This is a genomic window from Inquilinus sp. NPDC058860, assembly GCF_042743185.1.
GTDB lineage: Bacteria > Pseudomonadota > Alphaproteobacteria > DSM-16000 > Inquilinaceae > Inquilinus.
The window spans coordinates 112,584-168,746 of sequence record NZ_JBHYMS010000008.1; the positions used below are offsets into that span (position 1 = coordinate 112,584).

The following is a 56,163-nucleotide window of genomic DNA, read 5'->3' on the forward strand; positions in this document are numbered from 1 at the left end:
GGGCTGAGCCTCAGAACGTGCCGGGGAAGGCGCCGCCGTCGATCAGGATGTTCTGGCCGGTGATGTAGCCGGCATGGACGCTGCACAGGAAGGCGCAGGCCGCGCCGAACTCGTCCGGCTGGCCGAAGCGCCCGGCCGGGATCGCGGCGCGGCGCCGGTCGGCGACGGCCTCGGCATCCTGGCCCGAGCGCTGGGCGGCCGCATTGATGCCGCCGCGCAGCCGGTCGGTGTCGAAGGCGCCGGGCAGGAGGCCGTTGATGGTGACGCCCTTGCCGGCCATCTGCCGGGCGACGCCGGCGATGAAGCCGGTCAGGCCGGACCGGGCGCCGTTCGACAGGCCCAGCTCCGCGATCGGCGCCTTCACCGCGCTCGAGGTGATGTTGACGATGCGGCCGAAGCCGCGGGACGCCATGCCGTCGACCACCGCCTTGGTCAGGAAGATCGGGGTCAGCATGTTGGCGTCGACCGCCTTGATCCAGGCGTCGCGGTCCCAGTCGCGGAAATCGCCGGGCGGCGGGCCGCCGGCGTTGTTGACCAGGATGTCCGGCTCGGGGCAGGCCGCCAGGGCGGCCTCGCGGCCCGCCTCGGTGGTGATGTCGCCGGCGATCGCCGTCACCTTGGCGCCGGTGGCACGGCGGATCTCCTCGGCCGTCGCCTCCAGCGCCTCGGCGCCGCGGGCGGTGATGACAAGCTCGACGCCCTCGCGCGCCAGCGCCAGGGCGCAGCCCTTGCCGAGGCCCTTGCTCGCGGCGCACACCAGGGCCTTGCGGCCCGCCAGTCCCAGATCCATGGTCCGTCTCCTCCCGCCCCGATGGCGGGTCGTGCTTCGTGCGAAGGACGCAGGGTGCGACGTCCGGCGGCGGATGTCACCCCGGTTGGGCCGGCCGATGCGTCACCAGCGGAACGAGGGCAGCAGGATGTCGGGGGCGCAGCCGACGATGGCGAATTCCCGCGCCATCTCGTCCTCCTCCATGCCGGCATGGATGCCGGTGCGGACCAGCGCGGCGGCGGCGCCGAAGCCGCGGGCGCCGGCGACGTCGTGCTCGACGCTGTCGCCGACGCAGACCACGTCGCCGGGCCGCTCCACCCCGGCGGTGGCGGCGGCGTGGCGGTACATCAGCGGATGCGGCTTGCCGACCCAGGTGACGGTGCCGCCGAGCTGCTCGTACATCTCGGCGATGCGCCCGGCGCCGAAGGCGGGGCCCAGCGGGGTCAGCATGATCTTGTCCGGGTTGGTGCACAGCGCCGGCACGCCGCGCGCCGCCGCCGGGGCCAGCAGATCGCGGTAGGTGTCGAGCGGGATCAGGTGCCCGCGGCTGCCGGCGATCAGCACCAGGTCGGCGGCGTCGCCGGTCTCGGCCTCGGCGAAGCCCAGCGTCTCGGCGAAGCCGCGGTCCTCGCCGCTGGAGATCACCAGGCAGCGGGCGCCGCTGCCGGGGGACACCGGCAGCGCGCCGCTCTGCAGCAGGGCCAGGGCGACGTCGCCCGAGGTGACGAAATGGTCGTAGCTGTCGCGGGCGAAGCCCAGCGTCTCCATCCGCCGCGCATTGTAGGCGGCGGAGCGGCCGGAGTTGGACAGCAGCACGATGTGCCGGCCGGCATCCTTCAGCCGGCGCAGCGCCTCGATCGCGCCGGGATAGGGGTGGCGGCCGTCATGCAGCACGCCGTACTGGTCGACGAAGAAGGTGCCGAAGCGGTCGACGAGGCCGCCGATCCCATCCACCTGCTCGATTTCCAGCATCAAGATCCTCCGAGTCCGGCCAGGGCCAGCCGGGCTGTACCCTCTGCCGCGTCCTCGGACAAGGCCGGCAGGAACGGCACGCCCAGCTGCCGGCGGCGGATCTCGGTCCAGCCGGCATTGGCGGCGCCGCCGCCGACGCTGCGCAGCGAGGTCACGGCCGGCGCGCCGAGCTCCGCCAGCAGGCGGTAGGCCCGGGCCTCGATCCCGGCGATGCCCTCCAGAACGCCCTGGAAGAACACCGCGTCGTCGTCCGGCCGCGGCTCCAGCACCGGCGCCAGCGCGGGATCCGCCACCGGGAAGCGTTCGCCCGGCCGGGGCAGCGGGTAATAGGACAGGCCGGTCGGCCGGTCCGGCTGCAGCGCGGCGGTCAGCGCGGGCAGCCGGTCGCGGCCGAACAGCTGGGCGATCACCGCCCCGCCGCTGTTCGAGGCGCCGCCGACCAGCCAGCGGTCGCCCATGCGATGGCTGTAGACGCCGTGCTGCGGAGAATCGACCGGTCGGTCGGACAATAATTTGATCACCAGGGTCGACCCCAGCGCCGTGACCGCGTCGCCCACCGCATCCGCCCCAGTGGCGAGGAAGGAGGCGCAGCCGTCCGTGGTGCCGGCGACCACCAGCGTGCCGGCCGGCAGGCCGAGGGCGACGGCCTCGGCATCCACCGGGCCTGTCGGGGTGCCCGGCGCCACCGCCCGCGGCAGGGCGGCGGGATCGATGCCGAGGCCGAAGATCCAGTCCGGCCAGCGCCGGGCCACCGGGTCGTAGCCGGTCTTCAGCGCGTTGTTCTCGTCGGTGACGTCGAAGCGGCCGGACAGGCGGCCGGCGATCCAGTCGGCCTGGTGCAGCACGCGCACGGCCCCCGGCCGGCGTAGCAGGGCCAGGGCGCGGGCGAGGGCGGAGCTGCGGCCGCGGGCGGCGCTGCCGGCGGGCGCCACGGCGTCGATCCGGGCGACCACCGCCTCGTCCGGGCAAGGATCGTTGTACATCAGCGCCGGGCCGACCGGCCGCCCCGCCGCGTCGGTCACCAGCACGGTGCCGGAGGTGCCGTCGACCGAGACGGCGCCGACCCCGGACAGGTCGGCCTCCGCCGCCAGCCGGCGCAGCGCAGCCACCGTGGCCAGCCACCACATCTCCGGGTCACGCGGGTCCAGGCCGGGGCTGTCGGTCGCCATGGCGCCGCGGCCGACCGGACGGCCGGCGGCGTCCACCGCAACCGCCCGCACGCCGGAGGTGCCGACATCGATGCCGATCGCGCGCGCCGTCATGCTCACCCCTCCCGCCGGCTCAGCGACTGCCGGTACTGCTCCGCATCCCACTGGGTCAGCTCGTCGATCTGGGGCTGGGTGAAGGGCCGGACCGCGGTGCCGGCCGGCACCCGCCCGGCGACATCGGCCAGGCAGCGCGCCATCTCGTCCGCCCCGCGCAGCACGCCCTGGTGCAGCACCACGCCATGGCCCGGAACGCCGACGATCGCCGGGGGGCGCGGCCCTTCGCCCAGCGCCGCCAGCTCGGCCGGCGTCCGGGCCGTGGCGAGGGCGGCGCCGAGGAAGATCACATGGTCGGGGTAGAAGGCGCCGCCGGTGGCCAGCGCCAGGCTGGCGGGATCCGCCGCCGCGTCATGCGCGACCGGGTCCTGTGGCAGCCGGTAGGGCGTGCCGCGGATGAAATCGGCCAGCGTATCCGGCTGGGCCGCGGGGGAGGGGCGGCGGGGCAAGGCGAGGGCGGTGCAGACCCGGTCCAGCAGCGCGCCCGCCACGGCGACGCCGTCCGCGGCGACCACCAGGCCGTGATTGCCCAGCACCACGACATTGGTCGCGGGCTTGAGCCGCGCTGCGATCGCCTGCGACAGGGTCAGGCCCGGCTTGCAGTAGGGCACGAAGACCCAGTCCACGCCGGGCAGGCCGTCGAGCCGCTCGGCCAGCCGCGCCTCGGCGTCGGCGCGGATGGCCAGCGCGATGGTCGAGACGCAATGGACGTGCAGCACCACGGTGAAGGGCAGCACCGCATGCACGGTGGTCTCGATCGACGGCCGCAGCTCGCGGGGATTGTGCTCCGCCACCACGAAGTCGCGAGCGGTCTCGGCGGCGGGATCGCCGTCGCGCATCGCCTGCAGCAGCGGGTCGAGCCGCACGGGGACCAGGATCTCCTCCGCCTCGGCCCGGGCCAGCCAGGTGCCGGAGGCCTTGATCCACATCACCCCGTCGCGCTTGAGCGAGGTATTGCCCCCGGCCGCCTGCACTCGGTCCGGGTCGCGGCCGAGCCGGGCGGAGAGGGCGCGCAGGGCAAGGAGGTCGGGATCGGTCGACGGGTCGAGGGTCATGGGCAAGTGTCCCGGAAAATCCACTCTCCCCCTATCGCAAGGGGAGCGCGTAGGTTGGGTTCGCGGGCACGCGAACCCAACATCGTGCAACCTGGACCGGTGTTGGGTTCGCCGAGCGAACCCAACCTACGATCGAACGGAACATTGCCCATCACCGGCCTATCGCCTGCACGGCCGGGGCCGGTGCGGCGTCCAACCACTCGGTGAAAGCCGCGGTTTCCGCCGGCGACAGATGCAGCCCATGCTTGGTGCGGCGCCACAGGATGTCCTCGGCATCTTCGGTCCATTCCTGCGCCCGCAGCCAGGCCGCCTCGCGTTCGTAGAGCCGTGCGCCGAAATGCCGGCCGAGATCGGCGGGCGACCGGGCGCCGTCCAGCAGCGCTTCGGCCCGGGTGCCGTAGAGCCGGCCGTAGTGCAGCGCCAGGTCTTCCGGCAGCCAGAGGTGGCGCCGGCGGAACTCCGCCAGCCAGCGCTCGAAATCGGCGCCGGGCATGTCGCCACCGGGCAAGGGCGCCGCCGCGGTCCAGGCCGGGCCCATCGCCGGGAAGAACGGGCGCAGGCGGTCCAGCGCATGCTCGGCCAGCTTGCGGAAGGTGGTGATCTTGCCGCCGAACACGGAGAGGATCGGCGCGCGGCCGCCCTCGTCATCGACGTCGAAGACATAGTCGCGGGTGACGGCCGAGGGGTTGGCGGCGTCGTCGTCGAACAGCGGCCGCACCCCGGCGAAGGAATGCACCACGTCCTGCGGCCCGATCTGGCGCTGGAAGGCCCGGTTCAGCACGCCGCAGAGATACTCGACCTCCGCCGGGTCGACCGCCACCCGGTCGGGGTCGCCGGTCTGCGGGATGTCGGTGGTGCCGATCAGCAGGTAGCCGTGCTCGTACGGATTGATGAAGATCACCCGCTTGTCGGTGTTCTGCACCAGATAGGCCTGCGGCCCGTCATAGAACTTCCGCACCACGATGTGGCTGCCGCGCACCAGCCGGATCTTCTTGCCCGATTTGAGGCCGGCGGCACCGGTCAGAACCTTGTCGACCCAGGGGCCGGCGGCATTGGCCACGGCGCGGGCGACGACGTGCCGCTCCGCCCCGCCGCCGGCCGGGCGCAGCACCGCGTGCCACAGCCCGTCCCGGCGCCGCAGCGACACGCATTCGGTGCGGGTCAGGATCTCGGCGCCGCGCTCGGCCGCGCCGATCGCGTTCAGCACCACCAGCCGGGCGTCGTCGACCCAGCAGTCGGAATATTCGAAGCCGTGGCGGAAGCGGTCCTGCAGCGGCTTGCCCTCCGGGTCGCGGTGCAGGTCCAGGCCGCGGCTGGCCGGCAGCCTCTTGCGGCCGCCGAGATGGTCGTACAGGAACAGCCCCGTCCGCAGCAGCCAGGCCGGGCGCAGGAAGCTGTCATGCGGCAGCACGAAGCGCATCGGCCAGATGATGTGCGGCGCGGCGGCCAGCAGCACCTCGCGCTCGATCAGCGCCTCGCGCACCAGCCTGAACTCGTAGTATTCGAGGTAGCGCAGGCCGCCATGCACCAGCTTGCCGCTGCGGCTCGACGTGCCCTCGGCCAGGTCGCCCTTCTCGCACAGCAGCACCGACAGGCCGCGACCCACCGCGTCGCGGGCGATGCCGGCGCCGTTGACGCCGCCGCCGACCACCAGCAGGTCGATGACGGCCCCGTTCCGCTGTTCCGCTCCGTCCGCCATGCCGCTCAGGCCGCCTGCTTCGGGCGCGGGCCGTAATCCTTGAACTTCTCGATCACCCGGTCGATCTCGTCGTCCGGCAGGCATTTGGGCCCGCCCAGCATCAGCGTGTAGACATACTGCTTGGCCAGGGTCTCGACCTCGACCGCCAGCCACATCGCCTTGCCCAGAGTCGCGCCGGTGGCGATCAGCCCGTGATTGGCCAACAGGCAGGCGGTGCGGTCCTGCAGCGCCGCGATCGCATGCTCCGACAGCTCCGGCGTGCCGTAGGTGGCGTAGGGGGCGCAGGGGATCGAATTGCCGCCGCCGCAGGCGATCATGTAGTGCAGCGCCGGGATCTCCTGGTGCCGGATCGCCAGGATGGTTGAATACATCGGGTGGCAATGGACGATGGCGTTCACCTCCGGCTTGCGGCGGTGGATGTCGAGGTGGAAGCGCCATTCGGAGGAGGGGCGGTGGTCGCCATGCTCCCAGCTGCCGTCCATCCTCATGGCGACGATGTCGTCCGGCGTCATCTCGTCATAGGGCACGCCGGTCGGGGTCACCAGGATCCCGTCGCCCCAGCGGGCGCTGATGTTGCCGGAGGTGCCCTGGTTCAGCCCGTTGGCGTTCATCTGCCGGCAGGCTTCGACGATCCTGGTGCGCAGCTCGATCTCGGTGGTCATGGTCGGGTTCCTAAGGTCAGCAGAGGCGGAGCAGGGGCTCGCCGGCCAGGTAGCGCCGGACGTCCTCGGCGATCTGCCCGGCGGCGTAGGTGACGGTCTTCACCGAGGCGCCGGCGATGTGCGGGGTCAGGGTGACGTTGGGCAGCTTCAACAGCGGCCAGTCCTCCGGCGGCGGCTCGACCGCGAAGGTCTCCAGCATGGCGCCGCGCAGCTTGCCGCCGACCAGCGCGTCGTAGAGGGCGTCGTAATCGACCAGCGGGCCGCGGGCGGTGTTGACGAAGATCGCCCCGTCCTTCATCGCCGCGAAGGCCTCGGCACCGATCATGCCGGTGGTCTCGGCCGTCACCCGCGGATGCAGCGTCACCACGTCGCTCTCGGCCAGCAGCGTCTCCAGCGAGACCTGCTGCACGCCGTCGGCGCTGTCGGCGGGGTCGAGCTGGACATAGGGGTCGGTCACCAGGATGCGGCAGCCGAAGGCCTTCAGCAGGCGCACCACCTTGCTGCCGACATGGCCGTAGCCGATCACGCCGACCGTCATCTCCGACAGCTCGCGGCCGGTCAGGTCGGCGCGGTACAGGTCGCCGCGCCATTGGCCCTGGGAGAGGGAGGTGTGGCCGCGGGTGATCAGCCGCGTCTCGGCCAGGATGGCGCCGATGGTGAACTCGGCCACCGCGCTGGCATTGCGGCCGGGGGCGTTCACCACCTTCACGCCGCGCGCCTTGGCCGCCTTCATGTCGATGTTGACCGGCCCGCCGCGGCTGACGCCGATCAGCTTCAGCTCCGGCAGCCGCTCCAGCATCCCGGCGGAGATCGGCGCCAGATGGGTGACCAGGATCTCCGCATCGCCGATGAAGTCGACGATCTCGTCCGGGTCGCCCATGAACTCCTTCAGCCCGTCCAGGCCGGTGCCGGCATAGCCATGCACCATCGGCTCGTCCGGCCAGGGCTGCTCCAGCGTCCGGATATCGAGCGGGGCCGAGATGGCCTCCAGCGCCTCGACGAACAGGCTGGGCAGCATGAAGCGGTCGCCGATCACGGCAACGCGACGTCCAGTCATCCTTGGGTCCTCAAATCTTCCAATGCGTGCCAGACCGGGCGCAGCGCCCGGTAGCTGGTTCGGTACTGCGGGAACAGGCGGTCATACTGCGCGACGAGATCCGGGTCGGGCGGCTCGGCCTCGGCCAGCAGCGGCGTCACCCAGCGGGCGCAGGCGGCGTCGATGCCGGGCAGGATGCCCAGCGACAGGGCCGCCACCATGGCCGCCCCGGCGGCGCCGACCTCCTCGCGCTTGACCAGGCGGATCGGCGCGTTGGCGGCGGCGGCGACGATGCCGCGCACGGTGGCGCTGCGCGCGGCGCCGCCGGCCATGCGGATCTCCGCCGGTGTGCCGCCGACCGCCTCGTAGCAGTCGCGGGTGGCGAAGCCGAGGCTCTCATAGATCGCCCGCATCAGGTCGCCGGCGCCGGCGGTGCCGGACAGGCCGATCACCGAGGCGCGGGCGGCGCTGTCGACGAAGGGCCCGCGCTCCCCCGCCTCGGCGATGAAGGGGTGGTACAGCAGGCGTCCCGGCTTCGCCGCCGCGGCCTTGCCGTCGAGCAGCCGGATCAGGTCGGACCGCTTCGGCAGCGTCGCCCCGGCGGCCTCCGCCACCTCCTCGACCACGCCGCACAGCCAGTCGATGTTCAGCGTCGCCGCCATGTTCGAGACCATGGAGACGTAGCTGCCCGGGACGATGAACGGCATGGTGTAGCCGACCTCCTCGCCCAAGGTCACCCGGTCGGCCCCGAACACCAGCCGCATATGGGCGCCGGTGGAGCCCAGCACGGTGAAGCCGGCGCGGCCCTCGGGGTCGTAGAGGCCGGAGCCGAGGGCGCCGCACAGCAGGTCGACCGGGGCCAGCACCACCGGCGTGCCGGCGGGCAGGCCGGTCGCGATCGCGGCCACGGGCGTCAGCGCCGAGTTCTGGCGGGCGCCGTCGACCATCGGCGGCAGCAGCCGGGCCTCGTCCTGCAGCCCGAACAGCTCCAGCACTTCCGGCGCGTATTCCCGGCTGCGGTAGTCGCCGAAGGTGAAGGTGCCCTCGGAGACGTCGGTCGCCCGCTCGCCGGTCATCCGGAAATACAGCCAGTCCTTGCAGTGGAAGGCGGTGGCGGCGCGGGCCAGCGCCTCCGGCCGGTGCCGCTTCAGCCACAGCAGCTGGCCGGACTGGTTCGACATGTTCAGCATGGTGCCGGTGAAGCGCTGCACCGCCTTGGCCGTGCCGGTCCGGTGCAGCTCGGCCACGATCGGGCCCGACCGTCCGTCATGCCACAGCATGGCGCGGCCCACCGGCTCGCCGTCGCGGTCGATCAGCCAGGTGCCGTCGCCCTGGCCGGTCACGGCGATGCCGGCGACGCGCAGACTGCGTGCCTCCAGCTTCGCCGCCAGCTCGCGCAGCACCAGCGCGGCATCGTCCCAGGTGCGGTCGAACTCCTGCTCCATACCGCTGCCGTCGACCGGGATCGTGGTGTTCGGCCGCGCCGCATGCTCGACCGGCGTGCCGTCCAGGTCGAAGGCAACCGCCTTGACCACCGAGGTGCCGGAATCGAGGCCGATCAGGACGTCCCTGGTCATGCTGCCGCCGCCACCGCCGGGCGGCCACCATGGGCGATCGCCAGGCCGCTGTCGCCATCGAACAAATGCAGCGCCGATTCCGGCAGGGCCAGCGCCAGCCTGGTGTCGGAAGCGGCCTCCAGCGCCCGGTCAGTGACGATGGTCAGCCGCACCCCGTTGACGTCCAGCGCGATGTGGCTCTGGTCACCCAGCCACTGGTTGGCGGTCACCGTGCCCTGCAGAGCCGTCTCGCCGGCGCGAGCCGCGCCGACCCGGATCTCATGCCCCCGGATGCCGAGATGCACCTTCCCACCCTCGGTCAGGCCGGGGCCGGAGTGCGGCAGGCGGAAGGCCGCCGCGCCGTCTTCACCCTGCACCTCGACGGCCAGGCCGCCGTTCTCCCGCACCACCCGGGCCGGGAACAGGTTCATCGGCGGCTCGCCGATGAAGCCGGCGACGAACAGGTTGGCCGGGCGCTTCTTCAGCTCGGTGGGCGAGGCGAATTGCTGCAGCTGGCCGCCCTCCATCACCGCGATGCGGTCGGCCAGGGCCAGCGCCTCGGTCTGGTCATGGGTCACGAAGACCGTCGTCATCCTGTGCTCGATCAGATAGTCCTTGATGCGCGCCCGTAGCACGGCGCGCAGCTGCGGTTCCAGCTGCGACATGGGCTCGTCGAGCAGGGACAGCTGTGCCCGCCGGACCAAAGCGCGGGCCAAGCTGACCCGCTGCTGCTGGCCGCCGGAGATCGCCTGCGGATAGCGGTCCAGGATGTCGCCGATCTCCAAGAGCGCCGCGACATGGGCGACGCGCTGCTGCACCTCCGCCTTCGGGATGCGGTGGCGCAGCAGGCTGAAGCCGATGTTGTCGCGCACCGTCAGCGGCGGGTACAGGGCATAGCCTTCGAAGGCCATGGCGACGTTGCGCTCCGCCGGGCGCAGGTCGTTGATCACGCGGTCGCCGATCCGGATGGTGCCTTCCGACACGCTCTCGAACCCGGCGATCATGCGCAGGGTCGAGGTCTTGCCGCAGCCGGAGGAGCCGAGCAGGCCGACCAGCTCGCCGTCGCGCAGCGCCAGCGACACGGCGTCGACCGCGCGGATCGGATGGGCCAGCCGCGGCCCGTAGATCTTGGAGACGGCATCGAGCGTCAGGGTTGCCATGGGGCCTCTCAAGCCGTCGCGGCCGGCAGGCGGGCGCCGGTCTCGCGGTCGAAACACAATGCGCGGGCCAGATCCGGCCGGGCCCAGGCGCGGCGCCGGCCGCGACCCAGATCGTCGCCCTGGTCCTCCGGCCGGCTGGCCAGGATCTCGGTGCCGTCGGCGGCGCGCAGCAGCATCACCGTGCGGACGTTCAGCGGCGTCACCGCCTCCAGGTCGACCGGCACCGCATCCTCGGCCGGCTCGAACCGGACCTCGACATCCTCCGGCCGCAGCCCGACCAGGCAGGGCTTGCCGGCGGATGCCGCAGCCGGCGCCGGGAAGGCGGTGCCGGCGATGCTGATGCGGCCGTCCTGAGCCGAAGTTTCGATCAGGTTGATCGGCGGGTCGCCAAACAGCCGGGCGATGCGGGTGTCCTGCGGCTTGCCGTAGATGCCGGCCGGGGTGTCGACCTGGCGGAAGCGGCCGTCCAGCAGCACGCCGACCCGGTCGCCCAGCGCCATCGCCTCCTTGTAGTCCTGGGTGACGTAGAGGACGGTGGCGCCGACCGCGCGCAAGAGGCGCGGCAGCTCCTGCCGCATCTCGTAGCGGATCTTGGCGTCGACATTGCGCAGCGGGTCGTCGAGCAGCAGCACGGAGGGCGAGCAGACCAGGCTGCGGGCCAGGGCGGTGCGCTGCTTCTGGCCGTTCGACAGCTGCTTCGGCAGATGGTCCAGCACATGGCCGATGCGCAGCAGATCCGTCACCTCCTGCACCCGTTTCCGGATCTCGGCCTCGCCGGTCCGCCGGGCCCGCAACGGGCTGGCGATGTTCTCGAAGGCCGGCAGGTGGGGGTACAGGGCGAAGTTCTGGAACGCCATGCCGACATCCCGCGCCTCCGGCCCCTGGCCGAGGATCGAGGCGCCGGCGATGCGGATGTCGCCCGCCTCCGGCTGCAGGATGCCGGCGATCAGGCGCAGCAGTACCGTCTTGCCGGCGCCGGACGGGCCGAACACCACGACGAACTCGCCCTTCTCGACCTGGAGGTCGAGGCCATCGAGGATCTGCGTCTTGCCGAAGCTCTTGCCGAGTCCGGCGATGTCGAGGAAGGCCATGGTCGTCACCCCTTCACGGCGCCGAGGCTGAGCCCCTCGACCAGATAGCGCTGGGCATAGAGGGCGAGGGCCAGGGTCGGCAGGATCGACAGCACCAGCGCCGCGGCGATCTGGCCGTAGTTGATGCCGGAGGCGGTGATGAAGGCCAGCGCCCCGACCGTCACAGGCTGGATCGAGCTCGACCCCAGGATCAGCGCGAAGATGAAGTTGTTCCAGGCGAAGATGAAGGCCAGCAGGGCGGCGGCGGCGATGCCGGGCCGGGCCAGCGGCACCGCGATCTTCAGGAAGGTGCGCAGCCAGGAATGACCGTCCAGCCGGTAGGCGTTCTCAATGTCCTCGCTGATGTCCTCGAAATAGCCGCGCACGATCCACAGGATCAGCGGCAGCGTGATCAGCTGGTACACCCAGATCAGCCCGATATAGGTGTCGCTGAGGCCGAGGTCCTGGAAGTACAGCTGCAGCGGCAGCAGCACCAGGAGCGGCGGGGCGAAACGGAAGGACAGCATGGTGAAGGCCATGTTCTCGCCCAGCCGGAACTTGAACCGGGCGAAGGCATAAGCCGCCGGAACGCCGAGCAGCAGCGACAGCAGCACCGAGCAGGAGCTGAGGATCAGGCTGTTCAGCAGGTTCTGCATGTAGTCGATCTTCAGCGCGCCGACATTGGTCGACAGCTCGCCGGCAATCAGGGCGGCGTAGTTTTCCAGCGTCGGGGTGAAGATGACGCTGGGCGGGCTGCGCAGGATGTCGGCATTGGTCATGAACGACATCAGCGCCACCCAGACCAGCGGGAACAGGAAGAACAGCGCCACCAGGGTGAGCAGGACGCCGCGGAGGATCCGGCCGCCAATTCCACTTGCATGGTTCATGGCTTGCCTCCCGTCAGGCCCGGCCGTGCGCGCGGGCGCGCAGGCGGAGCCACTGCTTGATGAAGACGTTGCTGAGCGCGAAGGTGATCGCCCACAGCACCATCAGGATCGCGGCCGACCGGCCGATATTGGTGAAGGTGAAGGCCTCGAGATAGGCGCGGATCTGGAACAGCATCAGCCGGTCGCCCGGGCCGCCCTGGGTCATGGCGTAGACGATGTCGAACTGCTGGATGCTGTCCAGCATCCGGAACAGGCTGGCGGTCAGGATATAGGGCAGCAGCATCGGCAGGGTGATGCGGAAGAACACGAAGCTGCGCGGCACGCCGTCCAACTCCGCCGCCTCGAAGGGCTGGCGGGGCAGGGCGCGCAGCCCGGCCAGCAGCAGGATGGCGATGAACGGCGTGTAGACCCAGGTGTCGACCAGCACCACGGTGAACATCGCCGAGGCCGGGTCCGACGCCCAGCGGAAATCGGTGAAGCCGAGGCTGGTCACGAAATAGCTGAGGATCCCGAAATTCGGGTTGGTCATCAGCTTCCACATCAGGCTGGCGATCGCCGGCGCCACCATCAGCGGCAGGATCAGCAGCACGCTCATCAGGTTGTTGATCAGCGAGCGGCGCACCAGCAGCAGGGCGATGCCGAGGCCGAGCAGCAGCTGCACGCCGACGGTCAGCACGGTGTAGGTCAGCGACGCCTGGATCGTGCCCCAGAACCGCCCGTCGCCGAACAGGGCCACGAAATTGTCGAGCCAGATCATCCGCCGCCCGGCCGGGAAGGCCAGGTTGTAGCGCTGCAACGAGTAGTACACGGCAGTGGCGAAGGGGATCAGGATCCCGATCGTGACCAGCAGGGCGGGCAGGCTCAGCAGATAGGGCAGCAGGCCGGGGCCGGTGCTGCGGCGCGTTCGGGGCGCGGTGTCGGCGGCGATGGTTGCCACGGGTCGGGGTCCTCTCGCGGGCGGTCGCTGAGCCCCGCCCCCGCCGGGGGAGAGAGACAGCGGGGGCGGGGCTGCCGTGCGGACCGGCGGGGCGAAGGCCGGTCCGCGCGGGACGGCGTCAGTCGGCCAGGCCGGCATCCTTCAGCTGCTCGTCGATGAACTCGGCCAGCTGGTCCAGCCCCTCATCGACCGGGATCTCCTTGGCGTACATCTTCTGCAGGCTGGCCGCCCATTCCGTGGTCAGGTTGAAGAACAGCGGCTGCGGCGTGAAATAGATCTTCGATCCGGCGGCCGAGGCCTTGTACTGGTCGAGATAGCCCGGATAGCTCTCCAGCCGCTTGTGGAAGTCGCCATTGTCCCAGACCGACTGGCGCACCGGGTTGACCAGGTCGGCCTTGGTGGCGCCGAAGGTGGTGTGCTCGGTGCCGCTGGCCCATTGCACGAAGTACCAGCCGGCCTCGGGCGCTTGGGAGAAGGCGCTCATCGCCAGCGACCAGATCCAGACATTCGGCGTCGGCGCCGCGGCGCCGGGCTTGGCGCTGAACGGATGATAGGCCAGGTTGCCGGCCTCCTTGGTGCCCTTGTTCTGGAAATAGCCCAGGATGTCGGCGTCGAAGATCATGGCCGAGGCGCCGGCGCCCAGGTCGTTGCCGACCTCGTACCAGGTGTAGGTGGTCCAGTTCTTCGGCCCGCCCTTCTGGATCATCTCGATCCACAGCTTGGTGAACTCCTTGGCCTCGGCGCTGTTCATCGCCGCCTTCAGCTTGCCGTCGGTGACCGCGAAATCCTTGCCGCCATAGTTGGTCAGCCCGGACAGGTAGCCGGGATGGATCGTCGCCCAGCTGCGGCTGCCGCGCACGCCGACGCCATAGAAGCCCTGGTTCAGCGCGCTCAGCTTGCCGGCCTGGTCCACCATCTCCGGCAGGTCCTTCGGCGGCTTCATGCCGGCGGCATCGAAGATCCGCTTGTTGTAGGCGACGCTGTTCAGCTCGAAGCCCCAGGGCACGGCCCATTGCTTGGCGCCGTCGCCGCCCAGCGGCTGGCCCGGCACGCCCGACCAGGCGGTGGAGGCGCGCAGGCCCGGCAGCACGTCGTCCCAATTGTAGGCGGCGGCCGTCAGCTCCGGGTCCTTGATGTACTGGTTCATGTCGGCCAGCCAGCCGGCCGGGCCGTACTGCCAGGTCTGGTAGGCGCCGGTCATGAACACGTCGTATTGCGGCGACTTGCTCGACAGGGTGGCGGTGACCTTGTCGAAATAGACGTCCTCCGGGAACACGTCGTAGCTGACGTCCAGGCCGGTCAGCGCCTTGAAGTTGTCGAGGTTGGCGATCATCGCATCCGTGTAGGGATGCTTGTTCAGGAGCAGGCTGATCTTCTTGCCGGAGAATTTCTTGAAGTCGGGCCCGGTCGCGGCCAGGGCCCGGGTGCCGGCCTGGTTCAGCATGAACCCGGCCGCGGCGGCGCCGAAGCCCAGCTTGGCGGCCCCGGTCATCAGCTCCCGCCGCGATATCCGGCCTGCGGCATGGCGGTCGAACAGATCGGTCGTGCGCTTCATCGGTGTATCCTCCCAAAACATTGTCGTTGTCAGCTGGTCTCGCGCAGGCCCTGCCGCCGCGGCGGCGGCCGGGCACCCCGGCGCGCAGCCATGGCCAGCGCCGCGGATTCGTCGATGATCAGGTCGGTCACCATGCCGCTCGTCAGCGCCGCGGTGATGGCGTCGGCCTTGATCGCGCCGCCGGCGATGGCGACGACGCGGCGGCCCTTCAGGTCGTCGAGCCCGACGCTGAGCGCCCGCTCGTTGACCTCGGAGGCGACGCGACGGCCTTCGGCGTCGAGGAACTGGCCCACGAGGTCGCCGACCGCGCCCTTGGCCCGCAGGTCGTCGTATTCCTCGCGGGTCAGCACGCCGGTCTGCAGCATATGCGCCTGCGGCCCCAGCTCGCCGACGCCGACCAGGCACAAAGTCGCCCGGTGGGCCAGGGCCAGCACCGCCTGGACGCTTTTCTGCGACAGCATCACCGCCTTGTCGCCCAGGCTGTCGGCGGCCATCGGCACGGGCATGAAATAACCCTCGCCGCCGGTCTTGTCGGCCAGGCGCTGCACCACGTCGAACGGATTGGCGGAGGATTTGCGGGTCAGGCTGCCCAAGAGCGACACGAACTTGGCGTCGGGCACGGCGATCCGAGGCAGCCGGTTGACCAGCGCGGCCAGGGTGCGGCCGTGGCTGACGCCGATCACCTTGTCGCCGGCCGTCTCGAGATAGCGGGAAAGATAGGCGGCGCCCTCGGCGCCGAGCGCCTCGAAGGGCTGGTCCTCCTCGTCGATCGCCGGGACGACGCGGCAGAAGCCCAGGCCGTAGCGGTCGATCAGCCCGTCCTCAAGCTTCAGGCATTCGGCCGGGCGGCCGGCGATGTGGACGCTGACCAGGCCCAGCTCCTCGGCCAGCGAGATCAGCCGGTGCACCTTGACCCGCGACACGCCGAGCCGGTCGGCGATCTCGCCCTGGGTCAGGCGGCGCACATAGGACAGCCACGCGGCGCGCGTGGCCAGGCTGACCTGCTCGTCCATCCCGTCGATCCGGCTCCGTTGCTCCGGGGTGTAATTTTTTACACCGACTGAACAGAATTTCATCGTGGCGCGGATCGATAGGACCGTCAACCCTCCGCGATCACGGCTGCTCGGGAGCGGTGAGCTTCACCGCCGCGGCATGGTGACGTCGGGCGCGAGGCGCGTCTGCGCCGCCAGGCGGATCGGGGCGTTGGCGGCGCCGAAGCCGGCATAGCCCCGGCGCTGCACGATCTCGAAGAAGAAGCGGTCGGCGAAGCTGGTGGTGTAGAGCTGGAAGAACTCGCCGCCGCCGTCGCGGTCGTAGAGGATCCCGGCCGCGCGCAGCCGGTCGACCAGATCCGGCTCCAGGCCAAAGCGGGCTTCGATGTCGTCGTAGTAGTTGGCCGGGATCGGCAGGAATTTCACGCCGGCCTGCCGCATCCGGGCCGCCGTGGCGAAGATGTCGCCGGTCTCCAGCGCGATGTGCTGGATGCCGGAGCCGAAGAATTCCGACAGGAAGCGCGCCGACAGCGTGCGCTGGCTCTGCGAGGCGTTCAGCACGATGCGCAGCGTGCCCTCGGCGTTCTGCACCACCTGGCTGCGCACCAGCCCGGCGGGATCCGGGATCTCCAGCTCCGGGGTCTTCGCCAGGTCGAAGATCGCGCTGTAGAACAGGAGCCAGGACAGCATCTCGTCATACTGCATCGACTGCGACAGGTGGTCGATCCACGCCAGCCCGGCCTCCGGCGTCGCGCCGTCATCGACCGGGACGAAGTCGACCTCGCGCCATCGCGCCAGATCGCTGCCGGGATCGACGAGATAGATCAGGCTGCCGCCGACGCCGCGGATCGCCGGGATCTCCAGCTCGCCCGGCCCGACCTCCTGGCGGAATCCGGTCGCCAGCAGGGCGCCGGCCCGCGCCGTCGCCGCCCGGGCGTCGTCGACCTTGAGGCAGATCGCGCAGGCGGCGGGGCCGTGCATGATGTAGGCGGCGTGGGCGTAGCCCTCCTTCTCGCGGTTGACGAGAAGATTGATCCCGCCCTGCGACCACAGGGTCACGTCCTTTGACCGGTGCCGGCCGCTCCGGGCGAAGCCGAGGCCGGCGAACAACGCCTCCAGCTCGATCGCGCCGGCCTCGTCGACCGCGAACTCGACGAACTCGACGCCGAGGCACTTCGCCCGCTCCGGCAGCAGCGGCCGGGTCCGCTCGGCGGCGGGCTTGCGCCGCTCCAGCGTGTCGGCCAGCTGCAGCAGCGACCGGCGGCCGTCGATCGCGACCGACCGCGCCGACCCGGCCCGGAAATGGTCGTTGAAGATCTCCAGCGAATAGACGCCGTCAAAGCCGGTCGCGGCCACCGCCTCGGTGAAGGCGGTCACCGGCAGGTCGCCCTGGCCCGGCAGGTTGCGGAAATGCCGGCTCCAGGACAGCAGGTCCATCTCCAGACGCGGCGCGTCGGCCAGCTGGACCAGGAAGATCCTGTCGGCCGGGATGGCGCGGATGCCGTCCGGGTCGATGCCGCGCGACAGGGTGTGGAAGCTGTCCAGGATCAGCCCGATGGCGGGATGATCGGCGCGGCGCACGATCTCCCAGGCGTCGCGGTGGTCGTTGACGTGCCGGCCCCAGGCCAGCGCCTCGAAGCCGACCTTCAGCCCGCGCTTCGCCGCCCGCTCGCCCAGCTCGCGGAAATCCGCGGCGGCGCGGTCGATGCCGCCCAGCGCGGCCGGCGAGATGTTGGAGCAGACCAGCAGCAGGCCGGCGCCCAGCTCGCCCATCAGGTCGAACTTCCGCTCGGCCCGGTCGAACACACGCGTACGCTGCGGCTCGGGCATGCCCTCGAAGTCGCGGAAGGGCTGGAAGGTGGTCACGACGAGCCCGGCGTCGCGCACCATCCGCCCGACCTCGCGCGGCGCCGCGTCGAAGGACAGGAAGTCGTTCTCGAAGATCTCGACGCCATCGAAGCCGGCGGCGGCGATCGCCTCCAGCTTGTCGCGGAGATCGCCGCTCAGGGACACGGTGGCGATCGACGTCTTCATCGGGATGTCCTCACGTGCCGAGATGCGCGAGCTGGAACGGCAGCTGGGCCAGCGCCATGTCGAGGCCGGTCAGGATCGGGTGCCCGCGGCGGCGCGCCTGGTCGAGCCAGGGCGTCACCGGCGGCGCGGTCACCGCGTCGGCGGCCAGGGCGCCGGGCGGCAGCATGGCGGGGTCGAAGGGCAGGGGATCGTCCGGCCGCATGCCGAGCGGCGAGGCGTTGGCGGCGATGTCGATCGGGGCGCCAGGCCGGAGGCCGCGATGCACCGCCAGCTCCGGGTGGCGCTGCTCCAGCCCCTCGGCCAGGGCTGAGGCCCGTGCCGCGTCGGGATCGATGACCGTGACCGAGGCGGCCCCGGCGGCGGCCACCGCATCGGCGATCGCCGACCCGGCCCCGCCGGCGCCGATCAGCAGCAGATGCGATCCCGCCGGGTCGACGCCGTGCCCGTGCAGCGCCGCGACGAAGGCGAGGCCGTCGGTCATGTCGCCAACCAGCGTGCCGTCCGGGTCGCGCCGTACGATGTTCACGGCCCGCACCGCCGCGGCCCGCGGCGTGACCCGGTCCATCGCTGCGAAGGCGGCCTGCTTGTGCGGCACGGTGACGGAGACGCCGGCGCCGTTGGCGCAGCGGCGGAAGACCTCGAAGAAGCCGGGCACCGAAGCGGGCTCGAGTTCGAGCGGGATCATCACCGCGTCGACGCAGCGCCCGGCGAAGGCGCGGTTCATCGGGCCCGGGGTCTTCACCTGGGCGACGGGATGCCCGATCAGCGGGACGATGGAGGTGCGGCCGGAGATCGCGGCGCGGTCGGGCGCCGGATCGGCCTCTCCCAAGGGGGACATCGGCGGCTCCTGCGGCATGCGGCCGGCCCGCGACATCGTGCCGGCCGGGCTTCCGGACAGACTCTCGGCCGCGCCCGCCGCAGCAGCAATGATCAAGACATCCGGGCGGATTAACCCGATGTTACGGTCGCCGGCCGGGGTGCGCGCACCGCTTCCATCTCCGCCCGCAGGCTGGCCAGGAAAGCCTCGGCGAAGCTCGACAGCGTCACGTCGCGGCGATAGGCGGCATAGGTCTGGAAGTCGGTCTTCTCGGCGATCGGGATCACCTTCAGCCCGGCCAGGCTGCCATCCGCCACGGTGAAGATGTCGATCACCGCGACGCCGAGGTTCTGGCGCACCAGGGCGCAGACCGTGGTGCCAAAGCGGGCGCGGATGGTGATGCGGTAGTCGAGGCCGTGCCGGGTGAAGATGTCGGCCATGATCCGGCCGTAAGGATCCTTCGGGTCGATCCCGATCAGCGGGTGCCGCACGATCTCCTCGGCCGAGATCCGGCTGCGCGATGCCAGCGGATGGTCGGCGGCGGCGATGAAGACCAGCTCGCCGCGGGCCAGCGGCGCGAAGGTCAGGGCCGGGTGCTGCAGCAGGTAGCTCATCGCCACCAGCTCGCCCTTGCCCAGCAGCAGATAGTCGATCGCGTCCTCGATCTTGAGGATGTCGATGTCCATCAGCAGGTGCGGATAGCGCCGGCGCACCGCCGCCGCCGCCCGCGGCACCATCACATTGGCGATGCTGGGGACCGAGCCGACCTTGAGCTCCGCGGTGTCGCCCTTCTCCAGCCGGTCGATCGCGTAGTGCAGGTCCTCGACCTTCTTGTACACGGCGTTGATCTGGGCGAAGACGTCGCTCGCCTCCGCCGTCGGCACGAAGCGCCCGCCCTTGCGGACGAACAGGTTGAAGCCGAGCGAATCCTCCGTGTACTTCATCATCCGGCTGACGCCCGGCGCCGAGACGTTCAGCAGCCGGGCCGCGCCCGCGACCGTGCCGGTCACCATGATCGCGCGGATGATCTCGATCTGACGCAGCGTGAGCAAGGTCGGCGCCTCTCTCTCCGGACCGGGAACATGCGGGGGCGGATCCTGCGCGATCCGCCCGCGACCGGGCCTGTCGGCCGCTGCCGCATCACTTCTTGCGCAGCTTGTCCAGCTCGGCCTGCAGCAGCGCCACGGTGTCCGCGCCGATCTTGGGGCGGAACTCCTCGACCACCGGCGCGGTGGCGGCCCGCAGCTTCGCCACTTCCTCCGGCGGCAGCTCGGTCACCTCCATGCCGTTGGCGCGGATCTCGTCCAGCGCCTTGGCGTCCGCCTCGCGCGACACCTGGCGCTGATAGTCCCGCGCCTCGGTCGCGGCCGACTGCAGCACCGCCCGCTCCTCGTCGTTCAGCTTGTCCCAGAACATCTTGCTGACCAGGACGATCTGCGGGTTGTACTGGTGCCGGGTCAGGGTCAGGTACTTCTGCACCTCGTAGAACTTGGCGTTGATGATGTTGGCCGACGGGTTCTCCTGGCCGTCGACCGTGTCGGTCTCCAGCGCGCCGTACAGCTCGGGATAGGGCATCGGCACGGCGTTGGCGCCGAGCGCGTTGAACAGCGCGATCGGGATCGGCGACTGGATGGTGCGGATCTTCAGCCCCTTGATGTCCTCGACCTTCGCCACCGGATGGCGGTTGTTGGTCAGGTTGCGGAACCCGAGCTCCCAATAGGCCAGCCCGACCAGCCCCTTGGCGGGCAAGAGCTCCAGCAGATGGTCGCCGAACGGGCCGTCCATCACCGCATCGGCCTCCTGCGGCGTGTCGAACAGGAAGGGCAGGTCGACCGCGCCGAAGGCCGGGGCGTTGCCGGACAGGATGCCGGCGTTCATCACCGTCATCTCGACGATGCCGCCCTGCAGCCCCGACAGGGTCTGCACATCGCCGCCCAGCGTGCCGCCGGGGAACAGCTGCACCGTGATCTTGCCGCCGCTCTTCTCGGCGACGATGGCGGCGAACTTCTCCATGCCCGTGACCTGGGGATGGCCCTTGCTGTTCGCCGCCGCGAACTTGATGTGCTGCTCGCGGATCTCGGCCCGCGCCGCCGGGGCCAGCAGCAGCGCCGCCGACAGCGCGACGATCAGGCCGGTCAGGGTCCTGGACATGGTGATCCTCCCAAGGATTGTTCGATCTCGTTGGTGTCGGCCGGCGCGGTCATCGGGCCAGCCATTGAGCCGGAACCATCACCAGCTCCGGGAACAGGATCAGCAGGACCAGCACCGCCAGCTGGGCCAGGAGGAAGGGCCAGACGCCCTTCATCAGGTCCTCCATGGTCAGCTTCGACACGCCGCAGATGACGTTCAGCACGGTGCCGACCGGCGGGGTGATCAGGCCGATCGAATTGTTGATGATGAACAGCACGCCGAAATAGACCGGGTCGATGCCCGCCTGCTTGATCACCGGCATCAGGACCGGCGTCAGGATCAGGATGGTCGGGGTCATGTCCATGGCGGTGCCGACGGCGACGACCAGCAGCATGATCGCCGCCATCAGCAGCATCGGGCTGTCCATGAGAGGATCGAGCATGGCGGCGAGCTGGCCCGGCAGGTCGGCGACCGTGATCAGCCAGGCGGAGACGCCGGCGGCGGCCACCAGGAACATCACCACGCTGGTGGTCTTGGCGGCCGAGACGAGCACGTCGAAGACCTGGCCGGGGCCCAGCTCGCGATAGACCACCATGGCCACGAACAGGGAATAGACCGCGGCGACGACGCCGGCCTCGGTCGGCGTGAACACGCCGAATTTCAGCCCGACGATGATGATCACCGGCAGGAACAGCGCCCACAGGCTGTCGGCGAAGGCGCGGAGGCGCTCGCGCCCGGTGCGGCGCGGCGGCAGCCGGATGTCCTCGCGCCGGACCACCACCAGCCAGGCGATGCAGAGGGCCAGCGCGATCATCAGGCCGGGCGCGATGCCGGCCAGGAACAGCTTGGTGATCGAGACGCCGCCGATGACCCCGAACAGCACGAAGCCGATGCTGGGCGGGATGATCGGCCCGATGATCGCGGCCGAGGCGATCAGCCCGCCCGACCGGCCGGCGCTGTGGCCGGATTTCAGCATCATCGGCATCAAGAGGGCGCCGAGCGCCGCGGCGTCGGCCACGGCCGAACCGGACAGGCTGGCGATCAGGCAGGCGGCGAGGATGACGACGAAGCCGAGCCCGCCGCGGATATGGCCGACCAGCGCCATGGCCAGGTCGACGATGCGGCGCGACAGGCCGCCGGCATTCATCACCTCGCCGGCCAGCAGGAAGAAGGGCACGGCCATCAGCGGGAAGCTGTCGGCGCCGTTGATGACGTTCTGGGCGACGATCTGGGAATCGAACAGGCCGAGATGGATCATCAGCGCGACGCCGCTGAGGATCAGGGCGAAGGCGATCGGCATGCCGATCGCCATGGTGCCGAGCAGCGACGACAGGAAGACGGCGACGACCACGGCTCAGCCCTTCCGCGCCGCGCGCGGGGCATCGAGGGCGGCGAGCTCCTCGGAGTCGCGGACCAGGATCAGCTCCTCGGGCCCGGCCCGGCCGAGCAGCAGGCGGGCGAGGTCGGCCAGGATGATCAGCGCGGCCGGCACGGCGAAGGCGATGCCGGCGCCGTACAGCAGCGCCATCGGAAAGCCCACCGCCGGCGAGGCGACGTCGAGGTTGATCATCGCCTGCTCCACGCTGCCCTTGAGCAGCAGCCAGATCGCCAGCAGCCCCAGCGCGCCGGACACGGCGAGGCAGGCCTTGGCCGCCGGCCGGGGCAGGCGGCGCAGCAGCGTATCGATGCCGAGATGGCCGCGCTCGCGCAGGGCCACGACGGCGCCGAGGAAGATCAGCCAGACGAAGAACAGCCGCGACAACTCCTCCGACGCGGTCAGCCCCTGGTTGAAAGCGTAGCGCAGCACGACGTTGCCGAAGACCAGCACCACCATCCCGGCGAGGAGCAGGGCGATCAGGACCTTCAGCAGCGCGAAATAGGCTTCGACGGCTAGACGCATCGGGCTCTCCCTGTGGTGGCCGCCGGCCGCGGCTTCGCCGGTCTTGAATTCTTCTTCCTCAGAAATGTACGAACTGGTACGTATAGTCAAGCGCCCGGCGAGATCCGGCAAGGATCGGCCGTCGGATGCGTGTTCCCCGTCCAAGCCGGCGGGCGGGGAAATGCGGTCGTCGACGCCGGCGGAGCCGCCTCCTCGAGAACGCGGCCGAGGGAGAGGGGAGCGTCATGTGCCCACCGGGCTGTCTGGAGACGATCTGCCGCCATGTGACCCGCCGCGGCGTGCTGAAGGGCGGCATCGCCATGGCCGCAGCGTCGGCTGTCCCAGTTGCCGGCGCCGCCGCAGCGCCGGCCGCGCGGTCCTTCACCGATGTGCAGGACCTGACCCATCCGCTGTTCGAGGGCTTCCCGACCTTCGACGGCTCGAAATGGTTCGCCATGGAGCCGGTGTTCCGCTACGCGAAGGACAGGCTGAACATCAACCGCTGGACGCTGATGGAGCACACCGGCACGCATATGGACGCGCCGCTGCACTTCTCGGCGGACGGGCGCAGCGTCGACGAGATCCCGGTAGCCGACCTGGTGGTGCCGCTGGCGGTGATCGACATCTCGCAGCGGGCGCAGGACGACCCGGACAGCGCGGTGACGCCGGACGACATCAAGCGCTGGGAGGCCGCGAACGGCCCGCTGCCCGAGGGCTGCTGCGTGGTCATGAACTCCGGCTGGCACCGGCTGCTGCACACGCCGCGCTTCGCCGGGCGGGACGAGGCCGGCAGGAACCACACGCCCGGCTTCCACGGCGAGACGGCGCATCTGCTGATGACCGAGCGCAACGTCAAGGGCATCGGCGTCGACACGCTGTCGCTCGACCTCGGCATCGAGACCGGCCGCTTCCCGGTGCATTACTCCTGGCTGCCGAGCGGGCGCTGGGGCGTCGAATGCCTGGCCAATCTCGACGGGCTGCCGGCCAAGGGCGCCCATCTCGTCCTCGGCGGCCCCAAGGTGAAGGGCGGGACCGGGGGGCCGAGCCGGGTGCTGGCGCTGGTGTAGAAGGGGACGCGGCCGCGGCGCGAAAGCGCTTGTTCGCGGCCGCGAAGTTCCGGAGAAGTAGAGTTCCGCCGATCGGCGGCGTCGGTGCGGGGAGCGGGCCAGGGACATGGCGGGCAGGATCAAGTCGGGCGCCGCGGAGCGGAAGACCGCCCGCAAGAACGACCCCGAGCGCACCAAGGAGGATATTCTCGAGGTCGCGACCGAGGAGTTCGCGACCCATGGGCTGAGCGGCGCGCGCGTCGACGCGATCGCGGAGCGCACCCGCACCTCCAAGCGCATGATCTACTACTATTTCGGCGGCAAGGAGGGGCTGTACCACGCGGTGCTGGAGAAGGCCTATGCCGACATCCGCAGCGCCGAGGCCGAGCTGCATCTGGAGGACCTGCCGCCGGAGGAGGCGATGCGGCGGCTGGTCGAGTTCACCTTCGACTATGACGAGGCGCATCCCGACTTCATCCGCCTGGTCAGCATCGAGAACATCCACCGGGCCGAGCATCTGCCGCACACCACCTCGATCCGCAGCACCAATCTCGGCATCATCCAGACCATCGCCGCGATCCTGGAGCGCGGGCGGAAGGCGGACGTGTTCCGGGCCGGGATCGACCCGGTCGACCTGCATATGCTGATCAGCGCCTTCTGCTTCTTCCGCGTCTCCAACCGCCACACCTTCGGCACCATCTTCCGCCGCGACCTGTCGGAGCCGGGGCTGCGGGACAAGCACCGGCGGATGATCGGCGACGCCGTCATCCGCCTGCTGCAAGGCGGGGCGGAAGCGGTGGAACTGTCGCCGCCCGCGGGGGCCGCTACCCCGGCCCGAGCGAGGCGAAGTGCCGGGTCATCCGGTCGGCGTCCGGCGTGATGCCGGTGAACAGCCGGAACGCCTCGACCGCCTGGAACACCGCCATGCCGCCGCCGTCGAGGGTGCGGCAGCCACGGGCCCGGGCGACGCGCAGCAACTCGGTCTCGAGCGGGAAATAGACGATCTCGGCGACCCAGTGCCGGGGCGCCAGCAGCTCGGCCGGCAGGGGCAGGCCGGGATGCTTCGCCATCCCGGTCGGGGTGGCGTGGATCAGCCCGTCCGCCGCATCCATGGCGGCAAGAAGGTCGGTGCCGGCCACCGCGCGTCCCGCGCCGAACCGGGCGGACAGGCTGGCCGCCGTCGCCTCCGCCCGGGCCTGGTCGACATCGAAGATCGCGAGCTCGCCGATCCCGAGGGTCAGGGCCGCATGGGCCACGGCGGCGCCCGCGCCGCCGGCGCCGAGCTGGACCGCGCGGTCCTTGCGCACATCCGGCAGGCCGCGCCGGAAGCTCTCGGCGAAGCCCCACCAGTCGGTGTTGTGACCGATCCGCCGGCCCCCCTCGAACACCACCGTGTTGACGGCGCCCAGCGCCCGCGCGTCGTCGGACAGCGCGTGCAGCAGCGGAATCACCGCCTGTTTGCAGGGATGGGTGATGTTGAGCCCGGCGAAGCCGAGCCGCTCCGCCGTCTCGATCAGCTCGGGCAGGGCCTCGACGCCGCGGCCGAGCACCTCGAGATCGATCAGCTCGTACGCGTAGCCCAGCTTCTGCGCTGCGCCTTCGCACATGTGCATGGCCGGGGTCCGGGACGCCTGGATGCCGGCGCCGATCAGCCCGACGCGCAGGGTGGTGGGACGGATATGGGTCACCGGCAAGGCCCCAGGCCGAACCGTCCGGACGTCTCGCTTCCGCACGGACGCTGGGTGTGTCTTGGACGATTCATGTCTCTTCGCCTGCGCCGGTGTGCCTTTTCCGGAAAATGTACTAACTGGTACGTTCATGTCAATTGCGGTAACTTGGCGGTCTAGGGCAATCGCTTGAAATGTCTCCGGTCGCGGCTATCGGCCGTCTCACCCGACATGGATCGGGTTGCTGAGCGCCCGGCACAGGGGCTGGGCCGCGATGTCCTCGCGGGTCATGCCGGCCGGCAGGCCGCGGCCCTCCAGCGCCTGCAGGAACTCGGCCTCGAGCCGCGGGCGGCTGGCGGCGGCGACGATCTCGGCGCGCAGGAAGCGGTCGGGTGAGGGCAGGGTCAGCCGGCCGACCCACTCCTCCGCCGGGATCTCCTGCTCGGCGACCACGCCGCCGGCATCGACCCAGACCAGCCGATCGCCGGCCGCGCCGCATACCTCCGCCTCGACCGTCCAGACGGTGCCGCCGAGGCGGGTGCCGCCCATCGGCACGCCACCGGCGGTGACGGCGAGATGGGGCCCGTCCGGCCCCTCGGTGACATAGCCGCGGCCGGCGCGCAGCGCCCGCAGCACCGCCCTCTCCGACAGCTCCGGCAGCCACAGCGCCGTGGCCGGCCGGCCGAGACCGAGCGGCCCGGGCGGCGCCGGCGCCGCCGGCTGGTGCCAGTCGCTGCCGCCGATCAGGGAGATGCGGCGGCCTTCCCGCAACCGCGCGTCGTAGCGGGCCAGCGAGATCCAGTTGCCGGCGAACCAGTGCGACTGCCACGCCTCCATGCAGTCCACCGCCGGCAGCTCGTGACGCCAGGGGATCGGCGGCTTGTCGTGGTTGATCGACAGCAGGCCGCCGGCGCGTCGCACCGCCTCCGCCAGCCGGTGCGCATCGGCCGGTGCGGTCATGCGGAAGTCGATCCAGTCCTCGGCACCGAAGACATTGGCGTGGCCCTCGGCGGTGGTGATCTCCTCGCCGCGGATGAAGACCAGGTCCGGGGTGCTGCGCGGGGCGAAGTAGCGGCGCTGGGTGATGGTGTTGTGGTCGGTCACGGCCAGGAAGCGCAGACCCGCCCGCCGTGCCGCCTCGTGCAGCAGCTCCGGCCCGCCGCGGGCATCGCTGTGATGGGTGTGGCAGTGCAGGTCGCCGCGGTACCAGCCGGGCGCCGGTTGGCGCACCTCGGCCGCCGGCTCGGGCATCCATTCGAGGCGCGGCGCGTCGTCGAGCCGGACGGTCAGCGTCACCTCGGCGCCGCCGGGCGGCACGCGGTACAGGCCGAGCAGGATGGTCCAGGTTCCGGCCGGGATCGGCCCCGGCACGTAGCCGGGGGTGGCGTCGTCGGTGGCGACGAAGACCGCGTCGCGGGCGCCGCCGCTCCAGCCGCGGAAGCCGGCCGGGCTGGGAAAGGCCGTGGCGTGCGGGTCCATCAGGCCCAGATCGATGATGCAGTCGCCGGCCTTGGCATAGGCCATCTCCACGTCGATGCGCGTGGTACCGGGCGCGATCTCGACCTGGACCGGGCGGTAGGGGCCTTCCGTGGCCGTCACCCGGACGGTCAGCGCCTGGGCGGGTGTCACGGCTCCTCCCGCGAACCCGGGATGCGGCGCCCCTCGGCGTCGAAGAAAACCGCGTCCTCGGCCCGGAAGCCGAGCCGGACCATGCGGCCGAGGCTCAGCGGATCGTCCCCAAAAATCCGGGCGGTGACCCGCCGGTCGCCCGGCAGCAGCAGCGTCACCAGGCTTTCCGGCCCCATTCCCTCATTGGCGAAGAGCTCGCCGGAGAGGTTCCAGTCGTCCCCGGCGACGCGCAGATGCTCCGGCCGGATGCCGAGCGTCAGCCTTCCGCCGCGGTCGATCGCGCGGCCCAGGGCATCCCACAGAGGCAGGGGCGGGGCCTGCAGCCCGTCGGCCGCCAGCACCGCCGCGCCGTCGTGCCGCGCGGCCTCGACCGGCACCAGGTTCATCGGCGGGTTGCCGACGAAGCCGGCGACGAAGGTGGTGGCCGGGCGGCGATAGACCTCGAGCGGCGGGGCGTACTGCACCACCTCGCCGGCCTCCATCACCGCCACCCGCGTGGCCAGCGCCATGGCCTCGGCCTGGTCGTGGGTGACGTAGACCGCGGTCATGCCGATGTCGCGCTGCAGATGGTTCAGGAAGGCCCGCGCCTCCAGCCGCAGCTTGGCGTCGAGGTTCGAGAGCGGCTCGTCGAACAGATAGACCTGCGACGGGTGCACCAGGGCGCGGGCCAGCGAGGCGCGCTGCTGCTGGCCGCCGGAGATCTGCGACGGCAGCCGGTCGAGCAGATGGCCGATCTGCAGGATGTCGGCCACCTCCTGCGTCCGGCCGCGCCGCGCCTCGACGGGCGCGCCGCGGACCTTCAGCGGATAGCCGATGTTCTGGCCCAGCGACATGTGCGGGTACAGCGCATAGTCCTGGAACACCATCGACAAGTTGCGGTCCCTCGGCGGCTTGCGGGTGACGTCGGCGCCGCCGATCAGGATGCGCCCGCCGGTCGGCTGCTCCAGCCCCGCCACCATGCGCAGCGTCGTGGTCTTGCCGCAGCCGGACGGCCCGAGCAGGCAGACGAAGTCGCCGTCGCCGATGTCGAGGTCGATGTCGCGCACCACCGTCAGGTCGCCGAAAGCTTTCCGGACCTTCTCCAGCGTTACCGAAGCCATCGGACCTCGCTCACGATTTGATGCCGCCGAAGAACCGGAACCCGAACTTCCAGCTGACGAAGAGGTAGAGCGCCACCACCGGCGCCGAATAGACCACGGCATAGGCGGAGAGCAGGGTGACCACCGGCGTCCCGGCCTCGGAATAGTAGGAGTAGATCGCCAGCGCCGCCGGCATCCGGGATTCGCTGCGCAGCAGGACGAAGGGGATCAGGAAGCTGCCCCAGATCTGCACGAAGGCCCAGACGGCGACGACCACGACGCCGGGGCGGATCACCGGCAGGGCGACGTCGAAGAAGGCGCGCAAAGGCGAAGCGCCGGCGACCAGCGCCGATTCCTCATAGGTCCGTGGCAACCCGTCGATGAAGTCGCGCAGGATGAACATCGCGGTCGGCAAGAGGCCGCCGGCGAAGACCAGGATCACCGCGATATGGGTGTCGACCAGGCCGATGGTGCTGACGATCAGGAAGATCGGCACCATGGCGGCGGAGCCGGAGACGACCGAGGAGAACAGGAGCAGCAGATAGGTGATGGCGCCCTTGCCCGGCACCGGCGCCCGCGACATGGCATAGGCCGCCAGCGTCGCCGCCGCGGTGACCAGGGCGACGCCGCCGACGCTCTGGATCAGGCTGTTCAGCAGCGCCCGCATGGCGAAGCCGTTCTCGAACGCCTTGGCGAAGTTGCCGAGGGTGAACGGGTCGGGTACCGCCAGCCCCAACTCGGCCCGCGCATTGAACGGCGCCAGCACGAACCACAGCAGCGGCAGGGCGAAGACCAGGCCGATCAGCGCCGCCAGGCCGGCGAACAGGATGCGCAGGAGGACGGGGCGCAGCGGCATCTCAATGCTCCGCCGCGGCCTTGCGGCGCCGCGCCAGGCCGAGATAGGCCAGCGCGAAGGCCAGGTTGATCAGCATGATGACGACGCCGACCGCGGCGCCGCGGCCGAACTCGAAATGCTTGAAGGCCAGCTGGTAGGTGTAGATCGACAGGATCTCGGTGCGGAAGGACGGGCCGCCGCCGGTCAGGAGGAACGGCGTGAACACGTTGAAGGTCCACATCGTCACCAGGATCAGGTCGGTCACGACATGGCCGCGGATCAGCGGCAGGGCGATGTCGCGCAGCTTCTGCCAGGACGAGGCGCCGACGACGCTCGCGGTCTCGAAATAGCTCGGCGGGATCGATTGCAGCGCCGAGGAGAACAGCATCATCGAGAAGGCGGTGCCGCGCCAGGTGTTGAACACGACGATGGCCAGGAACGGCATCTCCAGGAGCCAGTCCGGCCGGGGCAGGCCGAGCGCGCCGAGGATGCCGTTCAGCGTGCCGGCGTCGCGGTCGAGATAGGCGAACCAGGCGAAGCCGATCACCACCTCCGGCAGGATCCAGGCCGCCACCACCGCCGCCTGCACCGCCGCCTTCAGCGCCGGCGGAACGGTCTGCAGCAGCCAGGCCAGCAGCAGGCCCAGCAGCGCCTGGCCGATCAGGGCCGAGAGCAGCACGAACTGGACGGTCAGGATCAGCGAGGCGCCGAACTCGCCCGGGGCGAAGAAGGCGCCGCCGTCGAACAGCGAGGTGTAGTTCTGCAGCCCGACGAAATCCGGGTGCAGCGCGGTGCGGCCCAAAAGGGTGCGGTTGGTGAAGCTGACCGCGATGATCCAGAAGAACGGCACGACGACGAACAGCCCGACCAGCACCCCGGCCGGCACCATGAAGGCGGCCCCGGTGCGGGCGGTGAGGAGGGTGGGGCGGTTGTCCATTATTCTCCCCTCGCGGGAGGGGGGAGCGCAGACGTAGGTTGGGTTCGCGGATGCGAACCCAACATTGACGTGGGTTCGGCCGGATGGATGTTGGGTTCGCGCACGCGAACCCAACCTACGATGCCGATCCGTCCCTGCCCCATCCTCAGCCCTTGCTGACGGTGTTGGCCTCGCCGACGATCTTCTTCACGGCGGCGCCGTAGCGGGCCATCGCCTCCTCCGGCGTGGCGGTGCCGGAGACCACGGCCTCGGTCATGCGCTGCAGCTCGGCCGAGACCTTGTCGTAGTTCGGGTCGTTCGGCCGGGCCGTGGTGATCGGCATCAGCGCCTTGGCGGTGTCCTGCAGGAAGGCGGAGTTCGGCACCGGCACGTCGTCGCGGATGCGGATCCGCTCCTCGAAGCCCTGATAGGCGGTCAGCGCCTTCTGGCTGTTCATGAAGGCCAGCAGCGCCCAGGCGTCCTTCGGGTTCTGCGTGTTCGGGTTCAGCACGAAGCCGGTGCCGCCGGAGATGGTGACGAAGTCGCGGCCGTCCAGCCCACGGCCGGCGGCCTCGGCCGGGATCTTGGCCCAGCCCATGGTGCGGTCCCGGTCGGCGACGGCGAACTCGCTGCCCGGCGCGGTGACCGAGCGGTAGAACCAGTCGCCCTCGACCAGCATGGCGGTGCGGCCGTCGCGGAAATTGGCGAAGCTGCGGTTGCGCCCGTCGGCCAGCAGCTGGGCCCGCTGGTCGCCCAGCTTCTCGTCGACATAGATGGTCTTGTACAGCTTCAGCGCCGCCAGGATCGCCGGGCTGCTGGTGATCCACTTGCCGTCCTTGTCCTGCAGCGCCTCGCCGGCGCCGAGCAGCAGGGGATACCAGCCCTGCATGGTGGTGGCCTCGCCCATCGAGACCCCGGCGTTGATCTGCAACGGGAAGCTGTCCGGATCGGCCTTCTTCAGGGCGCGGGCGACGGCCAGCAGCTCGTCCCAGCTGGCCGGCTGCCAGCCCTCGGCCTTCAGCCCGGCCTTCGCGAAGACGTCGCGGCGATAGTAGATGACGCGGACATCGGTGCCTTCGGCCAGGCCATAGCGCTTGCCCTGATAGGACATCAGCGCCTGGGCGCCGGCCGAGATGTGCGACCAGCCCTCCCAGTCGTTGACCTCCGCCCCGGCGATCTCGTCGAGCGGCTTCAGCAGGCCGCCCTCGACGAAACTGGGGATCAGGAAGCCGTCGAAGCTGGAGACGTCGGCCCCGGCGCCGGTGGAGAAGTCGAGCGCCAGCTGCTGCGTCAGCTGCTCGTCGGTGCCGCCGAAGCTCTTCAGCGTCACGGTGTGGCCGGCACCGGCCGGGCTTTTGGCGAATTCAGGGATGACCCAGGTCTTGATCCAGGTCGCCAGCTCGGTGTTCACGCCGCCCTCGACGCAGCGGCAGACGATCGACAGGTCGGCGGCTTGTGCCGGCGCGCCCCAGCTCAGGGTCGCGATCAGGCCGGCGGCGAGAATCCCCAGGCGATGTGCGGTCATGCGCTGCGTCCTCCCATGGCGGCGCATCCTTCAGGCGGGATGCGGCTTCGATGAGAAGTGAACACGCTTTCAGTTTTCCGTCAATCGCGATCGCTCTGTGTTCTGCGGTTCGCTTGAGATCGTTAAAATTCGAGCAAATCCGCCAAAATCCCACGTGACTACGCTTGACAGCCCAACGTCGTCTGGCCAGTGTGGATGAAAGCGATTTCAGTCGAGGCACTGGTGGGAAGCGCGGACGGGAGCCGGAAGGGGCAATCCATCGCCGAGATCGTGGCGGGCCGGGCGAAGGTCTCGCGCGCCGCGGTGTCCCGGGCGTTCAACCCGAAGGCGCCGCTCAGGGCCGACAAGCGCGCGCTGGTGCTGCGCATCGCCGAGGAGATGAACTACGTCCCCAACATGGCCGGCCGGGCGCTGGCGACGCAGCGGTCGCATCTGGTCGGCGTGATCGTGCCGCATGTCTGCAGCCCCTGGGAAAGCCTCGAGATCGACGCACTGACCACGGCGCTGCAGGACCGCGGCTTCGCCACCTTGCTGTTCAAGACCCGGATCGACCGCAGCCTGGACCCGAAGCTTCTGTCCTATATGCGGGCCTACAACCCGGACAGCGTGGTGGTGTTCACCGAGAACGTGCCGCCCGACCAGCTGCACCGCGCCTTCGACCAGGCGGTGCCGGTCTATGTCGACTACCCGAACGAGGCGACCGATCCGGGGCCCCGGCCGGAATCGGCGATGCACCGCTTCGACTGCCTGCGCGTGCTGCAGCGCGACGGCATCGAGCAGGCGGTAGCGCTGCTATCCGGTTTCGGCAGACGGCGCTTCGCCTATCTGGCCGGCAACCCGAGGGCCCAGGCCAACACGGCACGGCTGCGCACGCTGCAGCAGGTGCTGGCGGCGCGCGGCCTGCCGCCGGCCGCGGTGGTGGAGGGCGATTTCAGCTATCAGCGCGGCCATGACGCGACCATCGAGCTGTTCCGCGGCGGGCCGGGCGCCGAGGCGGTGTTCGCCGCCAACGACGTCAGCGCGTTCGGGGCGCTCGACGCGCTGCGCCACGCCCTGGGGCGGCGGGTGCCGGAGGAGGTCAGCGTCGTCGGCTTCGACGACATCGACCAGGCCGCCTGGCGCAGCTACGACCTCACGACCATCAAGATCGATGTCGAGGAGCGGGTGGCCGCGCTGGTGCGGCTGATCCTGCAGCGCCTGCAGAACCGCGCCGCCCCGCCGCTGGTCGAGACGATCCGCACCAAGCTGGTCGTCCGCAGCACTGTGGGTTAGACGCGCCAGAAGGACCACCCGATGACCGGCCGGACGATCCACCTCGTCTTCAAGACGCATCTCGACATCGGCTTCACCCAGCTGGCCGAGACGGTGCGGCGGGAATACCACGAGGTGTTCATCCCGCGTGCGATCGACACCGGCGAGCATTTCTTCGCCGAAGACCCGGCGCAGCGCATGTTCGTCTGGACCACCGGGGCCTGGCTGATCTGGGACCATCTCGAGACCCAGCCGCGCGACCAGGTGCGGCGGCTGGAGCGGGCGATCGAGCGCGGGCTGATCCGCTGGCACGGCCTGCCCTTCACCACCCACACCGAACTGATGTCGCCGGCGCTGTTCCGCGCCGGCCTGTCCTACGCGCAGGCGCTGGACCGCCGCTTCGGCACCAGCACCATCGCCGCCAAGATGACCGACGTGCCGGGCCATCCGCTGGGCATCGTGCCGATCCTGGCCGAGGCCGGCATCCGCTTCCTGCATATCGGCGTCAACACGGCCTCGACCCTGCCGCAGGTGCCGCCGCTGTTCCGCTGGCGCGCGCCGTCGGGCGAGGAGGTGCTGGTGGCCTATCAGAGCAGCTACGGCGCCACCTTCTTCCCCGAGGGAATGGACCAGGGGCTGAGCTTCGCCCACACCTCGGACAATGTCGGGCCGCAGGGCATCTCCGCGGCGGCGGAATGCCACCGCGAGCTGCGGGCGGCGAATCCCGGCGCCGCGATCCGGGCCTCGACCCTGGACGATTTCGCCGCCGCGGTCTGGCCGCAGCGCGCGCGCTTCCCGGTGGTCGACCGCGAGATCGGCGACAGCTGGATCCACGGCAGCGCCAGCGACCCGGAGAAGACCGCCCGCTTCCTGGCGCTGCAGCGGGTTTATGATCGCTTCGCCGTGGAGGGGCTGGACGATCGCCGCTTGGCCTTCGGCCGGCGCCTGGCGATGGTCGCCGAGCACACCTGCGGCGTCGACGTGAAGACCTTCCTGCGCGACGAGGATGCCTGGGACCGGCCGGATTTCGAGGCGGCGCGGCGGCGCGACCCGCGCTTCCGCTTCGCCGAGAGCTCCTGGGCCGAGCAGCGCGGATACCTCGACGCCGCGCTGGAGGCTCTGTCCCCGGCGGACCGGTCCGCGGCGGAGCAGGCTCTGGCCGAGCTGCGGCCGGGCGACCCTGTCGATGCGGATCCGCCGGCAAGCAGCGGCGTCATCGAGGCCCGGGCCGGCGACTGGCGGCTGAGCGTCGAAGGCGCGACCGGCGACGTGACCGCGCTGACCGCTCCGGACGGCCGGATGCTGGAGGGGATCGGCGGCACCTTGATCGCCTATGGCTATGAGAGCTACGACGCGGCCGATGTCGCCGCGCATATGCAGGGCTACCTGACCCAGCGGCTCGAATGGGCGCTGCTCGACCACGGCAAGCCGGGGCTGGAGCGGGCGCGGACCGCGCGCTCCGCCGTCTGGCGGCCGCGCCTCACCGGGCTGGCGCAGGACGGGTCGGGGGCGACGCTGCTGCTGGACCTGCCGGAAGAGGCGCATGCGGTGTTCGGCGCGCCGCGGCAGGTGGAGCTTCGGATCGCGGCGGCCGGGGCCGAGAACGAGGGCAGCCTCGACCTCGTCCTGGTGCTGCGCGACAAGCCGGCGAACCGGATGCCGGAGGCGAGCTTCTGGGGCTTCACCCCGGCCGGTGTCGAGGGCTGGGATTTCCGCAAGATGGGGCTGTGGCAGCCGGCCGACCGGATCGCCCCGAAGGGCGGCGGACAGCTGCAGGCCGTGTCCGGCATCCGCGGCCGGCTGGCGGGCGGCGGCGTTCTCGACCTCCGGTCGCCCGACGCGCCGCTGGCGGCCCCCGCGCTCTCGCCCTTCATGCCCTTCGCCCCCGGCCTGCCGGATTTCTCCGGCGGCGTGCGGATCAACCTGCACAACAACAAATGGGGCACCAACTTCCCCATGTGGTGCGAGGGCACGCTGCAGTTCCGCTTCCGCCTGCGGCTGGCGGGCTAGGCGATCACGCGGATCTCTTCCGGCGCCGCTCCTCGCTGTGGTTCACGACGTCCCCGACATCGCCGAAGGCGATGGCGTTGCCCTGCTCCGGGATGACCTGCTGCCGGTCGAGATCCAGCCGGGCGACGATGACGTCGTCCTTATCGCCGTTCGAATTCGTTATCTCCAAGTGATCGCCGGGCTTGCAGCGCTGCAGAATCACGAGCGGATCCATTGCGAGCTCCATGCGGTTTCGGGGGGGCGCCATGCGTCGGTCGGCCCGCATATGGGAGTCAACACGCCGCGCCCGGCGACGGTTCGGTCCGACACGGCGATCGGCCTATTTGACGTCGTCTCGATCCAGGCCGGGCCAGTTCGCATTGGCCTGGTCGATATAGCGCCCGGTGTCCTTCAGCCAGGTGTCGCGGACGCCGAGGTCGTAGTTCAGGTACAGCCGCCCGTCGACGATCGACCAGGCCTCAGGCTCGATCTTCACCAGATAGCCGCGCGACGTGCCATAGGCGCAGAAGCCGCCGAAGGCCGGCATGTACGTCTCCGGATCGGCCTCGAACAGCGCCTTGTCCTCGGCGCTGGCGAACCACCAGGTGGCGCCGCCGTGCTGCGCGGCGAATTCGGGCTTGCCCTGGCGCGGTGCGCCTTCGCGGAAATAGGCGACCGGGTCGTAGCCGCGGATCGCGACATGGTCGGGCGATCCCAGCGTGTTGACGGGGCGCTGTGCGTCCTGAGCCGGGGCGGCCAGTGGCACGACGCAGGCAAGCGCGGCCAGCGCCAGCAGGGTGCGTCGGAGCATGATGCTTTCCTTTCGGGGATGCGGGATCACTGGGCCAGCAGTGCCGCGGCGCGCAGCCGGGCCAGTTCCTCTTCCAGCTCGCGGATGCGCCGGTCCTTGCGGGCCAGCTCGCGGGCGACGGCGTCGTCGGACCGCTTCGGGTCCTCGGTGCGGGTGTTCAAGGTCATGGCAGCACCTCGCTCGTGATCGGGGTTGCGGGCAGGCCCAGCGCCGCCAGGCCGCCGTCCAGCCAGCCGGCCCGCATCTCGTGCCCGCCATCATGCAGGCACAGGGTGATCGGGCCGCGCTCGCAGCCCTGCGCCTGGGCGCAGGCAATGCCGGCGATCGTCACCGGCCTGTCGGTGCCGAGCCGGCAGCCGGCACGCGTTTCCAGCACCTCGAGGCTGCGAACCGTGTCGCCCTGGTGCCAGCGGTCGCCGATGGCACGGCCGGCCAGCGGGAAGGTGCGGTCGGCCCGGCCGTGGAAATGGACCAGCGGCGGCGGCACGGCCTGGCAGTCCGGGGGCTGCGGCAACGGCTGCCAGAACACGCCGGAGAAGGTGACGGCGCCGGCGACGCGGCTGCCGAGATGGCAGGCTACGGTCCAGGCCATCGACGCGCCCTGCGAGAAGCCGCCGACCACGACCCGGTCCGGGCCGAAGCCGAAGCGGCGCTGCAGGTCGTCCAGCACCTCGCCGACGAAGCGGGTCTCGTCGCGGTCGTGGCTGGGCGAGGTGTCGAAGGACCAGGTGCGATTGATCCCGTCCGGGGCGGCGAAGGCCAGGCCATGTGCCCGGGCGACCGCGATCAGATCGGCCGCCCGCATCTGCTCGGCGGCCGAGCTTTCATAGCCGTGGAAGAACAGATAGACGCCGGCCGGCGCCCCGTCCGGCGGCAGGACGATGCGGTATTCGCCGTTGGCGACGCGGCACGGCATGTCATTGCCGCCCGCATCCGTGGCTGCGCCGGCGCCCGGCAGCAACAGCGCGGCCAGGGTGATCAGAACCGGCCGCATCATGCCGGCACCGACGCCGGCCGGGCCGGCATCCCCTTGAACCAGGCGACGGCATAGGCGACCGCGATCAGCACGGCGAAGCCGGCCAGGTTGGCGGCGGCGGTGGCCAGCGGCCCGCGACCGGTGTGGTCCAGCACCATGCCCAGCAGCTGCGCCGTGACCATGCCGCTGACGAAGACGGCCAGGGTCTGCTGCCCGACCTTGGAGATCACCGCGACCGCCGCGCCCTTCAGCCGCCGGCCCCCGTCACCAACCAGTTGCACGGCGAGATAGGCCAGCGCCAGGAAGTGCAGGAGGCGCAGCGCACCGAAATGCGTCTTGTCGGTCAGCGGCGCCAGGGCCTGGGCCCAGCCGCCGAAGAAGGGCGAGGCCTCGAGGATCCGGTAATGGGCGAAAGGCACCGTCGCCAGCACGAAGGCGATGGCCAGGCCGATCAAGGTCCGGCTGAAGCCCGGCGCCGGCAGGGTGCGGCGCATCAGGAAGAAGCCGAGATAGAACAAGAGCTGCCAGCCGAACGGGTCGAAGAACCAGGGGCGGTCCGACCAGGGCTCGGCCGGCAGGTCCAGCAGATGCGCCTGGGTCAGGCCCCAGATCGCGGCCATCAGCACGAAGGGCAGCGCGCGGTGCAGCCGCTCGGCCAGGATCATCGCCGGCATCAGCGCCAGGATGACCAGGTACATCGGCAGGATGTCGAAATAGTTCGGCACATAGGTCAGCGTCAGGAGCCGCGGCAGCAGGCCCATCGGGTCGGCGAAGAAATGCGGCAGGTTCAGCGCGACGATGTAGCTCTCGCCGCCCGGCCGGGTGCCGGCGGCCGCCACCAGCGCGGCGATGACGACGAAGACCGCAATATGGATCCAGTAGATCTGCCAGACTCGGCGGGCAACCCGGCCGGCGCCGCGGGCGAAGCCGTCGCGGTCGAACACCCGGCCGAAGGCGATGGCCGAGGCCATGCCGGACAGGAACACGAACATCTCGGTCGCGTCGGAGAAGCCGAAGCGCGCCGGGATCCACAGGATCCACGTGTTGTCCGGGATGTGGGCGGTCAGGATGATCAGCATCCCGATGCCACGGAAGACGTCGAGCCGCGGGTCGCGCCGGGGCCTGCCGGCGGCGGCGCTGGACAGCGCCTCACGCGCCGGCGGATCAGAAGGCCTGGTGATATGCATCGGCGTCGAACCTGCAGGCGATCAGGGTGAAGCGGTCGCGGTCCCGGGCGGCGGCCAGCTCCGTCGCCAGTGTCTCGGCGCTGGCGACGGTGCGGCCGTGGCCGCCGAAGCCTTCGGCGACCGCGGCGAAATCGGTGAGGCCCAGGGCGACGCCATTGGGTGCCAGCCCGGCCGAGTCCTGCTTCAGGGCGATCAGGGCCAGGCTCCGGTCCTGGAACAGCACGATGGTGACCGGCAGGCCGAGGTCGCGCAGGGTGGCCAGCTCGCCGATCCCCATCTCCAGCCCGCCATCGCCCATCACGGCGACGACGCGGCGTGTCGGGTCGGCGACCTTGGCGCCGATCGCCAGCGGCAGGGCCGCGGCCATGGTGCAGAAGCCGGTCGACTGCAGCAGCGACAGCGGCCGCCGCGCGACCCATTTCTGGGACAAGAGGATGCGGTGGGCGCCGGCGTCGACGGTGACGAGATCATCATCCGCCACCATGCGGTTCAGCACCTCGACGATGACGTGCGGCCCCCAGTCGGCGCGGGCGGCGAAGCATTCGGCCAACGCTTTCCGGGCCGTGGCGGGCTCGCCGTCGGTCCAGGCCTCACCGGGGCGGGCGGCCTCGGCCAAAGCGGCGACAGCGGCCGCGGGCGCGGCCAGCAGCCGCGTGCCGGCGTGGTGCATGGCGTGGTCGGCCGGGGCGGCGGTGATCTCGACGATCCGGTCCGGGTCCGAGACCGGATCGAGCCAGCCGAGCCGCATCTCGATCGGGTCGTAGCCGACGAACAGCAGCAGGTCGGCCCGGCCGAACAGCGGCAGCAGCACCGCATCCGCCAGCGGCGACAGGCCGGCGCCGCCCAGCGCCAGGGGATGATCCTCCGGCACCAGCCCCTTGGCCTTATAGGTGGTGACCACCGGCGCGCCGAGCCGTTCGGCCAGGCGCAGCAGGGCCGGGCCGGCGCCTTTCTGCGCCGCCTCCAGCCCGGCCAGGATCAGCGGCCGCCGCGCCCGCGACAGGCGGTCGGCCAGCGTCGCGATCGCCGGGTCCTGCGGCGCGATCCCCGGGCGCAGCACCGCCGGCGGCGCGACCGGCCGCGGCGCCGGATCGGCCATCGCCGCCACCGCCGGCGACAGGTCGAGATGCACAGGCCCCATCGGCTCGGCCAGTGCCGTGGCCAGGGCCCGGGCGACGGTGGGGCCGGCGCTCTCCGGCTCGATCTCGAAGCTGGCCTTGACCAGCGGCCGCAGCAACGCGGCATGGTCGATCACCTGGTGGGTGTGGCGGGCCCGGGTCGGCCGGTCGACGATGCCGGAGACGACGATCAGCGGCACATGCTCCTGCGCCGCGTCGGCAATGCCGTTGACCGCATTCGCCAGCCCCGGGCCGACGGTGGCCACCAGCAGGCCCGGGGTCGCCGTGGTCACCGAGGCGCCGGCGGCCATGATCGCCGCCGCCGTCTCGTGCCGCGCCAGGTGAAAGCGGATGCCCGCCGCCTCCAGCCCGTCGACCAGGGTCACGACCTCGCCGCCCGGCATGCCGAAGGCATGGCGGACTCCATGGGCGTGCAGGGTGGCGGCGATCGTGTCGGCGATGCGGGTCATTTACCGGGCGCTCTCAGCGGGTTGGGACTCGCGGAAGCGTACGACGTAGGCGACGGCCAGGCCGAACAGGATGTGGCCCACCAGCGAGGCCCAGGTCAGCGGGATGAAGCCGAGGAAGGCGGGCAGTCCGGCGAAGATATGGGCCATGACGTAGAGGGCGAAGATCCACAGCCCGGTGCCGAAGCCGATGCCGGTCAGCACCAGCGGCAGCTTCGGCAGGATCGCGCGCTGCAGCGGCCGGGCGATGAACAGATAGCCGATCGGGTAGAACACGATGCCGGTGATGGCATGGATCAGCTCCGCCGCCGTCCAGCTCTGGAACCCGAAGACGGACTGCACCAGGGCCGCGGGCTCCAGCGGTCCGCCGACCAGGAACGGGGTGATGCCGCGGGCCCAGACTTCCCAGGTCAGGTCGGCGGCGACGCCGGCGAGCAGGATGGTCGGGACGAGGCGGCCGGTCACCGCGGGAAACAGCGGCGTATCGGATGTCTGGGTCATGGTCATGATGAAGATCTCCAGTCGAATTCAACGGTGGGCCAAGAGGCGGGCGGCAGTGGATGAAGCGCGGCCGTCGACCGCCGCGATCAGCCGGTCCTCGGCCTTCAACCTATGGCGGGCATCGCGGATCGCCCGCAGCGCCGGGGCGTCGGCGCGCCGGGACGCGGCCTCGGCCAGGACCAGGACGAACAGGTCGCGCTGGGCGTGGCTGCCGCCGAGCCGCGGCAGGGCGGCGGCGAGGCGGTCGAGCGACCCGCGCTCGCCGCCCAGGCCCGTGATCACACGGGCCAGGGGCAGGCCGAGCTCGGCCGCGACACTGGCCTGGTCGCCATTGCCCTGGGCCCGGACCTGCAGCGCCATCACCAGCTCCGCCGCCGCCGGCCGGTCGCCGAGCGCGACCAGCGCGATCAGGGTGTGCAGCGCGGCGAAGACCAGGGTGGTGTCGGCTCGGCGCTTGCGGGCAATCTCCGCCAGATCGGCCCAGCGGTTACCGACATCGACGCCGAAGCGCTCCAGCCGCCACAGCAGCGACACGGCGTTGGCCATGTCACGGAAATCGTCGGTCGGCGTGGGGCGCACCTCCTCGTCGTAGAGGCGCAGCACGCGCTCATTGTCGCCGCGCTCGAGATGCAGCAGCGCCAGGTGCCAGGCCATGTGGAAGCTGAAGTTGTTGCAGCGGGACCAACTGCCGCGGCTGCCCTCCAGCCAGGCGAGGCCGGCTGCGGTCTCGCCCCGCATCTCATGGACATGCGAGACCGCGTGCAGCCCCCAGGCATCGTCCGGCTCCATCACCACGGCCTGCCGGCCATAGGCCTCGGCGGCGGCATAGGCGCCGTGCTCCTCGATGGCGAAGGCGTGGCAGCCGAGCAGGAAGCCGGCGGCCGGGCGGTCGGGCGACCACACCGTCATCATCCGCTGCGAGGCGGCCAGCATGCCCGCGGCATCGCCGAGCATGAAGCGCAGCGCATGCGCGAGCTTGAAGGGCAGAAAGGTGGCCGACCGGTCGGCGAAGCGGAGGTCCAGGCAGTCGGCGGCGTCGGCGAAGCGGTCCTCCGCCGCATGGGCAAGTGCCTCGACCAGGGCCCGCTCGTCGGCGGTGCCGCCGTCCTTCGCCGCCAGGGCGCGTCGGGCCGCCGCCAAAGCCTCGCGCGCCGGGTCGGCCAGCTCCCGGCGGGCCAGGATCAGGTTGGCGAAACCCTTCAGCGCCAGCGCCGGGACATGGTCCGAATCGGCCTCCAGCGCCCGCCCGATCGCGATGCCGGTCGAGGGCCGGTGGGCCGCGAGGCCGCGCACCGCCTCCTCGAAGGCCAGGGTGGCGTCGAGGCTGGCGGAGCTGGTCGAAAGGTCGAAGGCGTCCAACGGCATGTCGGGTCCTTTCTCGCCCGTCCGGGCAAGGCTCGGCCGTGGCGTCGATCGGGCGACGCGGCGGCAGTCCGGTTCTGAGGGAGGGTCGAGTGTCGGCTGTGGCTCAGCCGTCCCGGGTTGCGACCCTCGACCGCAACGCCGGCGGGGCGGCCGGGCCGGCGGGATGAGTGGGTGCCGGATCAGCGGCCCCCGGGGCGAAGGGAAACAGGAGACGATCCATCGGATGTTTCCGTAGAAGAGGTTCGCCGCAACCGGCTTGTGACGACTTCTTCGGCGGTCGGGCGGCTGGTATTACACGGCCTGGGAAAATTTTTCTGACGCCGTCTGCAGAACCATCCGACCCTCTGTAACGAATCCGGGATCGGAGCCGTATGAGGTGATGACGCGTGAGTGACCCCTTGCGGGAGGACCAGTGGGCGACATGGATGCGGGCCGCGATAGCCGGCGACGCCGGCGCCTATCGCCTCTTCCTGCAGGCGGTGACGCCGCATCTGCGCGCCATGGCCCGGCGACGCGGCGCCCTGTTCGGCGGCTCGGCCGACGATGCCGAGGATGTCGTCCAGGAGGTGCTGCTGGCGATCCATCTGAAGCGCGGCAGCTGGGACCCGTCGCGGCCGATCGGCCCCTGGATCTCGGTGATCGTGCGCAACAAGATGATCGATGCGCTGCGCCGACGCGGCCGGCATGTCGACGTGCCGATCGAGGATGTGATCGACACGCTGGCGGCGGAGGCGCCGCCGGACGGGCTGGAGCAGCGCGACGTCGACCGCCTGCTGTCGCGGCTGCAGGACCGGCAGCGCGATATCGTGCGGTCGATCTCGGTCGAGGGCGGCAGCGTGCGCGAGACCGCGGGCCGGCTCGGCATGACCGAAGGTGCCGTGCGCGTGGCGCTGCACCGCGCGCTGAAGGCCCTGGCCGCCTTGTATCGGAGTGAACCGGAGTGAAGACCGACGACCTCATCACCGCCCTGGCGCAGGACGCGCCCGTCCGCTGGCCGCTCGGCCGTGCGGTGGCGGCCGCCATGGCCGGCGGCGCGGTCGTGGCCGGGGCGATCTTCTTCGCCGGCATCGGCGTGCGGCCGGATGTGATGCAGGCGGTCGAAACCGTCCGCTACCTGTTCAAGTTCGTCGTCACCCTGGCGCTCGCCGTCACCGCCACCGGGCTGATCCTGCATCTGGCGCGGCCGGGCGCGCCGCTGGGCGCCTGGTGCTGGGCGCTGCTGGCGGCGCCGGCCCTGCTGGCCGTGTCGGTCGCGCTGGAGATGCTGGCGATGCCCATCTCGACCTGGGGCGCCCGGTGGATCGGCGAGAATGCGCGCTACTGCATGATCGTCATCCCGCTGATGGCGCTCGGGCCGCTGGCCCTGCTGCTGGTCGCCCTGCGCCAGGGTGCGCCGCGGCGTCCGGGGCTGGCCGGCGCGGTCGCCGGCCTCGTGGCCAGCGGCATCGCCGCGACCTTCTATGCCGCGCACTGCCCGGACGACAGCCCGCTCTTCGTCGCCACCTGGTACACGCTGGCGACCGGGATCGTGGTGCTGATCGGCGCCCTGGCAGGCCGGCGCTGGCTGCGCTGGTAGCGGGCTAGGCTTGTCGAAGTGCAGGGCGCCGTTCGCCGCATCGGTCCCGGAAGGCGATGGCGGAGCTGTGGCGCGGTCCGTCCCTACGGCCCGATCAGCGGGACGGCGGCCCCCGCCGCGGCGAGGCCGAGGACCACGGTCCAGGGCGGCGCCTTCCAGACGGTGAGGAAGAGAAAGCCGGCCAGCGCCAGGACGAAGTCGCGTGGCGCCAGCACGGCGCTGGTCCAGACCGGGCTGTAGAGGGCCGCGCCAAGGATGCCGACCACGGCCGCGTTGGCGCCGCGCATCGCGCTCTGGGCGCCGGGACGCAGGCGCAGAGCATCCCAGAAGGGCAGGGTGCCGTAGGCCAGCAGCAGCCCCGGCAGGAAGACGGCGACGAGCGCGATCGCGGCGCCGGCGAGGCCGTTCGGGGGCGGTCCCATCACCGCGCCGAGCCAGGCGGCGAAGGTGAACAGTGGCCCGGGCACCGCCTGCGCCAGGCCGTAGCCTTCCAGGAATGCCTCGTTGGAGACCCAGCCGGGCGGCACCACCTCCGCCTGCAGCAGCGGCAGCACGACGTGCCCGCCGCCGAAGACCAGCGTGCCCGAGCGGTAGAAGGCGTCGAACAGCGCCAAGCCCTGGCTCCCGGTCGCCGCCGTGAGCGCCGGCACGGCCAGGAAGATCGCCGCGAACAGGGTCAGGGCGGCGGCGCCGCCCCGGCGCGTCACCGGAAAGCTCAGCCGGCCGGCAGGGGCGGGAGCGCCGTCGCGGCAGAACCTCAGGCCGACGGCCGCGCCCAGGACGATCGCGCCGATCTGGCCGAGCGAACCGCCGACGAACACCACGAGGGCCACGGCTGCCAGCGCAATCGCCGCGCGCTCGCGGTCGGGCGTCAGGGCGCGGGCCATGCCCCAGACCGCCTGGGCGACGACGGCGACCGCGACCAGCTTCAGCCCGTGCAGGACGCCCTCGGCCACGGGGCCGGTGAGGGCGGCGGCGCCGAGCGCGAAGGCGCAGAGCAGGGCGGCCGAGGGCAGGGTGAAGCCGCACCAGGCGGCGAGGCCGCCCAGCAGCCCGCGGCCGCGCAGCAGGCCGAGGGCGAAGCCGACCTGGCTCGAGGCCGGCCCCGGCAGGAACTGGCACAGGGCGACGAGGTCGGCATAGCCGGCCTCGTCGATCCATCGCCGCCGCTTCACCAGCTCGTCGCGGAAATAGCCGAGATGGGCGATCGGCCCGCCGAAGGAGGTGAGGCCGAGCTTGAGGAAGACGCGGAACACCTCGGCCGGCGAGGCGCGGTCCGGCGCCGCGGTCGCAAAGGATCTGTCGGGGGCGGTCATCGCGGCCTTCGCTCGCAGATTCGGGCGGCCCCACCGATAGGTGAGGCCCGCCCGCGTCGTCAACCGCGGATGATGACGCGTTTCCGCCTATCCCGCGGCGGTGCCGCTGTGGTTCGCCGCCGGCTGCGCCGGCCGCCTGGCCTGGCTCGGTGCCTTGGCTTTGCGGGCTTCGGCCTGGGCGATTTCGAGCTGCCGTCGCGCCCCGGCATGGGACGGCTCGAGCTCGACCGCCCGGCCCTGCACCAGCGCCGCCTCGTCCCACCGCTTCTGGCCGGCCAGCAGGTTGCCGAGATGGCGGTGCAACGAGGCATCGTCGGGCGCGAGCTTGATCGCCTTGCGTGCGGTCGAGAGCGCCTTTTCCATCTGGCCGAGCCCGGCGAAGGCCGCGCTCTGCTGCCGGTGCGCGCCGGCATGGCCGGGGTCGAGGTCGATCGCGCGGCGCAGCTCCACCACCGCGTCCTTCCAGCGCTTCCGGGTGGCGAGGAGGTTGGCGAGGTGGCGATACAGGCCGGGCTCGTCGGGGGACAGCTCGATCGCGCGGCGCGCGGCCGCCTCCGCCTCCGCCGGCCGGTCGAGCGCGGCCAGGGCGTTGCTCAGCTGCCGCCGGGCTCCGGCATGCGACGGCTCCAGCGCGATCGCGGTCTCCAGCGCCGCGACCGCCTCGGTCCAGCGTTTGTCGGAGATCAGCAGCGCGGCGAGGGCGCGGTGCAGATGCGGCCCCTCCGGATCATGCGCCAGGGCGCGCCGGCAGGCGGCGATCGCCTCCGGCAGCCGGTTCAGCTGCGACAGGACGGTGCTGTGCAGGTGATGCAGCCGGGAGTGGTCCTCGCCCTTGGCGATCGCCTCGGCGATCAGGCGCTCCGCCGCCTCGGGCTTGCCGGCGTTGATCAGGAAGCCGGCGCGCGCGGTCGTGGCGTTGGCGCTGCCCGCGAAGAGCCGGCCGATCTCGTCCGCCGTCGCTGCTGCCTCCTCGGCATGGCCGCAGCGCAGCAGGACGGTGGCGACCCAGGAGTAGAGCCCGACCAGGTCGCGCTCGCGGTCGAAGGCGGTGCGGATGGTGTTGGGCGGGTGGCCCAGCAGCTCCCGCGCCACCGCCGCCGCCCTGGCCTGCTCCGCCTTCGCCTCATCGGGCCTGCGCAGGTCGGTCAGGATCTCGGCCAGCAGCAGATGCAGGTCCGGGTCGAAGCGGTAATGCCGGATCGATTCGCGCAGGGCATCGGCCGCCTCGTCCAGGCAGCCACGAGCCCGCAGGATGCGCCCGAGCTGCTCGAACATCGACGACCGGGTGGAGGCGCGCAGCAGCAGCTTGCGCTTCAGCTTCTGCACCACATCGGGCGGGATCGGATCGCGGGCGTGGTCCTTTTCGGCCTCGTAGAGTCGGATCGCCGTCCGCTCGATCTGCTCCGCTTCGGCCAGGCTGCGGTCGAGCAGCAGGCAGCGCGCCAGGCTGTGGTGGAAATCCGCACGCTCCGGGTCGAGCGCCAGGGCATTGCGCCAGAACGGGATCGCCTCGGGCGCCCGGCCGATCGTCATCAGCATGGTGCCGGCCAGCGCCTGGGCCTCCGCCAGATCGGCCGGGGCGCGCGCAACCCAGTCCCGGGCCAACGCCCGGCCCTCGCCGTGGCGGCCATGACCCCAGAACAGCTTGAACAGCAACTCGGCCGCGTCGATCGATCCCGGGTCGAGCTCGAGGGCGCGACGGAGGCTGGCGACAGCCTCGTCGATCGCGCCGGTGTGCTGGGCCGAGCGGCCCATCTGGACATGGTACAGCGGATCGGCCTCGCGCAGGCGCTGCGCCTCCCGGGCCAGCCGGACGGCCTCGTCCTCAGCGCCCCCGTCCTTCGGGGCCCCCGCGCGCAGCAGCTTGCCGAGATGCAGAAGCGTCGCCGGGTGGCCGGGCAGCAGTGCGGCGGCCCGGCGGGCCTCCGCGATCGCCTCCTCGGTCCGGCCGCCGCGGGCCAGGGCCTCGCTCCGCACCCGGTGCCGGTAGGCGGTGACTTCGGCCGGCCGGGCGGGGGCCTCGACCGGCTGGTCATCCTCCCCGTCGGGGAAGACCCGGGCCAGGGTCCGACGCAGCTCCTCGTCGATCTCGAGATCCGTGCCGTCGCCCTGGAACAACTCGGTCCGCTTGGCGTCGGTCAGGTTCGAATCGACGTCCCAGCTGGTGTTGATCGGCTTGAAGTGGCGCAGGCCGACCTTGAAGCTGGCCTCGTCCGGGGTCATGCCGATGACGTTGTGGATCGCCCATTGCACGTCCTCCGGCGACTTGGCCGGCACCACCGCCCATTTCTCGGTGCAGGCGTCCAGGCGGCCCGCCTTCTTGTAGAAGAAGTGCCTGTGCCGGCGCTGCCGCGGCAGCTCCTCGGTCGTGTGGTTGTGGATCCACCAGCCGTCGAAGCGGATGAAGCCGGTGTCCGACTGCTCGGCGATCTCGAACACGCTCTGCCCGTCACGGGTGACGGCCAACTCGTCAATGTCGACGTTGATGACGCTGGCTGCCTTCCGGAAATGGCGCAGCCGGGCATGCTCGAAGGCCGCGGCCTGGCCGTAGAACGAATCCCAGATGCTGTAGGACAGCGGCCGGCGGCCGTCGAACACGCCCCATTTGAACGGCCAGGGGATGGTCAGCACCTCGATCGACGGATCGATCGAGCGCAGCGCGTCGTCGAGCTCGCGGACGTCGTAGGCGGTGGAGTTGTTGTCGTAGAGGACGACGCCGTTGCAGCCATGGCCGCGGGAGTAGTAGCGGACCCAGTCCTGGACCCAGGCGATGTCGTTGTCCTGGCTCATCGCGTAGATGCAGCGCCGGCCGGCGAAGATCTCGCTCAGATTGGGCTGCGGTGCCAGGAAGGCGCGGCCGAGGCTGGTATCCGCGATCAGTCCGGTGGTGCCCGGCGGGACCGGGACGGTGACGAGGTCGACCCAGCGCTTGTGCCGCACCTCGAAGGCACAGGGCTGCATCGAGGGCAGGGCGATGAAGCGGAACTGCAGCTCCGTCTCCAGGTTCAGGAGCGGCGGCCCGACCAGGCGGATCGCCTCGCCCGACGCATCCCAGAACACGTCGCAGAACAGGGTGGTGAAGTCGAAATCATCCTCGTAGCCCGCGTGCCGAAGGGTGGGCGGCCGCGGCGGCATGCGGATCGGGTCGTGGCTGAAGTCCAGGATCCACGGGGACAGCGCCGACAGCCGCCGGGGCGAGCTCTGGCCGCGGCGGAGGACCGGCCCGTCCCGGTCCTCCGCGTCCCCCGTCGCCGGCACGGACGCCGGCTGCGGCACCTCTGCGGCATAGGCATGGATCAGCCGGCGCAGCCCGTCCTCGACCGAGATCTCGGCCCGCCAGCCCAGCAATGCTTCCGCCCGCGCGGGATCGCCCCGGAAATGCGCCACGTCGAAAGTGCGGGGCGGGGCCGTGCGGATCTCGATCGGGGCCAGAGCGGCGGCTCGGGCCATCTCCGCCAGCTCGCCCAGCGACACGGCCCGGCCGCCGACATAGTGGATCGGCGGCAGCGCCCGGTGGCCTTCCTTCAGGCACTCGATCAGCAGCATCAGGCCGCGGCCGACATCCTCGACATGGGTGAAGTCGAAGGTGTTCTCGGCGCCCTCGATCGAGATCGTGCCGCCGGTCGCGGCCGCCCGGGCGAAGGCCGGCACCACCCGGTCGCGATGGTCGGCGGTGGAGCCGAAGACGTTGGAGAAGCGGACGATCGCGGTGGCGAGGCCAGCCTCGCGGGCGCGGCCCATGGCCGCCTCGGCGGCCACCTTGGACCGGCCGTAGATGTTGACCGGACTGAGCGGCGCATCCTCGGGCACCGGCAGCGTCGCCGAATCGCCATAGACCTCGCGGCTGCTGGCATAGATCACCCAGGGCCGGCGGCCGGCGGGCTGCTCCAGCGCGACCTTCAGCACCGCCTCGGTGCCGTTGACGTTGATGTCCCAGCACAGCTCCGGGTCGCGCTCGCCGGCGATGACGCGGGAAATGGCGGCAAGGGAGAGGACGCCGTCGCATCCGGCTATGGCCTGCCGCAGCTGGTCCAGGTTCCGGATGTCGCCATGGCCGGGCGTCCCCGGCTCATCGGCGATGTCGAAGGCGACCGTCCGGTGCCCGGCCGCCGCCAGGCATCGCATCATTTCCGTGCCGATCAGCCCGCGCGAGCCCGTGATGAGGATTCTCATGAAGGTCGGCGTTCCCATGCTCGAAGGCCGCAAGACGGCGCTCGCGCCCTCAGGTTCCACGCATCCGGGCGGAAGCTCGGCGATGAAATCTTTGTGTCGCTCGATGATCGGTCGCCGGAGCAATCGATTCGAAACGAAACCTTGATTTCGCCAGAGATTCGGCCGGAAGCCTTAAGGGTTCGAATTCAATCTTTGAGAGTTGGCTGTGTCAATAAAGTTTTTGTAAGGTTTTATGGGATGGTTTTCTCAGGAGATGAGGCTGAAATCTGTCCGGCTGCGGGCCGCCGGCAGCGATGCAGGGGCCGGCAGGCTTGGGAAGAAGGCATGCCAGCAGGACCGCAGGCCTGGAGGCGCGGTCGCTGATCTCAACAAAAAAGGGCCGGCCACGTGATGCGTGGCCGGCCCTCCGGGATCCTTACCTGCGGCTCGAGGCTGCGAAGCCCAGCCGCAAACCTGTCCGAAGCCTGCTACTTCGCTGGTGCGCTCGCAGCGATCCGGGGCTGTTGTCTTTCCGCATCGGCGGCATAGGCATGGATCAGCCGGCGCAGCCCGTCCTCGACCGAGATCTCGGCCCGCCAGCCCAGCAGCGTCTCGGCCCGCGCCGGATCGCCCCGGAAATGCGCCACGTCGAAGTTGCGGGGCGGGGCCGTGCGGATCTCGACCGGGGCCAGAGCGGCGCCCCGGGCCATCTCCGCTAGCTCGCCCAGCGACACGGCCCGGCCGCCGACATAGTGGATCGGCGGCAACGCCCGGTGGCCTTCGTTCAGGCGCTCCACCAGCAGGGAAAGGCCGCGGCCGACATCCTCGACATGGGTGAAGTCGAAGGTGTTCTCGGCGCCCTCGATCGAGATCGTGCCGCCGGTCGCGGCCGCCCGGGCGAAGGCCGGCACCACCCGGTCGCGATGGTCGGCGGTCGAGCCGAAGACGTTGGAGAAGCGGACGATCACTGTGGCCAGCCCGGCCTCGCGGGCGCGGTCGACCGCAGCCTCGGCGGCGGCCTTGGACCGGCCGTAGATGTTGACGGGTTCGAGCGGCGCATCCTCGGGCACCGGCAGTGTCGCCGAATCGCCGTAGACCTCACGGCTGCTGGCGTAGACGACCCAGGGCTGCCGGCCGGCCGGCTGCTCCAGCGCGACCTTCAGCACCGCTTCGGTGCCGTTGACGTTGATGTCCCAGCACAGCTCCGGGTTGCGCTCGCCGGTGATGACGCGGGAGATGGCGGCGAGGGACACGACGCCGCCGCATCCGGTCATGGCCTGCCGCAGCTGGTCCAGGTTCCGGATGTCGCCATGGCCGGGCGAGCCGGCCTCATAGGCGCTGTCGAAGGGAACCGGCTGGTGCCCGGCCTCGGCAAAGCGCCGCATGATCTCGGTGCCGATCAGCCCACGCGAGCCTGTGACTAGGATTCTCATAAGGGATTTCTCTCAAACCGTTGTCCGATGCGATGCCGGCGGCTGCCGACCAGCGTCCTGTTCAGGCTGTTCCGACTCTTCCTTCCATGGCCTGCGTCGCCCAGTTTACATGGGCAAAGAGCAAAACCCTATTTCCGTGAATCATATCCCCCTCCTTCATCAGGAGGCGCGAGAAATCCTAGTTACTGAGATTCCGCGCGCCGTAGCCCCCAAGTCTGATAGTGAAGTCCCGATACAGTTCGCCAAGTGGGCGGCGGACAACCTGTCTGTTTCGAAAGAAATTCCTTGGAGGTTGGATTTCAAGCTTTCTGTGCTTGGAGTGTCAAACGATTTTTGTGAGTTTTGTGGGCTTTTTTGAGGCAGAAGGACGGCTTGGATCGAGACGGCCGGGCGCAGCCGCGAAATGCGCGATGCCGCCGTTACCCGGCAGCTTCCTCGACGGTCTGCTCGATGGCGCCGAAGATGGAATGGCCCTGGGCGTCTTTCATCTCGATCCGCACCGTGTCGCCGAAGCGGAGGAAGGACGTCCTCGGTGTGCCGGACAAAATGGTCTCGACCATGCGCAGCTCGGCCAGGCAGGAATAGCCGAAGCCGCCCTGGGCGATCGGCTTGCCCGGCCCGCCATCCGAGTCACGGTTCGACACGGTGCCGGAGCCGATGATGGTGCCGGCGCCGAGCGGCCGGGTCTTCGCCGCATGGGCGGCCAGGGCCGGGAAGTCGAAGGTCATGTCGACCCCGGCATCGGCCCGGCCGAAGGGAGCGCCGTTCAGCTCGACCAGCAGCGGTCGGTGCAGCCTGCCGCCGTCCCAGGCGTCGCCCAGCTCATCCGGCGTCACCGCCACCGGCGAGAAGGCGGAGGACGGCTTGGACTGGAAGAAGCCGAAGCCCTTGGCCAGCTCCGCCGGGATCAGGTTGCGCAGGGACACGTCGTTGACCAGCATCACCAGCCGGATCGCCTTGGCCGCGGCCTCCCGGTCCGCCCCAGCCGGCACATCGCCGGTGACCACCGCGACCTCCGCTTCCAGGTCGATGCCCCAGGCCTCGCTTTCCATCCGGATCGGGTCGCGCGGCGCCAGGAAGGTGTCGGAGCCGCCCTGGTACATCAGCGGATCGGTCCAGAAGCTCTCCGGCATCTCGGCGCCGCGCGCCTGCCGCACCAGCGCCACATGGTTCACATAGGCCGAGCCGTCGGCCCATTGATAGGCGCGGGGCAGGGGCGACAGGGCCTGGTGCTCGCGGAACCGGTCGCTCGGCACGGCGCCGAGCTCGAGGTCATGGGCCAGCGCCTCCAGCCGCGGCCGCAGCAGGTCCCAGTCGTCGAGGGCGCGCTGCAGCGTCGGGGCGATGCCCCCGGCCACGGTGTAGCGGGTCAGATCGCGTGAGACGACGACGAGGCGCCCGTCGCGCGACCCGTCCCTCAGGCTGGCGAGCTTCATCGGCCGGTTCCTTCCCGAATTGTTTTATCGAACGTTCTTCTCCAGCCCGTTCCAGCAGGCCGGGTAGTCATCCTGCAACGTCGGCAGCTCCGCTGCATAGCGGGTCAGCTGCTGCGGGAAGCGGGTCTCGAACATGAAGGCCATGGTGCCGGTCAGCTTCACCGGCTTCAGCTCGGCCGTGCTGGCCTTGGCGAAGGCGTCGGTGTCGGGCCCGTGCGGCAGCATGCAGTTGTGCAGGCTCATGCCGCCGGGCAGGAAACCCTCCTCCTTGGCGTCGTAGCGGCCGTAGATCAGGCCCATGAACTCGGACATGATGTTCATGTGGTACCAGGGCGGCCGGAAGGAATGCTCGGCCACCAGCCAGCGCTCCGGAAAGATCACGAAGTCGACATTGGCCGTGCCCGCCTCGCCGGAGGGGGCGGTGAGCACCGTGAAGATCGACGGGTCCGGGTGGTCGAAGGCGATGGCGCCGACCGGCGAAAAGGTCCGCAGATCATACTTGTAGGGCGCGTAGTTACCGTGCCACGCGACGACGTCGAGCGGCGAGTGGCCGATGGTCGTCTCGTGGAAGGCGCCGCACCATTTCACCACCACGCGGTGCGGCGCGTCCTTGTCCTCGAAGGCGGCGACCGGGGTCTTGAAGTCGCGCGGGTTGGCCAGGCAGTTGGCGCCGATCGGGCCGCGGTCCGGCAGGGTGAACTTGGCGCCGTAATTCTCGCAGACATAGCCGCGCGACGGGCCGTCCACCAGCTCGACCCGGAACTTCATGCCGCGCGGGATCACCGCGACCTCGGCCGGGCCGATCTGCATCACGCCGAGCTCGGTGACCAGGCGCAGCGAGCCCTGCTGCGGCACGATCAGGAGCTCGCCGTCGGCATTGTAGAACACCTCGTCGACCATCGATTCGGTGACCAGGTAGACATGCGCGCCCATGCCGGCCTGGGTGAACACGTCTCCCGCCGTGGTCATGGTCCGCATCCCGGTCAGGAAGGTCAGCCTCTCGTCCGGGATCGGCGTCGGATCCCAGCGCAGCTGGCCCAGCGGCAGCCCGTGGCGGACGACATGGGGGGCCGTCTTCCAGTGCGGCAGGTCGATCTCGCGGAACCGGCCGACATGCTTCACCGACGGCCGCAGCCGGTACAGCCAGGACCGCTCATTGGTGCCGCGCGGCGCGGTGAAGGGCGAGCCGGAGAGCTGCTCGGCATACAGCCCGTAGGCGCAGCGCTGCGGCGAATTCTGGCCCTGGGGCAAGGCGCCGTCCAGGGCCTCGGTCTCGAAGTCGTTGCCGAATCCCGGCATGTAGCGGAGCGTCATCGCATCCTCCCGGCGGCTGTCATTGCGTCTTGCCTGGATGATCGTTTCATTTGAAACGAATATCAATGCGAATCTGTGGCCGCCGGAAACCGGCGGCCCGGGCCGCGGGATATCAGTCGTCGTTGACGGCCAGGCGGCGCAGCGGGGCGGGGGCGTGCAGGTCAGGCGGGACGCCGCGCCGACGCTTGGCCGCCAGCAGCGATTCCGCGATCTCCCGCGACCGCACCGCCAGCACCGAGAGCAGCGTGTCGCTGAGCCCGTGCGAGGTCTCGGACTGGCCCTGCAAGTGGATCTGCGGCCGGAACTCGGGCCGGGTGCGCAGGCGGTAGTCGCGGTCGACCGCGAAATCCTCGATCCAGGGGGCCAGCGGCGACAGGAGGCGGCGTCCGCCGTCGCGCTCGTAGCCGGTGGCCAGCACCACCGCGTCGTAGCCGCGCCGCGCCGCGGTGCCGGCGAAGCCGTCGCGAACGGTCAGCTCGACCGCCTCCGGACCCGCCGCCGCCTCGGTCACCTCGCAGCGCCCGCACAGCGACAGCCGCGCCGGCCCCTGCACCTTCTGCTGGTACAGGATGCCGTAGATCCGCTCGATCAGGTCGGCGTCCACCACCGCGTAGTTGGTGTTGCGGAACTCGCGGATGATCGCGTCGCGCTGCGCCTCGCCCTGGCCGAAGACGTAGTCGGTGAAGCCGGGGTTGAAGATCTCGTTGACGAAGGGGGTGTCGTCGGCCGGCTTCAGCGCGTGGCCGCGGAAGAGCAGGTCGATGCCGAGCTGCGGGAACCGGCCATGCAGGTCGAGCGTGATCTCCGCCGCGCTCTGCCCGCCGCCGACCACCGCCACCCGGGCGGAGGGGCGGCGCGCCAGGCCCAGCCCGTGGATACGGTCGAGATAGAAGGAGGAGTGGAAGACCCGCGACTCCCCGCGGAGCCTGGCGAAGGCGGTCGGGATGCGCGGGCTGCCGCCGGTGGCGACGACCAGATTGTGCGTCCGGCGCACGGTCTCGCCGCCCGACGCGGTGCGCGACCGCACGCGCAGCCCGGAGACGACGCCCTGCGCCGTCTCCGGCTCGACCGCCGTCACCTCCTCGCCATAGCTGCAATGCTCGGCGAAGCGGGCCGCGACCCAGCCGAGATAGTCGTTGAACTCGACCCGGCTGGGGAAGAAGGTCTTGCGGTTGATGAAGGCCTCCAGCCGGCCCTTCTGGTGCAGGTAGTTGACGAAGGTCAGCGGGCTGGTCGGGTCCCGCAGCGACACCAGGTCCTTGAGGAATGAGATCTGCATGTCGCTGTCCGGCAGCAGCATGCCGCCGTGCCAGGTGAAGCCGGGCTGCCTCTCGATGAAGTGATGGCTCAGCGCCGCCCCGCGCTGGCGCAGCGCCTCGTCCAGCGCGATGGCGAGGGCCAGGTTCGACGGGCCGAAGCCGACGCCGATGACGTCGTGGATCGCGTCCTGGCTCATCGGCTCGTCACCGGCTGGGCGGCGGGGGCGGCCGGCAGCCACAGCCGGTCGAAGAAGAAGCGTTCGCGCAGCAGCATCACCAGCGCCGCCCGCTTGTGCGGGAAGTCGAAGGTCTTGACCCGCACGAAGCCGGAGGTCTCGAGGTTGCGGATCTGCTGGTGATGCGCCGCCGCCGGCTCGCCGACGATGCGCTGGGTGCGGCAGTCGTCGAGCAGCATGTAATGCGTCAGCGAGGGCAGCCAGGCGCTGATGAAGCTGCGGCCGCGATAGGCATCCTCGCCGACCACGACGTGCCAGCCGCGGTCGTAGTCCTGGACGTCGTAGAACGGCGCCAGGCGATTCTCGCGGGCCCAGTAGATCTCGAAATAGGCGAAGGGCGTGCCGTCGAAGGTGGCGATCAGCGGCACCATGTGCGGGTCGGCGATCAGCCCGGACAGGTAGCGGCGGTGCTTCTCCAGGTCGCCGTCCTCGTTCCAGAACGCGGCGACCCGCGGATCGTTCATCCATTTGTGCAGGTGACCGAGATCGTCCTCCACCGTGGCGGCGCGGAAGGCGATGGTCTGCTCCAGCCACGGGATATAGCGGGCATAGACCGTGCCGCGCGGCTTCGGCGGACGCTGCGGATGGCGCTTGCCGTCGGTCATGACGTGGCGCTGCGGGAAGGCGGGCAGGTCGGGTCGGCCGTGCCAGAGCTCGGCCTGCTGCATGAACAGCTCCGGCAGCACGGTCAGCGGGGCCGTCGCTGTCTCGACCGCGACTCCGCGGCGGCGCAGCGTGTCGGCCAACTCCTCCGCACCGCCGCCGAGGTCGAGCGCCAGCCGTTCCAGCTCGGGGGCCCAGGCGAAGGCGGCTTCGATGGCGGCGTTGAGGCCGCGGAGCGCAGCGTCACCCGATCCGGCGGGGCCGGTCACCGACAGCCGTCCTTCGGCCAGGCGGAGCGCCAGCGGCGCGGCGCCGGCCTGCCGCACGGTCAGCGAATCGCCGTGGCGTGACGTCGTCACGGGAGCCCGGGTGGCGGCGTAGGACAGGAAGGTCGTGCCGGGCTGCGGAATGGGTATGGCGTCCATCGTCTTCTCCTTCCGCGGCCGCGAGACTCTGCCGATTCCGGCGCGTCGGCGGCCGCCGGCAAGCGGCGGATTCGTCTCGTCTGGTCGGCTCGCCTCTTCCCGGACGAGGGACAGGGAAGGGCGAAAACGGGCTTGACTTGCAGTGCAACTGCAAATCATTATCATTCATAGCCAGAAGGAAACGGGAAGTCCAGGCGCGTTGTCGGCTCCTGATCGATCTCCTTCAAGCCACCGGAAAGCGCAGAAGACCAAATCAAGATGCCAGGCCGAAACCAATTCGGCGGGGCGTCGTGTGGCTGCATCTGCAAGATCCGTAAAATTATCTTTATCTCTGCATGCGATATCGGCGAGGAGCGCCTGATGGCCTTCGATCGGGACGACACCGTCTTTCACGTCGTGGTCAACCACGAGGAGCAATATTCGATCTGGCCCGACTACAAGGAGATCCCCGAGGGCTGGGTCGCCGTGGGCAAGACCGGCCCGAAGCCGGAATGCCTGGCCTATATCGCCGAGGTCTGGACCGACATGCGGCCGCTGTCGCTGCGCCGGCACATGGACGGCCCGGCCGCCGCGGACGCGTCCCAGGCCGACGCGGCGCAGTGATCGGATGAGCGCCGTCGCCGCCCGGCTGTTCTGCCTGCCCTATTCGGGGGCCAGCGCCATGGTCTATGCGCGCTGGTGCAGGGCGCTGCCGTCCTGGCTGGCGGTGCATCCGGTCGAGCTGCCCGGCCGCGGCACCCGCGCCGGCGAGCCGCTGGCGACCGATCTGCGCGGCCTCGCCGCCGATCTGGCCGGGGAGATCGAAGATGCGATCGACGGGCCCTATGCCTTGTTCGGCCACAGCCTGGGCAGCCTGCTGGCCTTCGAGCTGGCGCATGTCCTGCGTGAGCGCGGCGCGCCGCCGCCGATGCTGCTGTTCGCCTCCGGCAGCGAGGCACCGGCGATGCGCGACGACCGCGACCTGGCCAGGCCGCGCAGCGATGCCGAGCTGATCGCCGATCTGCGCGGCTACCGCGGCACGCCGGAGGAGGCGCTGGCCGATGCCGAGCTGATGGCCATCGTCCTGCCGGTGCTGCGGGCCGATTTCCTGCTGGCCGGCGGTTATGTCTACCGGCCACGCCCGGCGCTGCCCTGCCCGGTGCATGTCCTCGCCGGCACCCGCGACGATCTCGGCCGCCCGGCGCTGGAAGCCTGGGGCAGGGAGACACGCGGCGACTTCGCCCTCGACCTGTTCGAAGGCGACCACTTCTTCATCCACTCCCGTCAGGCGGAGGTTCTGGGCGTCCTCGACGCTGCCCTGTCGCGACGGATGAACGGCGGCCCGGCCGCCCTGTCCCGCGCCGGCGGATCGCCCGCCGGCCGGACGCTTCAGTGAGTGCCCACGCCATGGATGCCAATAACCCGCATTTCTCACACTCCCTGTGCCCTGCGCCAGCGTCCCAGGCCGGCAGGGCAGGAGCCGCGCGCAGCGCGATGCAGCGCATCGGGCAAGCGCGGCGACGCACCCTGCCGGCCTGGGACGCTGGCCCGGAGGGTCGCCTTGCGGCGGCCGCCTGCGGGCGCGGGCCGCTCGACCGTA

Annotated in this window: 50 protein-coding genes (1 of these 50 cut by a window edge); 9 read left to right on the forward strand and 41 right to left on the reverse strand. The window is 70.7% G+C overall.

What is annotated here, in order from left to right:
- A protein-coding gene (locus tag ACFW16_RS07880) for a GNAT family N-acetyltransferase (protein WP_380303549.1) crosses the window boundary here: on the forward strand, positions 1-7 show its final stretch. Its footprint begins 560 nt before the window's first position; only the last 7 of its 567 coding nucleotides appear in the window; the start codon falls outside the window, past its left edge; it ends in the stop codon at positions 5-7.
- Positions 8-10: 3 nt separating this feature from the next.
- Here ACFW16_RS07880 and ACFW16_RS07885 read toward each other — a convergent pair whose 3' ends face one another.
- From ACFW16_RS07885 to ACFW16_RS07980, 20 genes are all read right to left on the reverse strand, one after another.
- Positions 11-790, reverse strand: coding sequence for an SDR family oxidoreductase (locus ACFW16_RS07885; protein ID WP_380303552.1), 780 nt, complete (start codon positions 788-790; stop codon positions 11-13).
- A 102-nt stretch (positions 791-892) separates the two neighbouring features.
- Entirely contained in the window at positions 893-1,741 is an 849-nt protein-coding gene (locus ACFW16_RS07890) for a TIGR01459 family HAD-type hydrolase (RefSeq protein WP_380303554.1), read from the reverse strand.
- Entirely contained in the window at positions 1,741-3,003 is a 1,263-nt protein-coding gene (locus tag ACFW16_RS07895; RefSeq protein ID WP_380303556.1) for an FGGY-family carbohydrate kinase, read from the reverse strand. The genes ACFW16_RS07890 and ACFW16_RS07895 overlap by 1 nt, the downstream gene beginning before the upstream one ends.
- 2 nt (positions 3,004-3,005) lie before the next feature.
- Entirely contained in the window at positions 3,006-4,058 is a 1,053-nt protein-coding gene (locus ACFW16_RS07900; RefSeq protein ID WP_380303558.1) for a class II aldolase/adducin family protein, read from the reverse strand.
- 151 nt (positions 4,059-4,209) lie between these two features.
- A complete protein-coding gene (locus ACFW16_RS07905; RefSeq protein WP_380303560.1) occupies positions 4,210-5,757 on the reverse strand; it encodes a glycerol-3-phosphate dehydrogenase in 1,548 nt (515 codons plus the stop codon).
- Positions 5,758-5,762: 5 nt separating this feature from the next.
- A complete protein-coding gene (locus tag ACFW16_RS07910; protein WP_380303562.1) occupies positions 5,763-6,419 on the reverse strand; it encodes a class II aldolase/adducin family protein in 657 nt (218 codons plus the stop codon).
- A 16-nt stretch (positions 6,420-6,435) separates the two neighbouring features.
- Entirely contained in the window at positions 6,436-7,476 is a 1,041-nt protein-coding gene (locus ACFW16_RS07915; RefSeq protein WP_380303564.1) for a 2-hydroxyacid dehydrogenase, read from the reverse strand.
- Positions 7,473-9,032 carry an FGGY-family carbohydrate kinase gene (locus ACFW16_RS07920; protein ID WP_380303566.1) on the reverse strand — a complete coding sequence of 520 codons (1,560 nt, stop codon included), beginning with the start codon at positions 9,030-9,032 and terminating at the stop codon, positions 7,473-7,475. The genes ACFW16_RS07915 and ACFW16_RS07920 overlap by 4 nt, the downstream gene beginning before the upstream one ends.
- A complete protein-coding gene (locus ACFW16_RS07925; RefSeq protein ID WP_380303567.1) occupies positions 9,029-10,171 on the reverse strand; it encodes an ABC transporter ATP-binding protein in 1,143 nt (380 codons plus the stop codon). The genes ACFW16_RS07920 and ACFW16_RS07925 overlap by 4 nt, the downstream gene beginning before the upstream one ends.
- Positions 10,172-10,179: 8 nt before the next feature.
- On the reverse strand, positions 10,180-11,262 hold the full coding sequence (locus ACFW16_RS07930; RefSeq protein ID WP_380303569.1) for an ABC transporter ATP-binding protein: 1,083 nt from the start codon (positions 11,260-11,262) through the stop codon (positions 10,180-10,182).
- 5 nt (positions 11,263-11,267) lie between these two features.
- Entirely contained in the window at positions 11,268-12,128 is an 861-nt protein-coding gene (locus ACFW16_RS07935) for a carbohydrate ABC transporter permease (RefSeq protein ID WP_380303571.1), read from the reverse strand.
- Positions 12,129-12,141: 13 nt separating this feature from the next.
- Positions 12,142-13,065, reverse strand: a complete 924-nt coding sequence (locus tag ACFW16_RS07940; RefSeq protein WP_380303573.1) for a carbohydrate ABC transporter permease — start codon at positions 13,063-13,065, stop codon at positions 12,142-12,144.
- Positions 13,066-13,183: 118 nt separating this feature from the next.
- Positions 13,184-14,620, reverse strand: coding sequence for an extracellular solute-binding protein (locus tag ACFW16_RS07945; RefSeq protein ID WP_380303575.1), 1,437 nt, complete (start codon positions 14,618-14,620; stop codon positions 13,184-13,186).
- Positions 14,621-14,649: 29 nt separating this feature from the next.
- Positions 14,650-15,633 (reverse strand): sugar-binding transcriptional regulator, encoded by a 984-nt coding sequence (locus ACFW16_RS07950; RefSeq protein WP_380303577.1) that lies wholly within the window; start codon positions 15,631-15,633, stop codon positions 14,650-14,652.
- A gap of 126 nt (positions 15,634-15,759) precedes the next feature.
- Complete coding sequence (locus tag ACFW16_RS07955; RefSeq protein ID WP_380303579.1) at positions 15,760-17,646, reverse strand: bifunctional sugar phosphate isomerase/epimerase/4-hydroxyphenylpyruvate dioxygenase family protein; 1,887 nt, start codon at positions 17,644-17,646, stop codon at positions 15,760-15,762.
- Between the two features lie 10 nt (positions 17,647-17,656).
- On the reverse strand, positions 17,657-18,484 hold the full coding sequence (locus ACFW16_RS07960; protein WP_380303581.1) for a shikimate dehydrogenase family protein: 828 nt from the start codon (positions 18,482-18,484) through the stop codon (positions 17,657-17,659).
- A 110-nt stretch (positions 18,485-18,594) separates the two neighbouring features.
- Entirely contained in the window at positions 18,595-19,515 is a 921-nt protein-coding gene (locus ACFW16_RS07965) for a LysR family transcriptional regulator (protein WP_380303583.1), read from the reverse strand.
- An 88-nt stretch (positions 19,516-19,603) separates the two neighbouring features.
- Positions 19,604-20,614 carry a TRAP transporter substrate-binding protein gene (locus tag ACFW16_RS07970; RefSeq protein WP_380303585.1) on the reverse strand — a complete coding sequence of 337 codons (1,011 nt, stop codon included), beginning with the start codon at positions 20,612-20,614 and terminating at the stop codon, positions 19,604-19,606.
- Positions 20,615-20,663: 49 nt separating this feature from the next.
- Complete coding sequence (locus ACFW16_RS07975) at positions 20,664-21,944, reverse strand: TRAP transporter large permease subunit (RefSeq protein ID WP_380303587.1); 1,281 nt, start codon at positions 21,942-21,944, stop codon at positions 20,664-20,666.
- Between the two features lie 3 nt (positions 21,945-21,947).
- Positions 21,948-22,493 (reverse strand): TRAP transporter small permease, encoded by a 546-nt coding sequence (locus ACFW16_RS07980; protein ID WP_380303589.1) that lies wholly within the window; start codon positions 22,491-22,493, stop codon positions 21,948-21,950.
- A gap of 224 nt (positions 22,494-22,717) precedes the next feature.
- On the opposite strand from ACFW16_RS07980, the gene ACFW16_RS07985 reads away from it, so the two are divergent.
- Positions 22,718-23,539: a cyclase family protein gene (locus tag ACFW16_RS07985; protein ID WP_380303591.1), complete on the forward strand. Its 822-nt coding sequence runs from the start codon at positions 22,718-22,720 to the stop codon at positions 23,537-23,539.
- 106 nt (positions 23,540-23,645) lie between these two features.
- Complete coding sequence (locus tag ACFW16_RS07990) at positions 23,646-24,398, forward strand: TetR/AcrR family transcriptional regulator (protein WP_380303593.1); 753 nt, start codon at positions 23,646-23,648, stop codon at positions 24,396-24,398.
- Here ACFW16_RS07990 and ACFW16_RS07995 read toward each other — a convergent pair.
- The 6 genes from ACFW16_RS07995 to ACFW16_RS08020 all read right to left on the reverse strand — a co-directional run bounded on the left by ACFW16_RS07995 (position 24,343) and on the right by ACFW16_RS08020 (position 31,169).
- Positions 24,343-25,206, reverse strand: coding sequence for a shikimate dehydrogenase (locus ACFW16_RS07995; RefSeq protein ID WP_380303595.1), 864 nt, complete (start codon positions 25,204-25,206; stop codon positions 24,343-24,345). The genes ACFW16_RS07990 and ACFW16_RS07995 overlap by 56 nt on opposite strands.
- A gap of 201 nt (positions 25,207-25,407) precedes the next feature.
- The gene (locus tag ACFW16_RS08000; RefSeq protein WP_380303597.1) at positions 25,408-26,814 is read right to left on the reverse strand and encodes a CehA/McbA family metallohydrolase; all 1,407 of its coding nucleotides are present in this window, start codon (positions 26,812-26,814) and stop codon (positions 25,408-25,410) included.
- Positions 26,811-27,914, reverse strand: a complete 1,104-nt coding sequence (locus ACFW16_RS08005) for an ABC transporter ATP-binding protein (protein WP_380303599.1) — start codon at positions 27,912-27,914, stop codon at positions 26,811-26,813. Before ACFW16_RS08005 ends, ACFW16_RS08000 begins: the two co-directional genes overlap by 4 nt.
- A gap of 10 nt (positions 27,915-27,924) precedes the next feature.
- Positions 27,925-28,749, reverse strand: coding sequence for a carbohydrate ABC transporter permease (locus tag ACFW16_RS08010; RefSeq protein ID WP_380303601.1), 825 nt, complete (start codon positions 28,747-28,749; stop codon positions 27,925-27,927).
- 1 nt (position 28,750) lies between these two features.
- Positions 28,751-29,665 (reverse strand): carbohydrate ABC transporter permease, encoded by a 915-nt coding sequence (locus ACFW16_RS08015; protein ID WP_380303603.1) that lies wholly within the window; start codon positions 29,663-29,665, stop codon positions 28,751-28,753.
- A 145-nt stretch (positions 29,666-29,810) separates the two neighbouring features.
- A complete protein-coding gene (locus ACFW16_RS08020) occupies positions 29,811-31,169 on the reverse strand; it encodes an extracellular solute-binding protein (RefSeq protein WP_380303605.1) in 1,359 nt (452 codons plus the stop codon).
- Between the two features lie 222 nt (positions 31,170-31,391).
- Here ACFW16_RS08020 and ACFW16_RS08025 point away from each other — a divergent pair, with 222 nt between their 5' ends.
- Both ACFW16_RS08025 and ACFW16_RS08030 read left to right on the forward strand, forming a co-directional pair.
- Positions 31,392-32,441, forward strand: a complete 1,050-nt coding sequence (locus tag ACFW16_RS08025) for a LacI family DNA-binding transcriptional regulator (protein WP_380303607.1) — start codon at positions 31,392-31,394, stop codon at positions 32,439-32,441.
- Between the two features lie 21 nt (positions 32,442-32,462).
- Positions 32,463-34,430: a DUF5054 domain-containing protein gene (locus ACFW16_RS08030; protein ID WP_380303609.1), complete on the forward strand. Its 1,968-nt coding sequence runs from the start codon at positions 32,463-32,465 to the stop codon at positions 34,428-34,430.
- A 4-nt stretch (positions 34,431-34,434) separates the two neighbouring features.
- Here ACFW16_RS08030 and ACFW16_RS08035 read toward each other — a convergent pair whose 3' ends face one another.
- The 8 genes from ACFW16_RS08035 to ACFW16_RS08070 all read right to left on the reverse strand — a co-directional run bounded on the left by ACFW16_RS08035 (position 34,435) and on the right by ACFW16_RS08070 (position 40,834).
- On the reverse strand, positions 34,435-34,644 hold the full coding sequence (locus ACFW16_RS08035) for a hypothetical protein (RefSeq protein ID WP_225770525.1): 210 nt from the start codon (positions 34,642-34,644) through the stop codon (positions 34,435-34,437).
- A gap of 105 nt (positions 34,645-34,749) precedes the next feature.
- Positions 34,750-35,220 carry a YHS domain-containing (seleno)protein gene (locus ACFW16_RS08040; protein WP_380303612.1) on the reverse strand — a complete coding sequence of 157 codons (471 nt, stop codon included), beginning with the start codon at positions 35,218-35,220 and terminating at the stop codon, positions 34,750-34,752.
- A gap of 26 nt (positions 35,221-35,246) precedes the next feature.
- Positions 35,247-35,387 (reverse strand): hypothetical protein, encoded by a 141-nt coding sequence (locus ACFW16_RS08045; protein ID WP_380303614.1) that lies wholly within the window; start codon positions 35,385-35,387, stop codon positions 35,247-35,249.
- Positions 35,384-36,217, reverse strand: a complete 834-nt coding sequence (locus ACFW16_RS08050) for an alpha/beta hydrolase family esterase (RefSeq protein ID WP_380303616.1) — start codon at positions 36,215-36,217, stop codon at positions 35,384-35,386. Before ACFW16_RS08050 ends, ACFW16_RS08045 begins: the two co-directional genes overlap by 4 nt.
- Positions 36,214-37,383, reverse strand: coding sequence for an OpgC family protein (locus ACFW16_RS08055; RefSeq protein WP_380303618.1), 1,170 nt, complete (start codon positions 37,381-37,383; stop codon positions 36,214-36,216). Before ACFW16_RS08055 ends, ACFW16_RS08050 begins: the two co-directional genes overlap by 4 nt.
- Positions 37,361-38,971, reverse strand: coding sequence for a thiamine pyrophosphate-binding protein (locus ACFW16_RS08060; protein WP_380303620.1), 1,611 nt, complete (start codon positions 38,969-38,971; stop codon positions 37,361-37,363). The genes ACFW16_RS08055 and ACFW16_RS08060 overlap by 23 nt, the downstream gene beginning before the upstream one ends.
- Positions 38,972-39,475, reverse strand: coding sequence for a YqhR family membrane protein (locus ACFW16_RS08065; protein WP_380303622.1), 504 nt, complete (start codon positions 39,473-39,475; stop codon positions 38,972-38,974).
- Positions 39,476-39,496: 21 nt separating this feature from the next.
- Positions 39,497-40,834 carry a hypothetical protein gene (locus ACFW16_RS08070; RefSeq protein ID WP_380303624.1) on the reverse strand — a complete coding sequence of 446 codons (1,338 nt, stop codon included), beginning with the start codon at positions 40,832-40,834 and terminating at the stop codon, positions 39,497-39,499.
- Between the two features lie 386 nt (positions 40,835-41,220).
- Here ACFW16_RS08070 and ACFW16_RS08075 point away from each other — a divergent pair, with 386 nt between their 5' ends.
- Both ACFW16_RS08075 and ACFW16_RS08080 read left to right on the forward strand, forming a co-directional pair.
- Entirely contained in the window at positions 41,221-41,778 is a 558-nt protein-coding gene (locus tag ACFW16_RS08075; RefSeq protein ID WP_380303626.1) for a sigma-70 family RNA polymerase sigma factor, read from the forward strand.
- Entirely contained in the window at positions 41,775-42,410 is a 636-nt protein-coding gene (locus tag ACFW16_RS08080; protein WP_380303628.1) for an NrsF family protein, read from the forward strand. Before ACFW16_RS08075 ends, ACFW16_RS08080 begins: the two co-directional genes overlap by 4 nt.
- An 83-nt stretch (positions 42,411-42,493) precedes the next feature.
- Here the strand turns inward: ACFW16_RS08080 and chrA are convergent, their stop codons facing one another.
- The 7 genes from chrA to ACFW16_RS08115 all read right to left on the reverse strand — a co-directional run bounded on the left by chrA (position 42,494) and on the right by ACFW16_RS08115 (position 54,584).
- A complete protein-coding gene (chrA, locus tag ACFW16_RS08085; protein ID WP_380303630.1) occupies positions 42,494-43,726 on the reverse strand; it encodes a chromate efflux transporter in 1,233 nt (410 codons plus the stop codon).
- Between the two features lie 87 nt (positions 43,727-43,813).
- Positions 43,814-47,899: an NAD-dependent epimerase/dehydratase family protein gene (locus tag ACFW16_RS08090; RefSeq protein ID WP_380303632.1), complete on the reverse strand. Its 4,086-nt coding sequence runs from the start codon at positions 47,897-47,899 to the stop codon at positions 43,814-43,816.
- A 467-nt stretch (positions 47,900-48,366) separates the two neighbouring features.
- Positions 48,367-49,311 (reverse strand): NAD-dependent epimerase/dehydratase family protein, encoded by a 945-nt coding sequence (locus tag ACFW16_RS08095; RefSeq protein ID WP_380303633.1) that lies wholly within the window; start codon positions 49,309-49,311, stop codon positions 48,367-48,369.
- Positions 49,312-49,730: 419 nt separating this feature from the next.
- On the reverse strand, positions 49,731-50,747 hold the full coding sequence (locus ACFW16_RS08100) for a fumarylacetoacetate hydrolase family protein (RefSeq protein ID WP_380303635.1): 1,017 nt from the start codon (positions 50,745-50,747) through the stop codon (positions 49,731-49,733).
- Between the two features lie 24 nt (positions 50,748-50,771).
- Entirely contained in the window at positions 50,772-52,061 is a 1,290-nt protein-coding gene (hmgA, locus tag ACFW16_RS08105) for a homogentisate 1,2-dioxygenase (RefSeq protein WP_380303637.1), read from the reverse strand.
- A gap of 112 nt (positions 52,062-52,173) precedes the next feature.
- The gene (locus ACFW16_RS08110; RefSeq protein ID WP_380303639.1) at positions 52,174-53,517 is read right to left on the reverse strand and encodes a lysine N(6)-hydroxylase/L-ornithine N(5)-oxygenase family protein; all 1,344 of its coding nucleotides are present in this window, start codon (positions 53,515-53,517) and stop codon (positions 52,174-52,176) included.
- The gene (locus ACFW16_RS08115) at positions 53,514-54,584 is read right to left on the reverse strand and encodes a GNAT family N-acetyltransferase (RefSeq protein WP_380303641.1); all 1,071 of its coding nucleotides are present in this window, start codon (positions 54,582-54,584) and stop codon (positions 53,514-53,516) included. The genes ACFW16_RS08110 and ACFW16_RS08115 overlap by 4 nt, the downstream gene beginning before the upstream one ends.
- 360 nt (positions 54,585-54,944) lie before the next feature.
- Between ACFW16_RS08115 and ACFW16_RS08120 the strand changes: the two genes are divergently transcribed.
- Complete coding sequence (locus ACFW16_RS08120) at positions 54,945-55,187, forward strand: MbtH family protein (protein ID WP_380303643.1); 243 nt, start codon at positions 54,945-54,947, stop codon at positions 55,185-55,187.
- Positions 55,188-55,191: 4 nt separating this feature from the next.
- Positions 55,192-55,959: a thioesterase II family protein gene (locus tag ACFW16_RS08125; protein WP_380303645.1), complete on the forward strand. Its 768-nt coding sequence runs from the start codon at positions 55,192-55,194 to the stop codon at positions 55,957-55,959.
- Positions 55,960-56,163: the final 204 nt, after the last annotated feature.

What these genes read in the sequence shown, in the direction of transcription:
- ACFW16_RS07920 (WP_380303566.1), bottom strand. Translation starts at nt 9,032, where the DNA reads ATGACCAGGGACGTCCTGATCGGCCTCGATTCCGGCACCTCGGTGGTC.
- ACFW16_RS07900 (WP_380303558.1), bottom strand. Translation starts at nt 4,058, where the DNA reads ATGACCCTCGACCCGTCGACCGATCCCGACCTCCTTGCCCTGCGCGCC.
- ACFW16_RS07950 (WP_380303577.1), bottom strand. Translation starts at nt 15,633, where the DNA reads ATGGACGAGCAGGTCAGCCTGGCCACGCGCGCCGCGTGGCTGTCCTAT.
- ACFW16_RS08125 (WP_380303645.1), top strand. Translation starts at nt 55,192, where the DNA reads ATGAGCGCCGTCGCCGCCCGGCTGTTCTGCCTGCCCTATTCGGGGGCC.
- ACFW16_RS08005 (WP_380303599.1), bottom strand. Translation starts at nt 27,914, where the DNA reads ATGGCTTCGGTAACGCTGGAGAAGGTCCGGAAAGCTTTCGGCGACCTG.
- ACFW16_RS08035 (WP_225770525.1), bottom strand. Translation starts at nt 34,644, where the DNA reads ATGGATCCGCTCGTGATTCTGCAGCGCTGCAAGCCCGGCGATCACTTG.
- ACFW16_RS07960 (WP_380303581.1), bottom strand. Translation starts at nt 18,484, where the DNA reads ATGTCCCCCTTGGGAGAGGCCGATCCGGCGCCCGACCGCGCCGCGATC.
- ACFW16_RS08045 (WP_380303614.1), bottom strand. Translation starts at nt 35,387, where the DNA reads ATGACCTTGAACACCCGCACCGAGGACCCGAAGCGGTCCGACGACGCC.
- ACFW16_RS08100 (WP_380303635.1), bottom strand. Translation starts at nt 50,747, where the DNA reads ATGAAGCTCGCCAGCCTGAGGGACGGGTCGCGCGACGGGCGCCTCGTC.
- ACFW16_RS08120 (WP_380303643.1), top strand. Translation starts at nt 54,945, where the DNA reads ATGGCCTTCGATCGGGACGACACCGTCTTTCACGTCGTGGTCAACCAC.
- ACFW16_RS08065 (WP_380303622.1), bottom strand. Translation starts at nt 39,475, where the DNA reads ATGACCATGACCCAGACATCCGATACGCCGCTGTTTCCCGCGGTGACC.
- ACFW16_RS07970 (WP_380303585.1), bottom strand. Translation starts at nt 20,614, where the DNA reads ATGTCCAGGACCCTGACCGGCCTGATCGTCGCGCTGTCGGCGGCGCTG.
- ACFW16_RS08115 (WP_380303641.1), bottom strand. Translation starts at nt 54,584, where the DNA reads ATGGACGCCATACCCATTCCGCAGCCCGGCACGACCTTCCTGTCCTAC.
- ACFW16_RS08070 (WP_380303624.1), bottom strand. Translation starts at nt 40,834, where the DNA reads ATGCCGTTGGACGCCTTCGACCTTTCGACCAGCTCCGCCAGCCTCGAC.
- ACFW16_RS07885 (WP_380303552.1), bottom strand. Translation starts at nt 790, where the DNA reads ATGGATCTGGGACTGGCGGGCCGCAAGGCCCTGGTGTGCGCCGCGAGC.
- ACFW16_RS08030 (WP_380303609.1), top strand. Translation starts at nt 32,463, where the DNA reads ATGACCGGCCGGACGATCCACCTCGTCTTCAAGACGCATCTCGACATC.
- ACFW16_RS07945 (WP_380303575.1), bottom strand. Translation starts at nt 14,620, where the DNA reads ATGAAGCGCACGACCGATCTGTTCGACCGCCATGCCGCAGGCCGGATA.
- ACFW16_RS08010 (WP_380303601.1), bottom strand. Translation starts at nt 28,749, where the DNA reads ATGCCGCTGCGCCCCGTCCTCCTGCGCATCCTGTTCGCCGGCCTGGCG.
- ACFW16_RS07935 (WP_380303571.1), bottom strand. Translation starts at nt 12,128, where the DNA reads ATGAACCATGCAAGTGGAATTGGCGGCCGGATCCTCCGCGGCGTCCTG.
- ACFW16_RS07915 (WP_380303564.1), bottom strand. Translation starts at nt 7,476, where the DNA reads ATGACTGGACGTCGCGTTGCCGTGATCGGCGACCGCTTCATGCTGCCC.
- ACFW16_RS08095 (WP_380303633.1), bottom strand. Translation starts at nt 49,311, where the DNA reads ATGAGAATCCTAGTCACAGGCTCGCGTGGGCTGATCGGCACCGAGATC.
- ACFW16_RS08020 (WP_380303605.1), bottom strand. Translation starts at nt 31,169, where the DNA reads ATGACCGCACATCGCCTGGGGATTCTCGCCGCCGGCCTGATCGCGACC.
- ACFW16_RS08055 (WP_380303618.1), bottom strand. Translation starts at nt 37,383, where the DNA reads ATGCATATCACCAGGCCTTCTGATCCGCCGGCGCGTGAGGCGCTGTCC.
- ACFW16_RS08050 (WP_380303616.1), bottom strand. Translation starts at nt 36,217, where the DNA reads ATGATGCGGCCGGTTCTGATCACCCTGGCCGCGCTGTTGCTGCCGGGC.
- ACFW16_RS07890 (WP_380303554.1), bottom strand. Translation starts at nt 1,741, where the DNA reads ATGCTGGAAATCGAGCAGGTGGATGGGATCGGCGGCCTCGTCGACCGC.
- ACFW16_RS07985 (WP_380303591.1), top strand. Translation starts at nt 22,718, where the DNA reads ATGTGCCCACCGGGCTGTCTGGAGACGATCTGCCGCCATGTGACCCGC.
- ACFW16_RS07925 (WP_380303567.1), bottom strand. Translation starts at nt 10,171, where the DNA reads ATGGCAACCCTGACGCTCGATGCCGTCTCCAAGATCTACGGGCCGCGG.
- ACFW16_RS07895 (WP_380303556.1), bottom strand. Translation starts at nt 3,003, where the DNA reads ATGACGGCGCGCGCGATCGGCATCGATGTCGGCACCTCCGGCGTGCGG.
- ACFW16_RS08015 (WP_380303603.1), bottom strand. Translation starts at nt 29,665, where the DNA reads ATGGACAACCGCCCCACCCTCCTCACCGCCCGCACCGGGGCCGCCTTC.
- ACFW16_RS08090 (WP_380303632.1), bottom strand. Translation starts at nt 47,899, where the DNA reads ATGAGAATCCTCATCACGGGCTCGCGCGGGCTGATCGGCACGGAAATG.
- ACFW16_RS08110 (WP_380303639.1), bottom strand. Translation starts at nt 53,517, where the DNA reads ATGAGCCAGGACGCGATCCACGACGTCATCGGCGTCGGCTTCGGCCCG.
- ACFW16_RS08040 (WP_380303612.1), bottom strand. Translation starts at nt 35,220, where the DNA reads ATGCTCCGACGCACCCTGCTGGCGCTGGCCGCGCTTGCCTGCGTCGTG.
- chrA (WP_380303630.1), bottom strand. Translation starts at nt 43,726, where the DNA reads ATGACCGCCCCCGACAGATCCTTTGCGACCGCGGCGCCGGACCGCGCC.
- ACFW16_RS08060 (WP_380303620.1), bottom strand. Translation starts at nt 38,971, where the DNA reads ATGACCCGCATCGCCGACACGATCGCCGCCACCCTGCACGCCCATGGA.
- hmgA (WP_380303637.1), bottom strand. Translation starts at nt 52,061, where the DNA reads ATGACGCTCCGCTACATGCCGGGATTCGGCAACGACTTCGAGACCGAG.
- ACFW16_RS07905 (WP_380303560.1), bottom strand. Translation starts at nt 5,757, where the DNA reads ATGGCGGACGGAGCGGAACAGCGGAACGGGGCCGTCATCGACCTGCTG.
- ACFW16_RS07955 (WP_380303579.1), bottom strand. Translation starts at nt 17,646, where the DNA reads ATGAAGACGTCGATCGCCACCGTGTCCCTGAGCGGCGATCTCCGCGAC.
- ACFW16_RS07910 (WP_380303562.1), bottom strand. Translation starts at nt 6,419, where the DNA reads ATGACCACCGAGATCGAGCTGCGCACCAGGATCGTCGAAGCCTGCCGG.
- ACFW16_RS07980 (WP_380303589.1), bottom strand. Translation starts at nt 22,493, where the DNA reads ATGCGTCTAGCCGTCGAAGCCTATTTCGCGCTGCTGAAGGTCCTGATC.
- ACFW16_RS07930 (WP_380303569.1), bottom strand. Translation starts at nt 11,262, where the DNA reads ATGGCCTTCCTCGACATCGCCGGACTCGGCAAGAGCTTCGGCAAGACG.
- ACFW16_RS07990 (WP_380303593.1), top strand. Translation starts at nt 23,646, where the DNA reads ATGGCGGGCAGGATCAAGTCGGGCGCCGCGGAGCGGAAGACCGCCCGC.